This window comes from Kitasatospora sp. NPDC087314 (assembly GCF_044744365.1).
Taxonomy (GTDB): domain Bacteria; phylum Actinomycetota; class Actinomycetes; order Streptomycetales; family Streptomycetaceae; genus Kitasatospora.
On record NZ_JBIUYE010000002.1, the window covers coordinates 550,853 to 608,523 of the forward strand.

At 75.3% G+C, this 57,671-nt stretch carries 31 protein-coding genes (2 of these 31 running past the window's edge); 11 read left to right on the top strand and 20 right to left on the bottom strand.

Annotation, left to right across the window (positions count from 1 at the left end; all coding sequences use genetic code 11):
* On the bottom strand, positions 1–892 hold the 5' portion of the coding sequence (locus ACIO5E_RS06215; RefSeq protein WP_400664299.1) for a DMT family transporter. 50 nt of this gene lie to the left of the window's left edge; 892 of the gene's 942 nt are visible here — the first part of the coding sequence; the start codon lies at positions 890–892; its stop codon lies beyond the left edge, outside the window.
* A gap of 165 nt (positions 893–1,057) precedes the next feature.
* On the opposite strand from ACIO5E_RS06215, the gene ACIO5E_RS06220 reads away from it, so the two are divergent.
* Both ACIO5E_RS06220 and ACIO5E_RS06225 read left to right on the top strand, forming a co-directional pair.
* Positions 1,058–1,990 carry a LysR substrate-binding domain-containing protein gene (locus tag ACIO5E_RS06220; RefSeq protein ID WP_400664301.1) on the top strand — a complete coding sequence of 311 codons (933 nt, stop codon included), beginning with the start codon at positions 1,058–1,060 and terminating at the stop codon, positions 1,988–1,990.
* 439 nt (positions 1,991–2,429) lie between these two features.
* Entirely contained in the window at positions 2,430–4,085 is a 1,656-nt protein-coding gene (locus ACIO5E_RS06225) for a translation initiation factor 2 (protein ID WP_400664303.1), read from the top strand.
* 64 nt (positions 4,086–4,149) lie between these two features.
* Here the strand turns inward: ACIO5E_RS06225 and ACIO5E_RS06230 are convergent, their stop codons facing one another.
* Entirely contained in the window at positions 4,150–6,207 is a 2,058-nt protein-coding gene (locus ACIO5E_RS06230; protein WP_400664305.1) for a tetratricopeptide repeat protein, read from the bottom strand.
* Between the two features lie 283 nt (positions 6,208–6,490).
* Here ACIO5E_RS06230 and ACIO5E_RS06235 point away from each other — a divergent pair, with 283 nt between their 5' ends.
* Complete coding sequence (locus ACIO5E_RS06235; RefSeq protein ID WP_400664307.1) at positions 6,491–7,789, top strand: carbohydrate-binding protein; 1,299 nt, start codon at positions 6,491–6,493, stop codon at positions 7,787–7,789.
* Positions 7,790–7,936: 147 nt separating this feature from the next.
* On the opposite strand, the gene ACIO5E_RS06240 is transcribed toward ACIO5E_RS06235, so the two are convergent.
* On the bottom strand, positions 7,937–8,779 hold the full coding sequence (locus ACIO5E_RS06240) for a hypothetical protein (RefSeq protein WP_400664309.1): 843 nt from the start codon (positions 8,777–8,779) through the stop codon (positions 7,937–7,939).
* Between the two features lie 176 nt (positions 8,780–8,955).
* Positions 8,956–10,398 carry a glyceraldehyde-3-phosphate dehydrogenase gene (locus tag ACIO5E_RS06245; protein ID WP_400664311.1) on the bottom strand — a complete coding sequence of 481 codons (1,443 nt, stop codon included), beginning with the start codon at positions 10,396–10,398 and terminating at the stop codon, positions 8,956–8,958.
* 277 nt (positions 10,399–10,675) lie between these two features.
* On the opposite strand from ACIO5E_RS06245, the gene ACIO5E_RS06250 reads away from it, so the two are divergent.
* The 3 genes from ACIO5E_RS06250 (at position 10,676) to ACIO5E_RS06260 (ending at position 14,926) form a co-directional block, all read left to right on the top strand.
* Entirely contained in the window at positions 10,676–11,155 is a 480-nt protein-coding gene (locus ACIO5E_RS06250) for a GreA/GreB family elongation factor (RefSeq protein WP_400664313.1), read from the top strand.
* A 459-nt stretch (positions 11,156–11,614) separates the two neighbouring features.
* Positions 11,615–12,472 carry a formate dehydrogenase accessory sulfurtransferase FdhD gene (fdhD, locus tag ACIO5E_RS06255; RefSeq protein WP_400664315.1) on the top strand — a complete coding sequence of 286 codons (858 nt, stop codon included), beginning with the start codon at positions 11,615–11,617 and terminating at the stop codon, positions 12,470–12,472.
* 183 nt (positions 12,473–12,655) lie between these two features.
* Entirely contained in the window at positions 12,656–14,926 is a 2,271-nt protein-coding gene (locus ACIO5E_RS06260; RefSeq protein ID WP_400664460.1) for an FdhF/YdeP family oxidoreductase, read from the top strand.
* A 15-nt stretch (positions 14,927–14,941) separates the two neighbouring features.
* Here ACIO5E_RS06260 and ACIO5E_RS06265 read toward each other — a convergent pair whose 3' ends face one another.
* Positions 14,942–16,246 (bottom strand): YhgE/Pip domain-containing protein, encoded by a 1,305-nt coding sequence (locus tag ACIO5E_RS06265; RefSeq protein ID WP_400664317.1) that lies wholly within the window; start codon positions 16,244–16,246, stop codon positions 14,942–14,944.
* On the opposite strand from ACIO5E_RS06265, the gene ACIO5E_RS06270 reads away from it, so the two are divergent.
* Positions 16,245–16,565: an AAA-associated domain-containing protein gene (locus ACIO5E_RS06270; protein WP_400664319.1), complete on the top strand. Its 321-nt coding sequence runs from the start codon at positions 16,245–16,247 to the stop codon at positions 16,563–16,565. The genes ACIO5E_RS06265 and ACIO5E_RS06270 overlap by 2 nt on opposite strands.
* 329 nt (positions 16,566–16,894) lie before the next feature.
* Here the strand turns inward: ACIO5E_RS06270 and ACIO5E_RS06275 are convergent, their stop codons facing one another.
* The 4 genes from ACIO5E_RS06275 to ACIO5E_RS06290 form a co-directional block, all read right to left on the bottom strand.
* Positions 16,895–17,932, bottom strand: a complete 1,038-nt coding sequence (locus ACIO5E_RS06275) for an isocitrate/isopropylmalate dehydrogenase family protein (protein ID WP_400664321.1) — start codon at positions 17,930–17,932, stop codon at positions 16,895–16,897.
* A gap of 143 nt (positions 17,933–18,075) precedes the next feature.
* Complete coding sequence (gene leuD / locus ACIO5E_RS06280) at positions 18,076–18,714, bottom strand: 3-isopropylmalate dehydratase small subunit (protein WP_400664323.1); 639 nt, start codon at positions 18,712–18,714, stop codon at positions 18,076–18,078.
* 85 nt (positions 18,715–18,799) lie between these two features.
* A complete protein-coding gene (leuC, locus tag ACIO5E_RS06285; protein WP_400664325.1) occupies positions 18,800–20,200 on the bottom strand; it encodes a 3-isopropylmalate dehydratase large subunit in 1,401 nt (466 codons plus the stop codon).
* A complete protein-coding gene (locus ACIO5E_RS06290) occupies positions 20,200–21,393 on the bottom strand; it encodes a LeuA family protein (RefSeq protein WP_400664327.1) in 1,194 nt (397 codons plus the stop codon). Before ACIO5E_RS06290 ends, leuC begins: the two co-directional genes overlap by 1 nt.
* 300 nt (positions 21,394–21,693) lie before the next feature.
* On the opposite strand from ACIO5E_RS06290, the gene ACIO5E_RS06295 reads away from it, so the two are divergent.
* A complete protein-coding gene (locus tag ACIO5E_RS06295) occupies positions 21,694–22,032 on the top strand; it encodes a hydroxyisourate hydrolase (RefSeq protein ID WP_280684658.1) in 339 nt (112 codons plus the stop codon).
* Positions 22,033–22,068: 36 nt separating this feature from the next.
* Here the strand turns inward: ACIO5E_RS06295 and ACIO5E_RS06300 are convergent, their stop codons facing one another.
* Together ACIO5E_RS06300 and ACIO5E_RS06305 are read right to left on the bottom strand one after the other, a co-directional pair.
* On the bottom strand, positions 22,069–25,062 hold the full coding sequence (locus tag ACIO5E_RS06300; RefSeq protein ID WP_400664330.1) for an AfsR/SARP family transcriptional regulator: 2,994 nt from the start codon (positions 25,060–25,062) through the stop codon (positions 22,069–22,071).
* Positions 25,063–25,358: 296 nt separating this feature from the next.
* The gene (locus tag ACIO5E_RS06305; RefSeq protein ID WP_400664462.1) at positions 25,359–26,702 is read right to left on the bottom strand and encodes a class II 3-deoxy-7-phosphoheptulonate synthase; all 1,344 of its coding nucleotides are present in this window, start codon (positions 26,700–26,702) and stop codon (positions 25,359–25,361) included.
* 195 nt (positions 26,703–26,897) lie between these two features.
* Here ACIO5E_RS06305 and ACIO5E_RS06310 point away from each other — a divergent pair, with 195 nt between their 5' ends.
* The 3 genes from ACIO5E_RS06310 (at position 26,898) to trpD (ending at position 30,120) form a co-directional block, all read left to right on the top strand.
* Positions 26,898–28,397 carry an anthranilate synthase component I family protein gene (locus tag ACIO5E_RS06310; protein WP_400664332.1) on the top strand — a complete coding sequence of 500 codons (1,500 nt, stop codon included), beginning with the start codon at positions 26,898–26,900 and terminating at the stop codon, positions 28,395–28,397.
* The gene (locus tag ACIO5E_RS06315) at positions 28,394–28,969 is read left to right on the top strand and encodes an anthranilate synthase component II (protein ID WP_400664333.1); all 576 of its coding nucleotides are present in this window, start codon (positions 28,394–28,396) and stop codon (positions 28,967–28,969) included. Before ACIO5E_RS06310 ends, ACIO5E_RS06315 begins: the two co-directional genes overlap by 4 nt.
* A gap of 89 nt (positions 28,970–29,058) precedes the next feature.
* On the top strand, positions 29,059–30,120 hold the full coding sequence (gene trpD, locus ACIO5E_RS06320; RefSeq protein ID WP_400664335.1) for an anthranilate phosphoribosyltransferase: 1,062 nt from the start codon (positions 29,059–29,061) through the stop codon (positions 30,118–30,120).
* A gap of 250 nt (positions 30,121–30,370) precedes the next feature.
* Here the strand turns inward: trpD and ddaH are convergent, their stop codons facing one another.
* The 9 genes from ddaH to ACIO5E_RS06365 all read right to left on the bottom strand — a co-directional run.
* Positions 30,371–31,210: a dimethylargininase gene (ddaH, locus tag ACIO5E_RS06325; protein WP_400664337.1), complete on the bottom strand. Its 840-nt coding sequence runs from the start codon at positions 31,208–31,210 to the stop codon at positions 30,371–30,373.
* 252 nt (positions 31,211–31,462) lie between these two features.
* On the bottom strand, positions 31,463–31,687 hold the full coding sequence (locus tag ACIO5E_RS06330) for an MbtH family protein (protein WP_400664339.1): 225 nt from the start codon (positions 31,685–31,687) through the stop codon (positions 31,463–31,465).
* The gene (locus tag ACIO5E_RS06335) at positions 31,684–42,732 is read right to left on the bottom strand and encodes an amino acid adenylation domain-containing protein (RefSeq protein WP_400664341.1); all 11,049 of its coding nucleotides are present in this window, start codon (positions 42,730–42,732) and stop codon (positions 31,684–31,686) included. Before ACIO5E_RS06335 ends, ACIO5E_RS06330 begins: the two co-directional genes overlap by 4 nt.
* Positions 42,733–42,735: 3 nt before the next feature.
* The gene (locus ACIO5E_RS06340) at positions 42,736–47,991 is read right to left on the bottom strand and encodes an amino acid adenylation domain-containing protein (protein WP_400664343.1); all 5,256 of its coding nucleotides are present in this window, start codon (positions 47,989–47,991) and stop codon (positions 42,736–42,738) included.
* Entirely contained in the window at positions 47,988–52,511 is a 4,524-nt protein-coding gene (locus tag ACIO5E_RS06345) for a condensation domain-containing protein (RefSeq protein ID WP_400664345.1), read from the bottom strand. Before ACIO5E_RS06345 ends, ACIO5E_RS06340 begins: the two co-directional genes overlap by 4 nt.
* Before the next feature lie 54 nt (positions 52,512–52,565).
* The gene (locus ACIO5E_RS06350; protein ID WP_400664347.1) at positions 52,566–54,419 is read right to left on the bottom strand and encodes a non-ribosomal peptide synthetase; all 1,854 of its coding nucleotides are present in this window, start codon (positions 54,417–54,419) and stop codon (positions 52,566–52,568) included.
* A complete protein-coding gene (locus ACIO5E_RS06355; protein ID WP_400664349.1) occupies positions 54,416–55,432 on the bottom strand; it encodes a 3-hydroxyacyl-CoA dehydrogenase NAD-binding domain-containing protein in 1,017 nt (338 codons plus the stop codon). Before ACIO5E_RS06355 ends, ACIO5E_RS06350 begins: the two co-directional genes overlap by 4 nt.
* Before the next feature lie 14 nt (positions 55,433–55,446).
* A complete protein-coding gene (locus ACIO5E_RS06360; RefSeq protein WP_400664351.1) occupies positions 55,447–56,562 on the bottom strand; it encodes an HAD-IIIC family phosphatase in 1,116 nt (371 codons plus the stop codon).
* Positions 56,559–57,671 carry the 3' portion of an acyl-CoA dehydrogenase family protein gene (locus tag ACIO5E_RS06365; protein WP_400664353.1) on the bottom strand. 51 nt of this gene lie beyond the right edge of the window, so only the last 1,113 of its 1,164 coding nucleotides appear in the window; the start codon falls outside the window, past its right edge — the gene reads right to left on this strand; it ends in the stop codon at positions 56,559–56,561. The genes ACIO5E_RS06360 and ACIO5E_RS06365 overlap by 4 nt, the downstream gene beginning before the upstream one ends.

The window sequence follows — 57,671 nt, forward strand, 5'->3', positions numbered from 1 at the left end:
CAGCGACCGCCGGGCGGGGTCCGGGGCGGGGGCGGGTCAGGGCGACGGCGGCGATCACCAGCACTCCGCCCACCAGGGCGTTCCAGCCGACCGGTTCGGCGAGGAAGGCCGCACCGAGGGCGGTGGACCACAGCGGCATGACATAGGTGACGGCGGAGGCCACCGCGGTGCCGGCCGTGCGGACCAGGCCGAGGTTGAGCAGGTACGCGAGGCCGGTGCCGACCGCGCCCAGCACCAGCAGGGCGCCGGCCGCGCCCGCGCCCGGCCAGTGCGGGGCGCCCGCGGCGAACGGTGCGATGAGGGCCAACTCGACGGTGGCGCAGGCGATCTGGACGGCGGAGAGGGTGACCACCGACTCCGGCCGGCCGGAGAGGAAGCGGCGCAGGTAGGCGAAGCCCGCGCCGTAGCAGCAGGCGGCGGCCAGGCAGGCGAGGCCGCCGGCGGCCTCGCCGGAGCCGATGCCGCGCCAGACCCCGAGGACGGTGAGCACGCCGGCGAAGCCGAGGGCGAGTCCGGAGAGCCGGCGCGCGCCCGGGCGGCGCTCCTCGGGGACGGTGAGGACGGCGAACAGCAGGGTGAACAGCGGGGTGGTCGCGTTCATCACCCCGGCGAGGACGGAGCTGACCCGGGTCTCACCGAACGAGAACAGGGTGAACGGCACGGTGTTGAGGAGCACCGCCACCACCGCCGAGTGCCCCCAGAGCGCGCGGTCGCGGGAAGCGCGCTCGCCGCGCAGGACGAGGATCGTCCACAGCGTGACCGCCCCGAGGACGCAGCGCCAGAGCGCCACCCAGAGCGGCGGTACCCCCGTCTCCACCGCCACCATGATCAGCGCGAAGCTCGCGCCCCAGATCGCCGACAACGCCACGAAGCCCGGCAACCAGCGCCGCACCCCGACCACCTCCCCGTTCGTCCCGCCCCGTCCCGTTCCGTACCGCTCCGGGGCTGTTCCGGGCGTGCGCCCGGTCCGTTCCGCCTGTGTCGTCTGGACAGAGTCTGGCCCGGCGGCGGATCATGAGTCCAACAAGTGACAGTGACGGAAGGATGAGGAAGTCTCATGGCCTCGGAGGTCAACCTGGCCCAGCTGAGGGCGCTGGTCGCGGTCGCCGACGCCGGCGGGTTCGGCGCGGCCGCCGACGACCTGGGCATCAGCCAGTCCGCCGTCTCGCACGCGGTCGCCGCGCTGGAGCGCGCCCTCGGCGCGCCCGTCCTGCTGCGCGGCAACCCGGCCCGGCCCACCCCGCTGGGCGAGCAGATCCTCCCGCACGCCCGCACCGCCGTCGCCTCCGCCGCCGCCGTACGCACCATCGCCACCCGGCACTCCGGCGGCCCGACCGGCACCGTCCGGCTCGCCGCGCCGACCACCGTGTGCCAGGCGCTGCTGCCCGGGCTGCTCCGGGACTGGAAGGACGCCTACCCGCAGGTCACCGTCCGGGTCTTCGAGGGCGAGGACGCCGAACTGGCCGCCTGGCTGGAGGCGGGCACCGTCGACGCCGCCGTCCTGGTCGACGCGGGCCCGCACCCGCCCGGGGCGGTCGCGCTCGGCGCCGACTCCATGCACGCGCTGCTGCGCCGCGACCACCCGCTCGCCGGGCAGGAGAGCATCCACGTCGCCGAGCTGGAGGACGACGACTTCCTGCTCTCCGAGGGCGGCTGCGAACGCCACATCCGCGAGGCCTACCGCCGGGCCGGCACCCGCTTCACGCCCCGGCACCGCATCCGCGACCTCAACACGCTCATCGGGATGGTGCACGCGGGCGTCGGGGTCTCGGTGATGCCCGCGCTGGCGCTGACCATGGTCCCGGCCGACTGCGTCCTCGTCCCGATCCGGCCCGCCGTCCACCGCACGCTCACGCTCACCGGGCCGACCAGCCGGCCGTGGTCGCCGGCGGTCGGCGGGCTGCTGGCGGCGGTGGGGGCGGCGCAGGGGGTCGGGGCCGAGGTCGGGTCCGGGGCCGTGCGCGGGGTCGGGGTGGCCGCGGGCAGCTGACGGCGCTTTTCGGCGTTCCGTCCCGGCGATCACCACCACTGCCCTGACCTGGTGCGATGCGCCCGACGGCGGTCGCGTAGATTCGGGTCCGGGCTGACGGGGCGTCCGGTGAGGAGGAGCGGGTGGAGCGGGGGCAGGAGCGGGTCCGGGCGATCCGGGCCGTCGGCGCGCCGAGGCCGTTACCATCGCCTCTATGCCGCCGCAGGACCACCCCGACCACGACGAGCAGGTGCCGGCGCACCCTCGACGGGGGGTGCTGAGGTGTGGTATGCCACCATCGCCCCAGCCAGCCAGCCAGCCAGCCAGCCAGCCAGCCAGCCAGCCAGCCAGCCAGCCAGCCAGCCAGCCAGCCAGCCAGCCAGCCAGCCAGCCAGCCAGCTCCGCCGCGCCTCGCTTCACGTCACCGCGCCGGCACCGCGCCCCCTCCGGATGCGCCGAGGTGCTGTTCGCCGTCCGCTCGGCCGCCGCGCTGCACCGGCTCCTCGACCTGCTGCCCGTCTTCGAGGGTGACGACCGGGTCCGCTGCCGGTTCACCCTCGTCCCCGGGTCGGAGTTCGACACCGACGCGCTCGCGGCCGTCGACACCGCCGGAGCCCGGTGCATCCCGTGGGACGAGGCCGTCGCCGCCCGGCACGACCTGATCCTCACCGCGAGCCCCAAGGGCGACCTCGGCGACCTGCGCGGCCACCAGGTGCTGCTGCCGCACGGCGCGGGCTTCAACAAGGCCCTGCCCGAGGAGGGTTCGCCGGAACTGCCGTCCGGTCTCGACCCCGCGTTCCTGCTCAGCGGCGGCCACCCGACCGCCACCCTGCACGCCCTCGCCCACCCCGCCCAGGTCGAGCGGCTGGCCGCCCGGCTCCCCTCCGCCCGGCGTCACGCCTTCGTCGCCGGCGACCCGACGCTCGACCGGATCCTGGAGTCGCTGGACCGCCGCGACGCCATCCGCTCCGCACTCGGCACGGGCGGGCGCCGGCTGGTGGTGCTCTCCTCGACCTGGGGCCCGCAGTCGCTGCTCGCCCGCCGGCCCGACCTGCCCGCCGAACTCGCCGCCCGCCTGCCGTACGACGGGTACCAGCTGGCCCTGATCGTGCACCCCAACGAGTACAGCCGCACCGGCGCCTTCGACCTCGCCCGCCGCCTGCGGCCCGCCCTGGACGCCGGGCTGGTGCTCGCCGCTCCGTACCAGGAGTGGGCGGCGCTGCTGGTCGCCTGCGACGTCGTCGTCACCGACCACGGGTCGGTGGCGCTCTACGCCGCCGCCCTCGACCGGCCCGTGGTCGCCGGCTGCGACGGCGCGGGCGAACTCGTCCCCGGCAGCCCGATGGCGCACCTGCTCGCCGCCGTCCCCCGCCTGGACGTCGACACGGCCCCGACCGCCCTCGCCGAACCGGCCGGGCCCCCGCGCACCCGCCGCTTCGCCGAACAGGCCTTCGCCCTCGCCGGGGAGTCCCTGGACACCCTGCGCCCGGAGCTCTACAAGCTCCTCGGGCTCGTCCCGCCGCCCCACCCCGTCCAGGCCCGGCCGCTGCCGGTGCCGACGCCCGAGCGTGCCCCGCACGCCCCGGCCGCGTTCGCCGTCCGGGCCGAGGTCGGGAACGGGCGGATCACCGTGGACCGGCTCCCGCCCTGGACGGACCTGCCCTTCCACCACCGCGCCGCCGAACACGGCCGCGCCGGAACACGCCAACTCCAGAGCGCCGCACTGCTCTACCGCCGCGCCGACCGCCCGGCCCCCTCGCCGGGTTGGCACCACGAGTACCGGACGGCCGCCGACTGGACGGCCGAGGCCTTCGACGAGTACCCGAACTGCCGGACGGCGGCGGTGGTCCTCTCCCCCACCCTGTGCCTCCTGCGCCGCGACGCCGGTGTCCCCTTCACCGCCCGCGTCGAGCCCGCCCGCACCGGCACCGGCACCGGCACCCGCACCCGCTTCACCGACCCCGCTGCCGCGCTCTCCGCCGTCCACACCTGGCTCGCCACCTACCCCGGCCCGGACCACCCCCTCCCCGCCACCCTCACCGCCCTCCTCGGCACCACCGCCCACCGCGTCCGCCTGCAACCCGCCACGGCGGCGGAGCTGGACCACCCGGTCTGAGCCCCACGCTCACCAGACCCGCGCCATCCGCCCGGAGCGCAGGCGTGGCGGCGCGTGGCAGCGCCTACGCGCCGCCGCGGAGGCGGGTCGCCTCGGTGCGGCAGGCCTCCGCCGTGTCCGGGTCGCCGAGCTCCTCGTGGAAGGTGGTGAGGGTGTCGAGGACGCGGAGCTGGTCGGTGGTGGACCGGCGGGCGCGGGCGCTGGTGAGGGCGTGCCGGTAGAGGGGCGCGGCCTCGGCGTGGCGGCCGGCCCCGCGCAGGGCGGTGGCGAGTTCGTAGGCGGTGCGGGCGGACATGCGGTCGCGGCGCAGGGCGGTGGCGGTGGTGTGGGCCTCGGTCAGGAGGGCGATGGCGCGGTCGGGCTGGCCGAGGGCGACGGCGGCGCGGCCGAGGAGATAGGTCTGGAGCATGACGCCGTAGGGGTTGTCGATGGCGAGGTGCTCTTCGCGGGCGGCCTCGAAGTCGGGGACGGCGGCGGCCCAGTCGCCCTGGACGGAGGCGAGTTTGCCGCGGAACTCGACGGCGGAGGCGCGCAGTTTGCGCTCGTCGGGAGTGTCGCCGAGCAGCCGGGCCCGGGCGACGGCGATCCGCAGGTGCTCCGCCGCCTCCTGGTAGCGGCGCTGTTCCCAGAGGGGCCGGGCGAGTTGGCAGCGCATGCGGACGACCGCGAGCGGGTCGTCGGCGCGGTCGGCGGAGGCTGCGCCGCGGCCGAAGGCGTCGATGGCGTCGGCGTAGTGCTGGTGGTCGAGGAAGTGGGTCCAGAGGGGTTCGCAGAGGGCGACGGCGTCGGCGTCGAGGCCGTCCTCGTGGGCGATGCGGACGCAGCCGTAGAGGGCCAGGTGTTCGCCTTCGAGCCAGTGCATGGCCTGGTGCGGGTCGGCGAGCGGGATGTCGGGGACCTCGGCGAGTGCGGGCTCCTCGGCTGCGGGGCGGGCGACGGTGAGACGCGGGCCGGCGGCGAGGAGGTCGGCGCGGGCGGCCTGGCGCCGGTACCAGCGGACCAGGCGGCGCCGGACGGCGGCGGTGTCCTCCGGGTCTCCCGTGGCCCGCCGCAGGGCGTGGCCGCGCAGCAGGTCGTGCTGGTGGAGGCCGTCGGGCCGGGGGTGGAGGAGGCCGGCCTGTTCGAGTTCGTCGAGGGCGTCCTCGGCGGGGGCCGGGCCGGTGCCGAGGAGGGCGGCGGCGGCCTGGACGGTGATGACGGGGCCGGGGTGGTGGGGCAGCAGCCGGTAGAGCCGGGCGGCGCCGGGGGTGAGGCTCGCGTAGGCGGCGTCCCAGACGGCTTCGACCATGGGGACGCCCTCCCGGTGGAGTTCGGCGGTCAGTTCGTCGATCAGGCGGCGGAGTTCGCGGTGGCGGTGTTTGCGGACCCAGCGGCCGGCGACCTGGAGCGCGGCGGGCAGGCCTGCGCAGCGGCGGGCGAGTTCGGCGGTGGCGTCCGGGTCGGCGGCGAGCCGGGGGTCGGCGACGGTGGCGTGGAGCAGGCCGGTGGCGTCCTCGCCGGTGAGCGGACCGAGGGGGAGTTCGACGGACCGGGTGCCGTCGAGGTCGTGGAGCCGACCGTGGCTGGTGACGATGACGACGGCGGAGGCCGAGGCGGGGAGCAGGGGCAGGACTTCGGCTCCGCTGCGGGCGTTGTCGAGGACGAGGACGAGGTGCTTGTCCTGGGTGGCGGCCCAGTAGTGGCGGCGGCGGTCGGCGTACCCGGGTGGCAGCGGGACGGCCGGGGCGAGGTCGTGGGCGAGCTTGCCCAGGGCGTCGGCGACCTCGACGGCGCCCTCGCGGCGCAGGTCGTCGAGGTCGAGGTGGAGGATGCCGTCGGGGCAGCGACCCCTGCCGCGCAGTTCGCGGGCGAGCTGGAAGCCGAGGGCGGTCTTGCCGATGCCGCCCATGCCGCTGAGGGCCACGAGGAGGGGGCCGCCGGTCTCGGCGCCGTCCGCGGCGGCGGCGAGGACCTGGGCCTGTTCGCCGGTGCGGTCGGCGAAGTGGCCCAGGCCGGGCGGCAGCTGCCAGGGGACGGCGGGCGGCGCTGCGGGGTGCACGTGCAGCTGCCCGATGGTGTGCGCCTGCACGATGGCACCGGCGTGCACCTGCCCGTCCACCCTGTTCGTGTTCTCCTTGGCCACCCGTCAACTCTAAGACCGACCGGCACATGGTGGGTGGTGTCGCGACGCCGCCCACCATGTGCCGGTCGGTCTGAGGCGTGTCCGTCGGACACGCCTTTGCCCGTCGGGCGAGCCGGGCGGCTTGACCGTTTTGGGGTTGACCACCCTTCCCCGATAGGTCTATACCAGTGACAGCCTTCGGCAACTACCCCTGGCCGACGGCCCGTTCCGGTCTGCGCGCCACCCCCACCTCCGGCGCGAGCAGTCCCCTCCCCCACTGCCGTCAAGCCTGGAAAGGCCTTCGATGGAACGCGCTCTTCCCCCACACCCCGTCACCGCCACCACCGCCCCGAACCCGCCGGGGCGCCGCCGCCCGCGCCGGGCCGCCGTCGCCGTGGCCGGGGTGCTCGGCCTGGTCGCCGGGGGTGTCGCCGCGCTGGCGGGCACCGGCTCCGCGGCCGCCGACACCACGACCGGCCTCGGCAGCAACTGGTACGCCTCGGCGCCGTACCTGATGCCCGAGGACAACAGCCCGCCGGACGCCGCGGCGGTGATGGACGCCACCGGACAGAAGGCCTTCCAGCTGGCGTTCATCCTGGCCCAGGGCAACAGCTGTTCGCCCTCCTGGGGCGGCACCTCCTCGATCGACACCGACACCACCATGCCCGGCGTCATCCAGACCGTCCGCGGCAAGGGCGGGGACGTCTCGGTGTCGGTCGGCGGGTACGGCGGCACCAAGCTCGGCCAGGTCTGCGGCACGCCGGAGGCGACCGCCGCCGGGTACCAGAAGGTGATCACCAAGTACCAGCTGAAGGCGATCGACTTCGACCTGGAGGAGCCGGAGTACGAGAACACCGCGGCGATCCACAACGAGATCGGCGCCGCCCGGATCCTCCAGCAGAACAACCCCGGGCTGTACGTCTCGATCACCACCGCCGGGACGAACGCGGGCACCGGCTGGTTCGGCACGCAGATGCTGAACGAGGCCAAGTCGCAGGGCTTCACCCCGAACAACTTCTCGATCATGCCGTTCGACGGCGGGTTCAACGGCGCGGCCGCACAGACCGACGCGCTGGTGAAGTTCAACCAGATCCTGCAGACCACCTTCGGCTGGTCCGAGGCCACCGCCTACGCCCACGAGGGCGTGTCGATGATGAACGGCCGCACCGACGCCGCCGAGTACTTCCGGCAGGCGGACTTCCAGACCGTGCTGGACTTCGCCACCGCGCACAGCCTGGCCCGGTACACCTACTGGTCGGTCAACCGGGACCGGCAGTGCCCGGGCCCGGTTGACCCGGGGCTGTCCGGCTCCTGCTCCAGCGTGGCGCAGAACGACTGGGACTTCACCAAGTACACGGTGAAGTTCGCCGGGGCGACCCCGCCCACCACGCCGCCGACCACCCCGCCCACCACGCCGCCGACGACTCCCCCGACCAGCCCGGGGGCCTGCACCGACCCGGCGTGGAGCGCGAGCACCACGTACACCAGCGGGAGCAAGGTCTCCTACGGCGGCCACGAGTACCACGCCAAGTGGTGGACGCTGAACGAGGTGCCGAGCGCCAGCGGCCAGTGGGGTGTCTGGGGCGACGACGGCCCCTGCTGACGGTCCCGTAGACCGGACCACGCGCGGGGCCCGGGGCATCGTGCCCCGGGCCGTCCGCCCTGCCGGGCCGACGCGCGACGCCCCGCGGGCACGCGACGCCCCCGCAGCCGACTCGGCGGGGGCGTCGCGTCCGTGTTCGCCGAGCGGTCAGGCCAGGCCGAGCCCGGCGTCGGGCGTCCGGCCCTGCTGTGCCTGCTCGATCCGCTTGACCAGCATCACCGCGAACCGCCGGGCCGCGGCCACGTCGGCCGGCCCGCCCTCGGTGGTCACACTGGCCACCACGGTGCCCGAGCGCAGCACGATGCCGATGCCGTCGCTGCCGGCCAACGGGCCCTGGAAGGCCTGGCTCTCGCTGCCCAGCACCGGGGTGTCGACCTTCTGGAACGGCCCGCCGGTGTACGACGCGTACGTCTCCTTGAGCCGGTTCTTCGCGGCGTCGCGGTTCGGCAGGGTCTCGACGATGAAGCGGGTGACCAGGTCTCCCGAGGAGAACCGGACCGACCCGCTGAGCGGCTTGCCGGTGCACGGCGCGGACGCGGTGCAGGTGGTGGCGTGGTCGGCGGTGTCGACCTTGCGCTTCTCCTCCTCCCACCCCGCCATCGCCTTCGCGTCCGGCAGCACCTGGCCGACCAGCTTGTCGTCCAGCAGCACCGCCTCCAGGTCCGCCCCGGGCGTGGCCGCACCGGCCGGCGGCGGCACGGACGCTCCGCTGCCGGCGCCCCCGCCGGCAGCCGGCGCCGAGGGCTGCGCCGAGGCCGCCCCCGTCTCGGCGGCGGGCGCGGACGCGTCGGCCGCCGGCGCACCGGCCGTCCCCGCCGCCGGACCCGCCGTCCCCGCCACCGCCGAACTCGCCGCCCCCGCCCCGCTCTTGGCGGCTTCCAACCCCCCGGACGAGGGCCCGGACGAGCCCCCCGAGGAACACCCGGCCAGCACCCCCGTCAGCACCCCGACCGCCACTACGGCCGCCACCCGCCGACCAGCCATCCCCATCGCCCGCTCCCTCCGGATGTCCGTGACCCCTCAAGATAGCCGCCGCCCCCACGCCGCCCACGCCCGGGTGCGCGCTCGACCAGGCACGGAGCGGACGGCAGGGCGGAGAGCAAACGGCGGCGGGGCGGCGACCGCACTGGTCGCCGCCCCGCCGCCGGGCAGTCCCTGGCGGAGGATCAGACCGCCGGGGCCGGGTACGTCGGGAACTCGACGCCCGAGACGTACTGGACGACCCGGATGACCTGGCAGGAGTAGCCGAACTCGTTGTCGTACCACAGGTAGAGGATCGCGTTGTCGCCCTCGACCTTGGTGGCGCCGGCGTCGACGATCGAGGCGTGGCGCGAGCCGATGAAGTCGCTGGAGACCGCGTCGGGCGAGTCGATGAAGTCGATCTGGCGCTTCAGCGGCGAGGTCAGCGAGACGTCGCGCAGGTAGTCCAGGACCTCCTCGCGGTTGGTCTCGCGGGCCAGCTGCAGGTTGAGGATGGCGATCGAGACGTCCGGCACGGGGACGCGGATCGAGCTGCCGGTGATCTTCGCCTTGAGGTCCGGGAGGGCCTTGGCGACGGCCGAGGCGGCACCGGTCTCGGTGATCACCATGTTGAGCGGTGCCGAGCGGCCGCGACGGTCGGCCTTGTGGTAGTTGTCCAGCAGGTTCTGGTCGTTGGTGAACGAGTGGACGGTCTCCACGTGCCCGCGCAGCACGCCGTACTCGTCCTCCATCGCCTTCAGCGGCGGGACGATGGCGTTGGTGGTGCAGGAGGCGCAGGACAGGATCTGCTCGTCGGGCTTGATCATGTCGTGGTTGACGCCGTGGACGATGTTCGGGACGTCGCCCTTGCCCGGCGCGGTCAGCACGACCTTGGCGATGCCGGGGCGCAGGTGCTTGGACAGGCCCTCGCGGTCGCGCCAGCGGCCGGTGTTGTCGATCAGGATGGCGTCCTTGATCCCGTACTCCGTGTAGTCGACCTTGGTCGGGTCGTCGGAGTAGATCACGGTGATCTCGTTGCCGTTGGCGATGATCTTGTTGTTCGCCTCGTCGACGGTGATCGTGCCCTGGAACTGGCCGTGGATGGAGTCGCGGCGCAGCAGCGAGGCGCGCTTCACCAGGTCGTCGCCGCCGCCGTCGCGCACGACGATGGCCTTCAGGCGCAGGCCGTTGCCGGAGGCCTTCTCGATCAGCAGGCGGGCGACCAGGCGGCCGATCCGGCCGAAGCCGTAGAGGACGACGTCGCGGGCGTCACGGCGCTCCAGCTTGTTCTCGCCGGTGGCACCGGCGACGGCCTGGGCGGTGAACTCCTCGACCGACAGGCCGCGGTCGTCGGCCCGGTAGGTCGCGGCCAGCATGCCGATGTCGATCTGGGAGGGGCCGAGGTCCAGGGTGGTCAGCGCACTCAGGAAGGGCATCGTCTCGGTGACCGAGAGCTCCTCGCCGGCTATCTGGCGGGCGAAGCGGTGCGTCTTCAGAATGCTGACCACCGACTTGTTCACCAGGGACCGGCTGTGCAGCAGGACGGTGACGTCCCGCTCGCGGTGCAGTCGCCCGATGATCGGGATCATCGACTCCGCGATCTCCTCGCGGTTCTTCCAGTCCGTGAACACGTCGTCGTTGACAGTCACAAGTCCATCTTTCGAGCTGAGGGTGTTGCGCACATGGTAGCTTCGCCCGCCCCCGCCCCTGCGGCCAGGTCCCACCCGGCCCGACCACCCCCACCCCCCGGACCTGCGCCTTCATCCCCGCCACCCCCCGCACCGGGACCGGGAGCGTGATCACCGCCACCCCGGCCGCCCGGTCCCGGGAGGACGGCGGAGCCGAGGATTTGCCGGGGGGTCGGGGCGGTGGGGTAATGGAGGCGGCGGGTGCTTGACCGGATGACCGACGATCCCGGGAGCAGCTATGACGGACGGTCCCGAGCCCATCAGCGCCGAGGCCCTGCGGGCGTTGCAGGGGGAGTTGGCGCAGTTGCGGGCCGAGCGGGAGAGGGTGCTGGGGACGCTGCGCGGGGAGGAACCGGTGGGTGACCGGGCCGACGCCGCGGACGAGGTGCAGCGGGCCGACCAGGTCGCGCGGCTGGACCTGCGGATCGCCGAGGTCGAGGGGCGGATCCGCGAGGGGGCGGTCGCCGGAGCGCCGTCCACGGAGGTGGTGGGGGTGGGTTCCACCGTCGCCGTGCGGTTCTCGGACGGGGTGGAGGAGACCGTGGAGATCTCGGAGGTCGCCGAGGAGAGCGAGCTGACCCTGGTGACCGCCGACAGCCCGCTCGGGCGGGCGCTGCTGGGGCGCCACGCCGGGGAGACGGTCGGGTACGAGACGCCCGGCGGCCCGGCGAGCGCGGTCGTCGTCTCAATCGGCAACGGCGGCGCCCGGACGGCGTAGCGGTGGTGGCCGCACACCTCCTCACCGACCGCACGCCGGGCGCGCCCGACGTCGTCCGCGACCACCTCGGACAGCGGCGCTCAAGGACCGGACGCCTTCCCATCCGTCCGGAATTCCGTTCAGCCCACATCTTCGGCAAAGGGAAATCCCGACGGGCGCGGGGCTGACGGAGGTGGAGCGGCCGACGCCGAAGCCCTCGGGGCCGACGGCGGCCTCGCTCCACCGGACCCCCACCTCCAGCGGCTTCCTCACTCCACTGCTGCTCACCGGCACCGCGGACCACGCCTCCTACCCCACCCTGCTGGCGGGCCTGTCCGCCGTGGGCGTGCTGAGCCTGACCGTCACGGCCGCCCACAGCCGCCGCCACCTGCCGCACGGGGGTCGTGCGAGGGGCGAGGATTCACCCGTAAGGTCCGCATCGGCGCAACAACACGACCGACACGACCGAGGAGCCAGCCGATGGGCCGAGTGACCGTACCTCGCAGGGTGCTGCGTCTGCGGGGCGGCGTGCCCTCGCACCGCCCCGACACCCTGGCCGCCGAGGAGCCGATGGAGATCCGGGTCGGCGGGCGCCCGCTGACGGTGACCATGCGCACCCCCGGCGGGGACTTCGACCTCGCGGCCGGGTTCCTGGTGAGCGAGGGCGTGCTGCACCGCGCCGACGAGGTGGCCGGGATCCGGTACTGCGCCGGCGCCACGGCCGACGGCGGCAACACCTACAACGTGGTGGACGTCGCGCTCGCCCCCGGGGTGGCCACCCCCGACGCCTCGCTGGAGCGCAACTTCTACACCACCTCCTCCTGCGGCCTCTGCGGCAAGGCGAGCCTGGACGCGGTGCGCACCACCGCGGCCTGGACCGTCGCCGAGGACCGGCTGCGCGTCTCCCCGCACCTGCTGTCCGCCCTGCCCGAGCGGCTGCGCGCGGCCCAGAAGGTCTTCGACAGCACCGGCGGCCTGCACGCGGCCGGCCTGTTCGACGCGGACGGCCGGCTGCTCTGCCTGCGCGAGGACGTCGGCCGCCACAACGCCGTGGACAAGGTCGTCGGCCACGCGCTGCGCGAGGGCCTGCTGCCGCTGCGCGAGACGGTGCTGATGGTGAGCGGCCGGGCCTCCTTCGAGCTGGTCCAGAAGGCCGTGATGGCGGGGATCCCGCTGCTGGCGGCGGTCTCCGCGCCGTCCTCGCTGGCCGTGGACCTCGCCGAGGAGAGCGGGCTGACCCTGGTCGGCTTCCTGCGCGGCGACTCGATGAACGTCTACACCGGCGCCGACCGGATCGACACCGCCGACCGGCCGGGCGGCACCGACGGGGTCCGCTGATGCCGTTCCGCCGGCTCGCACGGTGTGATCGGCGGGCGTAGCGTCGGGTCCGGGCGCCGAGTGTCCGCCGACCATCGAGCCCCATCCGAGCGACGGAAGGCGAGCGCCGTGAACTCCCCCGACCACCGTGCGCAGAACGAGCCCGGGCAGGACGACCGCGCGCAGGACCGGACCGAGCCGGCCGTGGGCCCCGCCCCCGCCGCGCCGCCGCAGTTCGAGCCGTACCACCACCCGGCCGCCGGCTGGGGCGCCGCGAAGAGCGTGACCCGGTTCCTGGTGCGCGAGGGCGCGTACGTGGACGGGCCGCGGGCGATCATGCGGATGAACCACGAGAACGGCGGCTTCGACTGCCCCGGGTGCGCCTGGCCGGACGACACCAAGGGCCTGCACCTGGACATCTGCGAGAACGGCATCAAGCACGTCACCTGGGAGATGACCCGCAAGCGGGTCGGCCGCGAGTTCTTCGCCGCCCACTCGGTGACCGAGCTGTCCGAGTGGAGCGACTTCGCGCTGGAGGACCAGGGCCGCCTCACCGAGCCGATGGTGTACGACGCCGCCTCGGACCACTACGTCCCGATCAGGTGGAGGGACGCCTTCGACCTGGTCGGCCGCACCCTGCGCGACCTGGACGACCCGAACCAGGCCGCCTTCTACACCTCCGGCCGGCTCGGCAACGAGGCGACGTTCCTCTACCAGCTGATGGCCCGCGAACTGGGCACCAACAACCTGCCGGACTGCTCCAACATGTGCCACGAGGCCAGCGGACGCGCCCTGGAGGCCTCGTTGGGCACCGGGAAGGGCACCGTCGACCTCAAGGACTGGGAGGTCACCGACGCGCTGTTCATCATGGGCGTCAACGTGGCCTCCAACGCCCCCCGGATGCTCACCGCGCTCTCCGAGGCGTACCGCCGCGGCGCGCAGATCGTGCACATCAACCCGCTGGTCGAGGCGGCCGCCACCCGCACCATCGTCCCGCACGACTTCGTGGACATGGCGCTGTTCAAGTCCACCAGGACCAGCACGCTGAACCTGCAGCCGCGCATCGGCGGCGACATGGCACTGCTGCGCGGCATGGCGAAGGCGATCCTGGAACAGTCCACCACCGACGAGAAGGCGCTGGACCAGCTGTTCATCGACCGGCACACCACCGGGTTCGAGGCCTACCGCGCCCTGTGCGAGGCCACCCCGTGGGCGGAGATCGAGCGGCAGAGCGGCCTCGGCCGGGCCCAGGTCCTCAAGGCCGCGCGGGTCTACCGCGACGCCGACCGTTCGATCTTCAGCTGGTGCCTGGGCCTCACCCAGCACGAGCACGGCGTGGACACCGTACGGGAGATCGTCAACCTCCTGCTGCTGCGCGGCAACCTGGGCCGCGAGGGGGCCGGACCGTCGCCGGTGCGCGGGCACAGCAACGTGCAGGGCAACCGCACCTGCGGCATCGACCACCGCCCCTCCCCGGAGTTCCTGGACCGCCTCGCCGAGGCCTGCCGGATCGACCCGCCGCGCGCGCACGGCCTGGACACCGTGAAGACCATCGAGGCGATGCGGCGCGGCGAGGTGAAGGTCTTCGTCGGCATGGGCGGCAACTTCGCGCTCGCCGCGCCCGACACGCCCGCCACCTACGAGGCTCTGCGCGGCTGCGAGTTGACCGTCCAGGTGAGCACCAAGCTGAACCGCAGCCACCTGGTGCACGGCCGCCGGGCGCTGATCCTGCCCTGCCTGGGCCGCACCGAGAAGGACCACCAGCGCGGCGGGCTGCAGAGCACCTCGGTCGAGGACTCGATGAGCGTGGTGCACCTGTCCGTCGGCATGAAGCGCCCGGCCTCGCCGCACCTGCTCTCCGAGCCCGCCGTCGTCGCCGGGATGGCGCGCGCGGCACTGCCGGACAGCGAGACGCCGTGGGAGTGGTACATCGAGGACTACGACCGCATCCGCGACACCATGTCCCAGGCCCTGGACGGCTTCGAGGACTTCAACCGCCGGGTGCGGCTGCCACTCGGGTTCCGGATCAAGCAGCCGGCCCGCGAGCTGGTCTTCCTCACCCCCTCCGGGCAGGCCGAGTTCTCCGCCGCCCCGCTGCCCGACGTCGTCCCCGCCCCGGGCACCCTGGCGCTGGGCACCATGCGCTCCCACGACCAGTGGAACACCACCATCTACTCCGACAACGACCGCTACCGGGGCGTGAAGAACCTGCGCACGCTGGTCTTCCTGAACGCGGACGACATGCGCGAGCGCGGCATCGCCGAGTTCGACCCGGTCGACATCACCAGCACCGCGAAGGACGGCAGCACCCGCACCCTGAACGGCTACCTGGCGATCCCGTACGAGATCCCGCGCGGCTGCGCGGCCGGTTACATGCCCGAGATGAACGTGCTGTGCGCGCTCGGCGACTACAGCACCCAGAGCGACCAGCCGATCATGAAGCATCTCAAGGTCACCGTCACCGCGTCCGCCTGAACGGCTCCCCGGCGCTCACTCGGGCTGCGGCGTCCAGCGGTGCAGGCCCTTGCGGTCGTAGTAGCGGGTCATCGCGAAGCCGAAGGCCAGCGCGAGCACCACGGCGATCGCGATCATGGTCCAGGCCCTGGCCAGACCCGCGTCCGCCCGGGCGTCGAAGAACAGGATCGCCCGGATGCCGTCGCTGAGCTGGCGCATCGGCTCGAACAGGCCGAGGAAGCGGTAGAACCCGGGCACCGCCTGGAGCGGGATGGTCGCCCCCGAGGAGGGCAGCGCCAGCGCGATGAAGACGAACATGGACACCAGCTGCCCGATCCCGCCGAGTGCCGCGTTGATCGCCTGCACCCCGAGGCCGACGGCGAGGCTGGCGCAGTAGGCGAACACCCAGAGCAGGCCCTGGTGCGGGGCGTCCATGCCGAGGACGGTGACCGAGCAGATCATCACCAGGGTGGTGGTGAGCAGCATGATCCCCGCCGTCATGACCATCTTCAGCAGCAGGGTCTGGGTGCGGGTGATCGGGACGGTCGGGCGCCGGGTGTGCCAGGGGCCGATCTCGCTGTCGCTGTAGCCGAGCGCGGTGTCGACGCCGTTGTGGATGATGTTGCCGCCGACGAAGCCGGTCAGCACGGCCAGCAGGGTGTAGTAGAAGGCGCTCAGGCCGAGCCCGCTGTGGGTGCCGATCGGGTGGCCGACCCGGGTGGTGACGGCGATCGGGTCGGCCAGCAGCAGCCGTGCGGTGGCGGTGGCGCCCGTTCCGGTGCCCGGGCGGCTCGCCGGCGGCGTGGCCGCGGTCAGCTCCTTGCCGATCGTCAGGGAGGCCTGGTGGGCGGCGGACTGGGTGATCTGGGAGGCCAGCGAGGAGCCGAGGCTGCCGAGGCCGGGGTTGGTCAGCACCGTCAGGGTAGGTCGTTCGGTCGCCCGGCCGGTGGTCAGCGCCGCCACGTCGGCGGTGAACCCCGGCGGGATGAGCAGCGCTCCGTAGACCTTCCCGGAGGAGACCTGGTCCATGGCCTCGGTCTGGCCGACCTGCCGCCAGTCGACGGTGCCACCGGGCGTCTGGGCGACGACCTCCCGGCTCAGCCGCGTGCCCAGGTTCTCCGACCGACCCGACGGGGGCGGGCCCTGATCCTCGTTCACCAGGGCGATCGGGAGCCGGTGCAGATGCCCGGTCGGGTTCAGGATGCCACCCATGTAGAGCAGCGAGAGCACCACGGCCACCAGGCCGCACAGGATGCTGGGAACGAGCCACAGTTTCGCGCGACGGGCGAGCACGAGGGCCCGCGCCTGCCGGGGACCGCCCTGGGAGCCTGCGGAGGCCATGCCACCCCTCGGATTCGAGCGCAACCTGGTGCTGCTGCCGATGCGGTGGGAAGTCGTTCCGTGGCAGCCGGACGGCCAAACCCGCGTCACCCGATCCGCCGCGCCGCGCCCCCGCCCGGGGCGCCGGGAGCCGGGCACCGGAGGCCGGCCCGGCACCGCCGTGCGCGCCGGCTTCTTCCGCGACCTGCTCGCCCACCACTACACCGGCGAACAGGTCGACCGGCAGCTGGAGACCGCCACCGACCGGGGCCGCCACGCCGGGCTGTTCGGCTACGACGCCGCCCTCCGTGAGTACCGGCTCGACGAGGAGTCGGCCTGAAGTCCGTCAGGCCCGGCCGGTGGCCGGGCGGCGGCGGGCGGTGCGGACGGCGCGGGCGAACGGCCGCTCCGCCCTCGAACCCGGTGCTATCCGGCCGGGCGCGGGCGCCGATAGCGGGCCGATGGCCGGGGGTGCCAGGCTTCAGCCAACCTTTCAGCCGCTGCCGACCGGCCGCCGTCCAGGAGTTGGAGTCCGTACGAGATGACCGAGCACACCGCGTTCCGTACCACCGTCAACGGATCGTACGAGCACAACCCCTGGGGCTGAACGCCGACCGCCGTGGTCGGTGAGGCGACCACGGCGGCAGTGGGGGTGGGGGCTGGTGGTCGTCAGCCCGCGGAAAGGGCGGCCCGGACCGCGGCGCCGGCCTGCCGGGTGCTGAGGGTGCCGCCGAGGTCCGGGGTGCACGCACCGTCGCCGACGGCCGTACCGACGGCCAGCTGGACCGCCTTCGCCTCGGCGGGCCAGCCCAGGCGCTCCAGCATGAGCGCGGAGCTGAGGATGGCGCCGAAGGGGTTGCCGATGCCCTGGCCGGCGATGTCGGGCGCGCTGCCGTGCACCGGCTCGTAGAGGCCGAACCCGGTGACCGGGTTGATGTTGGCGGAGGCCGCGTTGCCCAGGCCGCCGGCCAGCATCGCCGCCAGGTCGCTGAGGATGTCGCCGTAGGAGTTGTTGGTGACGATGACGTCGAACTGCGACGGGTCGGAGATCAGCTTCATCGCGGCGGCGTCGACGTAGAGGTGGGTGGAGCTGATGCCGGGGTGCTTCGCGGCGTTCTCCTGGAAGACCCGCTGCCACACCTGCCCGCCGTGCCGGACGGCGTTAGACTTGTCGACCATGCAGACGCCGCGCTCGGCGATCGAGTACGCGTACTCCATCACCCGTGAGACGCCCATGTAGGTGCTGACGTCCGCGTCGATGGCCATCTCGTGCACGGTGTTGCCGCGCAGCACACCGCCGATGTCGGTGTAGAGGCCCTCGGTGTTCTCGCGGACGATCACGGCGTCGATGCCGCGGGTCCGCTCGTCGCGCAGCGGGCTCAGCCGCTCCTGCAGCAGCGTGGCGGGGCGGTGGTTGACGAAGAGGTCGAGGTCGAAGCGCAGGCGCAGCAGGACGCCGCGGCCGTAGTCCGAGGTCTTCACCCGGGGGTCGCCGATGGCGCCGAAGAGCACCGAATCGCTCGCCTTGATCCGCTCGAAGTCCTCGTCGGACAGGGATACCCCGGTCCGCAGGTAGGTGTCGGCGTTGACGTGGTCGAGCACGTCGAGCGTGAGGTCCAGGCCCAGCGATTCGATGGTCTGCAGGGCCTCCTGGGTCACCTCGGGGCCGATGCCGTCACCGGGGATGACGGTCACTGTCTTGGTCATGGGTCTCACCGTTTCTGGGGTGGGGCCGGCCGGTTGTGGGTCGGGCCGGCCGGGCCGGCCGGGGGTCGGGCAGGGTCGCCGCCTCGGCCCGGCGCTCGGGGGAGCTCGGTTCGGCGCTCGGTTCGACGCCGAGCGCGCCGACGTCAGGAGGCCCGGCGCTGCTTGGCCGCGTCCGGGGAGGAGAAGGCGCCGCGGGTGATGCTGGTCATCCAGGCCGGGCGCCGCTGCTCGAAGTCGGCGATCGCGTCGGCCTTGCGCAGGGTGACGTCGATGTCGTCGAGGCCGTTGAGCAGCAGCCAGCGCGCGCGGTGGTCCGCCTCGAACTCCCAGGTCCCGCCGTCGGTGGTGACGGTCAGCTGCTCCAGGTCCACGGTGATCTCGAACTTCGGGTCGGCCTGGGCGCGTTCGGCGAGCCCGGCGACGACGGGTACCGGCAGGGCGACGGCCAGCAGGCCGTTCTTCAGCGCGTTGCGCAGGAAGATGTCGCCGAAGCTGGTGGCGATGACGGCCCGGAAGCCCCAGTCGCGCAGGGCCCACACGGCGTGCTCGCGGGAGCTGCCGGTGCCGAAGTTGTGGCCCGCCACCAGGACGCTCGCGTCCTGGTGCTCCGGCTGGTTCAGGACGAACCCGGGCTCCTTGCGCCAGTGCCCGAACAGGGTGTCGGCGTAGCCGGACTTGGTCAGCCGCTTGCAGAACTCGGCCGGGATGATCTGGTCGGTGTCGACGTCGTCCCGGGACAGTGCCACGGCCTGTCCGGTGTGCGTCGCGAGCGGCTCCCTCATGCCTCTTCCCCCTGGTGGTCGGTCCGGTCGTTCCGGTCGCTCTGGTCGGTCGGTCGGGCCGGGCGGGTGCGCCCGGTGGGCGCGGTCACAGCTCGGTCGGCGCGGCCAGGCGGCCGACCACGGCGGTGGCCGCGGCGACGACCGGCGACACCAGGTGGGTGCGGGCGTGGGTGCCCTGCCGGCCCTCGTAGTTGCGGTTGGAGGTGGACGCGACCCGCTGGATGCCCTGGAGGCGGTCGGCGTTGATGCCCATGCACATCGAGCAGCCGGAGAGCCGCCACTGCGCACCGGCGTCGAGGAAGACCCGGTCCAGGCCCTCCTCCTCGGCCTGGGCCCGGACGGCCATCGACCCGGGGACGACGAGCATGGTGATCGTGTCGGCCACCTTGCGGCCGCGCAGCACGTCGGCCGCGGCGCGCAGGTCCTCGATCCGGCCGTTGGTGCAGGAGCCGAGGAAGACCGTGTTGATCTCCACGTCGCGCAGCGCGACGTCCGGTTCGAGGCCCATGTACTCCAGGGCGCGGCGTGCGGCCTGCTGCTCGGCGGGGGTCTCGAAGGTCTCGGGCGCCGGCACCGCGCCGTCCAGCGGGACGGCCTGGCCCGGGTTGGTGCCCCAGGTGACGAAGGGCTTGAGCCCGGTGACGTCCAGCTCGACCACCCGGTCGAAGGCGGCGCCCTCGTCGGTGCGCAGCGAACGCCAGTAGTCGACCGCCTCGTCCCAGTCGGCCTCGGCGGCCGGGTCCCAGCGCTCGCGCAGGTACGCCAGCGTGGTGTCGTCGGGGGCGATCAGGCCGGCCCGGGCGCCCGCCTCGATGCTCATGTTGCACACCGTCATCCGCCCCTCCATGGAGAGGTTCTCGACGGCCTTGCCGCGGTACTCGATCGCGTACCCGTTGGCGCCGTTGGCGCCGATGTGCGCGATGAGCGCGAGGATCAGGTCCTTCGGGGTGACGTCGGCCGGCGGCTCGCCGACGAACTCGACGGACATCGTCCGGGGGCGCTGGAGCGCCAGCGTCTGGGTGGCGAGCACGTGCTCGACGTCGCTGGTGCCGACGCCGAAGGCGAGCGCCCCGAAGGCGCCGTGCGTCGAGGTGTGGCTGTCGCCGCACACCACCGTCATGCCGGGGCGGACGAAGCCCAGTTCGGGCGCCACGACGTGCACGATGCCCTGCCGGTCGTCGCCGAGCGAGAACAGCTCGATGCCCTGGTCCGCGCAGTTCTCGCGCAGCCGCTCCAGTTGCGCGCTGCCCATCGCGTCCTTGACCAGCAGCGTGTTGGTGGGCACGTTGTGGTCTTCGAGGGCGAGGGCGAGGTCGGGCCGGCGGACCCGGCGGCCGGCCAGCTGGAGGCCGTCGAAGGCCTGCGGGGAACTCGCCTCGTGGATCAGGTGCAGGTCGATGTAGAGCAGGTCGGGCTCGCCCGGTGCCTGGTCGACGACGTGGCTCTCCCAGACCTTCTCGATCAGGTTGCGCTCGGTGGTGCTCATCAGCCGGCCACCGCCATCTCGGTGGTGCGGCTCAGGCGCTCGGCGATGATCTCGCGCAGCTCGCCCAGTTCGATGCAGGTACCGTCGGCACGGCCGGCTATGTAGGTGTCGTAGATCTCGTCGAGCAGGTCCCGCTCGGCGTCGAGGCCCATCTGGTCGAACAGGTTGCGGACCACGCTGCGCCCGGAGTGCCGGCCGATGAGAATTCCCCGCTCCCGGCCGAAGCTGTGCGGTTCGACGTATTCGTAGGTGACCGGATTGCGCAGCATTCCGGCCTGGTGGATTCCGGCCTGGGTGGCGAAGGCGTTCTCGCCGAAAATGGCCTTGTTGCGCGGTGTCGACATTCCGATGATCCGGGCCATCAGCTGGTAGGCCTCGTAGAACTTCTCGGTGCGCAGCCGGCTGGTCAGGCCCAGCTGCTCGCCCTTGTAGAGCAGCACCGCGGCCAGCTCCTCCAGCGGGGTGTTGCCCGCGCGCTCGCCGATGCCGGCGATGGTGGCCTGCACCTCGTCGGCGCCCGCCGCGACGCCGGCCAGGGCGTTGGCGAGGGAGAGGCCGAGGTCCTGGTGGCAGTGGGTGGAGAGGATGATGTCGTCCGGGATCCAGGAGCGGACCCGCGCGACCTGGGCGCCGAACTCGGCCGGGATCAGGCAGCCGGTGGTGTCGGCGAGCGCCACCGTGCGGGCGCCCTCGGCGATGCCGGCCTCGATCATCGGGCGCAGCAGGTCGTCGCTGCCCCGGCTGGCGTCCTCGATGCCGAGCGTGATGTCGGTGAAGCCCAGCTCACGGGCGAACTTGATGCTGTCGATGATCTCGTGCAGGCCCTCGGCCCGGGTGAGGCCGCGCTTGTGCTCCAGGTGGACGTCGCTGCCGGTGGCCATGATCTGGACCTGGTGGCGCTCGACGCCGCCGGCCTCGGCGGCCAGCTCGATGTCGGAGCGGACCGCCCGGTTGAGCGTCGCCACCTTGGCGGTGGTGAGCGCCCCCGAGATCAGTCTGGTGGCCTCGAAGTCGCGTGGTGAGGAGCTCGGGAAGCCGGCCTCGATGGTGTCGACGCCGGTGGCCTCGATGGCGAGGGCCAGCTCCAGCTTCTGGTCGGGGTTCATCGCGTTGCCGGGGGCCTGTTCGCCGTCGCGCAGCGTCGAGTCGAATACGCGGAGCCGCCGTGCGGTGGGGACGGATTTCGAAGACATGGACTTTCCGCCTCTTTCGGGAACGCCGCCGGACGGCAACCGGACGGGAGGTCGCGGTGAGCGGCAGCGGATGATTGTGGCTGGCAGCGGTGACTTTACTGGGCAGGAATCACTGCCCGTCAAGACTTTTCGAACAAATAAGCATTCGATGGCGGCCCGATAGCGACACCCCCAACAATAGGCTTGATGCGCCCTTTTCCCGATGCATCGTGTACTGAAGTAAGGAGTGATTTCCGTGGGAGATATCGCGGCCGAGGGACGCCCGCCGTCCCGGTTACCGCGCCCGGGGCGGGTGAGGTGATGGCGAGGGTCATCGTCGAAGCGCTGGACAGCGTCCACGGGCGCACCGCCGCCGGTCTCGACGCGAGACTGGAGTCGCTGGTCGACAACGAGTGGGTGCCCGTGGTCGAGCGGAGAACGGACGCGAGCGGCCGGATCGAGGAGTGGGGCGGTACGGACGGCGGGCGCGGCCTCTACCGGCTGGTGTTCGACGTCGACCGGTACTTCAGCGGGCTCGGCCTGTGCACCGTGCACCCCGAGGTGGCGGCCACCTTCCGGGTCGCCGACGGCGAGTCGGGACACCGGGTGAGCCTCACCCTGTCGCTGAACCACTACGCGGTGGCCTTCATCGCGGACTAGACGCACCCTGAACAGCGCGCCCGCTCAGGACGCCCGCTAACCCGGATCGGCGGAATCCGGGGGCCCGGCGGCCAGGCGGGCGGTGCGCAGCAGGTCGAGCGTCCGGGCCTCCTCGGCGGGGGTCCGCATGAGGCGGAACACCAGTCGGGCCCGCCGCAGGTGCTCCACCGCCAGGTCGGCCTCCCCGGTGCCGAGCGCCAGCTCGCCGAGGGTGACCAGGATCCGGCCCATGATCAGGCGTTCGTTGGAGCCCTCCGCGAGGAGCAGGGCGCGGTGCAGGGCGTGGGCGGCCTCGCCGGTCTCGCCGAGCCGGTGCCGGGCCGAGCCGATGCCGTGCAGGGCGTAGATCTCGCCGGTGTGGTCGCCGATCAGCCGGACCACGTCCAGGGCGCGGGAGAAGGCCTCCAGGGCCTTGTCGTAGCCACCGCGCTCCAGGTGGCTCTGGCCCATCCGGTGCAGGACCTGGGCCTCGACCCGACGGCCGCGGCCCTCCCGGCTCAGCCGCAGGGCCTCGTCGAGGAGCGCTCCGGCTCCGTCCTCGTCGCCCTCGCCCAGTTTGAGCTGGGCCAGGTTGTGCAGCACGTACGCGACGGCGACGGAGCCGCCGCTCGCGCGCAGGACGGTCAGGGCGGCCTGGTAGTGGCCGGTCGCCTCGTCGATCCGGCCGTCCACCCGGGCGAGGTAGCCGAGGCCGCGGGCGGTCAGCGCGGAGCCGAGATCGTCGCCGAGGTCGGTGAAGATCCCGGCGGCCTGGCGGAATCGCTCCTCGGCGGCGGCGAAGTTCTGCCGGGTCAGGGCGAGCGAGCCGAGCGAGTGCAGCGTGGCGGCCTGGCCGAGCCGGTCGCCGCCCTTGCGGGCGGCGGCGAGGGCGAGTTCGTGGGTGTCGCGCCAGTCGTCCAGCCGGCCGTGGGTCTCCAGGAAGGTCACCGCGGTGACGGCGAGTTCCCAGCAGTGCGCGGTGAGGCCCATCGTGGCCGCCTGTCTGACCCGGGGCACGAGCATCGGGCGCTCCCGGGCGAACCAGCTCAGCGGCTCGGCCAGCAGCCGGTCCACCGTCCGGGCGGGCAGCGGGTGCAGGGCGGTGCCGCGGCCGCGGATCAGCACGTCGCGGCCGTACTCGCGCTGGCGCGCCTCGATCAGCAGGTGGAGGAAGCAGCCGAGCACCCGGGCCAGCGCGGCCTCGCGCTCCTCGACGCTCTCCTCCTCGGCGAGCCGTTCGCGCGCGAAGACCCGGATCAGGTTGTGCAGCCGGTACTGGGTGTGGCGTCCGGGCGCGGTGCCGACGGTGTCCAGGAGCTGGGCGTCGGAGAGTTCGTCGATCAGGTCCTGGACCTGGTACTCGGGCAGGTCGAGCAGCGCCATGCCGACCCAGGCGGAGAACGGCCCCTCGTCGACGAGGGCGATCCGCCGCAGCAGCCGGCGCGCGTCCGGGCCGACGCTGTCGTAGGTGAGCGAGAGGCCGGCCCGGATGCCGACGTCGGCGTACTTGAGCTCGTCGAGCCGGCGGGTCTCGTCCTCCAGCCGTTCCACCAGCTCGGTGACCTCCCAGTGCGGCCGGGCGGCGAGCCGGGCGCCCGCGATGCGCAGCGCCAGCGGCAGGTGGTCGCAGAGTTCGGCCAGCGCCTTCGCCGCCTCCGGTTCGGCCGCCACGCGCTCGGGGCCGGCGATCCGGCCGAGCAGTTCCGCCGACTGCTCCGCGGCGAAGGTGGGGACGTCCACCCGGACGGCTCCGGCCAGGCTGCCGATGTGCCGTCTGCTGGTGACGATCACGGCCGAGGTCGGCTTGCCCGGCAGCAGCGGGGTGATCTGGCTCTCCGTCGCGGCGTTGTCGAGGATGATCAGCACCCGGCGCTCGGCGAGCAGGGCCCGGTACATCTCGGCCCGCTCCTCCAGGCCGTCGGGGATGGCGGTGCCGTTCACGCCGAGGGCGCGCAGGAAGCGTTCCAGGACCTGGGCCGGGCCGACCATGTCGGGGGCGCCGCCGTGCAGGTCGGCGAAGAGCTGCCCGCCGGGGAACTCGGCGGCGATCTGGTGGGCCGCGTGGACGGCGACGGCGGTCTTCCCGACCCCGGCCTTGCCGACCACGGAGACGATCGGGACGGCGAGCCGGGACTGCGCGTGGGAGGAGAGCAGGAGCCGTTCGCGCAGGCCGGCCAGGAGGTCCTCGCGGCCGGTGAAGTCGGCGAGGTCGGCGGGGAGCATCTCCGGGACGACGACGGGGGCGGCGACCGGAGCGGTGACGGGCACGCCGGCGACGGGCGCGGCCGCCGGGACGGCGGGGGCGGCTTCCGGGCGGGTGTCGGGGAGGTCGAGCCCGGGGTCGGTGGCGAGGATCGCGTGTTCGAGCCGCTGCAGCCGGGGGTCCGGTTCGACGCCCAGCTCGTCGATCATCCACTGGCGGGTGTCGCGGTAGACCCGCAGGGCCTCGGCCTGGCGCCCGGAGCGGTAGAGCGCCAGCATGAGCTGACCGCGCATCCGCTCCCGCAGCGGGAACTCCTCGACCAGGCCGAGGAGTTCGCCGACGAGCGCACCGTGCCCGCCGAGCGCGAGTTCGAGCTGGATGCACTCCTCGGTGGCGCCGGCCCACTGCTCGGTGAGCTGGCCGGCGGCGGAGCGGATCACCTCGCTGGGCAGGCCGCCGAGGGCGTCGCCGCGCCAGAGCCCGAGCGCCTGGCGGAAGAAGCCGGCGGCCTCCGCCTTGCGCCCCTGGTCGCGCAGCGCCCGCGCCCGGCCGACCAGGCCGCGGGCCTGCAACAGGTCGAGCTGGTCGTCCGCCGCCTTCACCATGTAGCCCTGCGGGTGGGTGGTGATGACGTCGGAGAGGCCGTGCGCGGCGAACAGGCGGCGCAGCGCGGAGACGCTGATCTGGAGCTGGGCCCGGGAGGTGGCCGGCGGGGCCTCCTCGTAGAGGGCTCGCACCAGGCGGTCGACGCTGACCACCCGGTTGACGTCGAGGAGCAGGGCGGCGAGCACCGTCTGCTGGCGGATCCCGCCGAGGTTCAGCGGTTTGCCGCCGACGAGCGCCTCCAACGGGCCGAGAATGCGGTACTCGACCCGGGGCGCGGGTGATTGACCGCCGTCGTGGCGTATACCGGAACCAGGTCGGTGCCCCACCGTTTCCACTCCCCCCAGAGGAACAGGCGCAGATCGCAAGGCACTCTAAGGACGGCCACGTCAACGGGGCAACGACTTTCAGTTCTCCTCAAAACACGCCGCCTGACGGACCCTTGCCGCCGCCCGTACTCCCGGGTAGCCGACGGGGGAACGGCCGGAAAAAGCCGGACGGCCGGATCGGCAGGTGCCGCCCGGCCGTCCGCGGCCCGGTCTCAGGCCTTCATCAGCTCCGCCACCCGGAAGGCGAGGTCGAGGGACTGACGGTGGTTCAGCCGCGGGTCGCAGGCCGTCTCGTAGCGCTGGTGCAGGTCCTCGGCGCGGACCCGGTCACCGCCGCCGAGGCACTCCGTGACGTCGTCGCCGGTGAGTTCGACGTGGATGCCGCCGGCGTGGGTGCCCAGCTCGCGGTGCACCTCGAAGAAGCCGGCGACCTCGTCCAGGATGTCGTCGAAGCGGCGGGTCTTGCGGCCGTCCTCGGTCTGCACGGTGTTGCCGTGCATCGGATCGCAGATCCAGGCGACCCGCGCGCCCTCCGCCGTGACCTTCTCCACCAGCGGCGGCAGCAGCTCGCGCACCCGGCCCGCGCCCATCCGCACCACGAAGGTCAGCCGGCCGGGCCGGCGGTCGGGGTCGAGGCGGTCGACGTAGCCGAGGACCTCGTCCGCGGTCGTCCCGGGACCGAGCTTGACGGCGACCGGGTTGCTGAGCCCGGCGAAGTAGGCGATGTGCGCGTCGTCCAGGCCCCTGGTCCGCTCGCCCACCCAGAGCAGGTGCCCGCTGGTGGCGTACTCCGCCCCGGTGCGCGGGTCGGTGCGGGTGAGGGCCTGCTCGTAGTCCAGCAGCAGCCCCTCGTGGCTGGCGAAGAACTCGGCCTCCAGCAGCCCGGCCGGGTCGCAGCCGCAGGCCTGCAGGAAGCGCAGCGCGCGGTCCACGCCGTCGGCCAGTTCCTCGTAGCGGCGGCCCTCGGCGGAGTCCGCCAGGAAGCCCCGGTTCCACTGGTGGGCCTGGTAGAGGGAGGCGCTGCCGCCGGCCGCGAAGCCGCGGACCAGGTTGAGGGTGACCGCCGAGGCCTCGTACATCCGCCGCAGCCGCGCCGGGTCCGGGCGGCGGGCCTGCTCGGTGAAGTCCGGCCCGTTGACCGCGTCGCCCCGGTAGGACGGCAGGCTGAGGCCGTCCCGGGTCTCGTCCGGCTGGGAACGGGGCTTGGCGTACTGCCCGGCCAGTCGGCCGATCTTCACCACCGGGACGCCGCTCGCGTAGGTCAGCACCACCGCCATCTGCAGCAGGGTCCGCAGCTTGGCGGTGACCCCGTCGGCGGTGAGCCCCTCGAAGGTCTCGGCGCAGTCGCCGCCCTGCAGGACGAACGCCTCGCCGGCGGCGACGGCGGCCATCCGCTCGGTCAGCCGGTCGCACTCCTCGGCGAGGACCAGGGGCGGGGCGGCCGACAGGTCGGCGACCACCTCGCGCAGCGCCACCTGGTCCGGCCACTGCGGTTGCTGGGCCGCCGGGAGGGAACGCCAGGCGGCACGTGCTCCGGTCTGCGGAATTCGATTCATCACGGCCCTCGGATGGGAACGGAAATCGCTGGCCCGCTCATTGCAGCCCGGCCGCGGAAAGAAGGTCAAGCGTCCGCGAATTGGCCTGCTCCCGCACCGCGGAACTGGTCTGACCGCCTTCCCGGGCGAGCGGATTGACTGGGGGTCATTCGTTCACCGGCCGTACCCAGCCGGCCTTTCACGATGAGGATTCCGATGCCAGACGCGCCATCGCACCCTCCGTTCGCCGTCCGGCTCGGCACCGAGCCGCTGCCCGCGCACGACCCGCTGGAGCTGTACACCCGGCTGAGCGAGCGGCTCGGCCCGGAGCAGGTGTACCTGTTGGAGAGCCTGACCGAGTCCGGCCGGCAGGGCGGGCCGGCCGTGGTCGGCTGCGGCCCGCTCGCCGAGATCCGGCTGTACGGCTCGTACCTGGAGATCGACGGGTCGGCGGAGATCGCCGCGGCGCTGCGGGCGACCGCCGAGGCGGCGGGCCTGTCCCCCGCCGCGGACGCCCCCGGGCGCCTGGAGGCCCCCGATTCGGCCGGGATCTGGGAGTTCCTGCGGCGTGCGCAGGGCCTGTTCGGCCTGGAGCCGGGCCTGCCCGGCGACCGCTTCCAGTTCGGCTTCCTGGCCCGGTTCGGCTACGACGCGGCCTGGCACATGGAGGACCTGCCCGCCAGGGCTCTGCCGCCGGCCCGCCCGGACGCGGTGCTGACGCTGTTCCGCGACAGCGTGCACTACGACACCGCGGGCACGCCGGTGCTGCGGACCGCCGACAGCCCGGCCTTCGGCGAAGCGGGCCGCCACGACGTCGCGGGCGCGGCCCGGGAGGTGGCCGGGCAGGCGCCGCAGGCCGCGTGCCCGCCGGCCGTCCGCCCGCAGTCGGTGCACGACAGCGTGGACCGCGACACCTTCCACGGCTGGGTCCGGCGCTGCCTGGAGCACATCGGGGTCGGCGACATCTACCAGATCCAGGTCGGCCACCGGATCGACGTCCGCACCGCGCTGACGCCGGTCGAGGTCTACCGGCGGCTGCGCTCGCGCAACCCCTCCCCGCACATGTACCTGCTCCCGAACGGCGACGGCAGCCTGATCGGCGCCAGCCCCGAGCTGCTGTTCCGGATCGAGGACGGCCGGATCGTGATGCGCCCGATCGCCGGCACCACCCGCCGGGACCACGACGAGGAGGAGAACGAGCGGCGGATCAAGGCCCTGCTGGCGAGCACCAAGGAGCAGGCCGAGCACGTCATGCTGGTCGACCTCTCGCGCAACGACATCAGCCGGGTCTGCCGCCCGCACACCCTGACCGAGGACGAGCTGATGGTCGTGGAGACCTTCTCGCACGTCTTCCACCTGGTGTCGACGGTCAGCGCCGAACTGGAGGAGGACGCCGACGTCTGGCGGTCGCTGTGCGCGACCTTCCCGGCCGGCACCATGACCGGCGCGCCGAAGCTGCGCGCCATGGAGATCATCCACGAGATCGAACGGGAGCCGCGCGGAGCCTACGCGGGCGCCGTCGGCCTGATCGACGTCGGCGGCTGGAGCGAACTGGCCCTGTGCATCCGCACCATCGCGCACGACGGCGCGGTGTACTCCGTGCAGAGTTCCGCGGGCATCGTGGCCGACTCGACCCCCGAGGGCGAGTGGAACGAGACGCTGGCAAAGCTGGGCGCCTCCTACTGGGCGCTGACGGGTGAGGAGTTGACGGCGTGAAGGTTCTGCTGGTGGACGCGCGGGACAGCTTCGTCCACATCATCGACCAGTACCTGCGGGCGCTCGGCGCGGACACCGAGGTGGTCCGCTCGCACACCCGCACCCCGGAGCAGCTGGCCGCGTCCGCACCGGACGCGATCGTGCTCGGCCCCGGCCCCGGACACCCGGCGGCCTCCGGCCACGTCGAACTGGTCCACCACTTCGCCGGGAAGGTCCCGCTGCTCGGCGTCTGCCTGGGGCACCAGGCGATCGGCCTGGCGTTCGGCGGCCGGGTCCAGGTCGCCGACCGGCTGATGCACGGGCGCACCAGCACGGTGACGCACGACGGGCGCGGCCTGTTCGCGGGCCTCGGCAACAGCCTGACCGCGACCCGCTACCACTCGCTGATCGTCAGCCGGCCACTGCCCGAGGAGCTGGAGCTGACCGCGACCGCCGACGACGACGGCTACGTCATGGGGATGCGGCACCGCAGCCTGCCGATCGAGTCGGTGCAGTTCCACCCCGAGAGCATCACCACCACCGGCGGCATGCAGTTGCTGGAGAACTTCCTCGCGGTCGGCGCCGACCGCTGACCGGGCACATCGGACGGTCGGACACACCGGACGGCCGGGTCCACCGGATGACCAGGCACATCGGAATCGACAAGCGGAATGGGTGCTCCGTGACTGCGAATTGTGAAACGCGAACCTGGCCGCAGCTGCTCGCGGCGCTGATCGCCGGTACGGATCTGAGTGCCGCCGACACCGCCTGGGCGATGGACGAGGTGATGCGCGGCGAGGCGGCCCCGGCGCAGTTGGCCGGCTTCCTGGTGGCGCTGCGGGCCAAGGGCGAGACCGCCGAGGAGGTCACCGGCCTGGTCCGGGCCGCGCGCGAGCACACGGTGCGGGTCGACGTGCCCGGGCCGGCGCTGGACATCGTCGGCACCGGCGGGGACGGCGCGCGAACCGTCAACGTCTCCACCATGGCGGCGATCGTGGCGGCCGCCGCCGGGGCCCGGGTGGTGAAGCACGGGAACCGCTCGGCCTCCTCCGCCTCCGGCTCGGCCGACGTGCTGGAGCGGCTCGGCATCGCGCTGGAGCTCTCCGCCGAGGAGGTGGCCCGGTCGGTGCGCGAGGTCGGGATCGGCTTCTGCTTCGCCCCGGCGTTCCACCCGGCGTTTCGCCACGCGGCCGTCGCCCGCAAGGAGTTGGGCGTGCCGACGGTGTTCAACGCGCTGGGCCCGATGACCAACCCGGCGTCGCCCGCGGCCATGGCGGTCGGCGTCGCCGACCCCCGGCTCGGCCCGCTGATCGCCGCCGTGTTCGCCCGCGAGGGCGTGGACGCGCTGGTCTTCCGGGGCGACGACGGCCTCGACGAGCTGTCCGTCGCGACCACCTCGACCATCTGGTCGGCGGCCGGCGGCCGGGTCGTACGGGAGCGGCTCGACCCGCGCGAGCTGGGCATCGCGGCGGCGGCACCGGACGCGCTGCGCGGCGGCGACGCGGCTCACAACGCGGGCGTGGTCCACGCCGTCCTGGACGGCGAGCAGGGCCCCGTCCGGGACGCCGTCCTGCTCTCCGCGGCGGCCGGCCTGGCGGCGCTCGCGCCCTCGGACCTGCCGGTCGTCGAACGGCTGGCGGCCGCGCTGCCCCGGGCCGCCGAGGCGGTCGACTCGGGCGCCGCGGCGGCCCTGCTGAAGCGCTGGGCCGAGAGCGGGCGGCCGCACGCGGAGCCGTCCGTCTAGGGCTTGTTCGGCAAGATCGGCCGGGCAGGCCCGAGGGCCTGTCCGGCCGCCCGTTCGGCGGGGCGACCTGAGCGACCGGCCCGGCACCACCGCCTCCGGGCGGCGGTACCGGGCCGGTTCGGCGTGGCACCGCGGCGGCGGGCCATGACGGCGCCGGGCCGCGCGGACCTCCTCGGGGGGAGGCCCGCGCGGCCCGTTGCGTTCCTCCGCCCCCGGCGTCGCCGTGGCGGACGCCGGGGGCGGACGGCGGTCAGTCGCGGTGGCGCAGCTCCAGCGTGCAGCACTTGACGCTGCCGCCGCCCTTGAGCAGCTCGGACAGGTCGACGCCGATCGGCTCGAAGCCCCGCTCGCGCAGCTTGTCGGCGAGGCCGGTGGCCGCCTCCGGCAGGAGCACGTGCCGGCCGTCGCTGACGGCGTTGAGGCCGAACACCGCGGCGTCGCCGGCGTCGGCGAGCACCGCGTCCGGGAAGAGCCGGCGCAGCACCTCGCGGCTGCCCTCGGAGAAGGCCTCCGGGTGGTACATCACCTCGTCGCCGTCCAGGACGGCCAGCGCGGTGTCCAGGTGGTAGTAGCGCGGGTCGACCAGCTGGAGGCCGATCACCGGGCGGCCGAAGAACTCCTGCGCCTCGGCGTGGCCGGCCGGCGTGCTGCGGAAGCCCCGCCCGGCGAGCACGTACTCGGCGGTGACCAGGAAGTCCCCCTCGCCCTCGTTGACGTGCTCCGGGTCGTGCAGCTCGGTGTAGCCGTGGGAGCGGAACCACTCCAGGTAGGCGGGGCCCTCGGCGGTCCGCTCCGCGTTGCGGAAGCGCGCGCCGAGCACCTTGCCGTCCACCACGGTGGCACCGTTGGCCGCGTAGACCATGTCGGGCAGGCCCGGGATCGGGTCGATCAGCTCCACCCGGTGGCCGAGCTCGCCGTAGAGGGCGTACAGCCGCTCCCACTGGGCGACGGCGAGTCCGGTGTCGACCGGCTTCGCCGGGTCCATCCACGGGTTGATCGCATAGGTGACCTCGAAGTGGCTGGGGCGGCACATCAGGTAGTGCCGGGGCCGGGCCGTGCGCTCGGCAGGGCGCGGTGTGACAGCGTTCATGGGTGACTCCTCGTGAGGGCTGCAAACGACAGGCGGTGGCTCTGCGATCCGGACGGGCGGCAATCGGGTGCCTGCGGGGCTCCGGAGCCGGCGCGCCGGCGGCACGGCCGGGTGTGGGGGGACCCGGCCGCGCCGCGGCTCTTCCTGCGGGCCGACCCCGCGCCCGTCCCTGACATGCTGTCAGTTCTCGGGTGGGGGACGGAAGATCCTTAAGTCAGGGCGGAACAGCCCTGATGGAGCGGCCGGTTGTGCTCAGTCGACCCGGGTGTCCATCGCGTCCGCCAGGCTGCGCGGACGCAGGTCGGTCCAGTTCTTCTCGACGTAGTCCAGGCAGGCCTGCCTGGTCTCCTCGCCGAACACGCTGCGCCAGCCCGCGGGCACGTCGACGAAGGCGGGCCACAGGGCGTGCTGGTTCTCCTCGTTCACCAGGACCAGGAACGCGCCCTGCTCGTCGTCGAAGGGGTTGGTGCTGCTCATCGGGACCTCATCTCGTGGTTACCGGAAACGTCGTTCGTAGGGGCGTCGTTCAACTCGTCACAGAACTCGGTGACCCGCCGCCGGAAGGCGGCCACCACCCGCCGGGCGGTCGGCTCGTCGCAGCCGTCCAGCGCGTGCACCAGGGCGCACTCCAGCCCGCCGGGCGCGCCGGCCGCGGTCCGCCGCTCCACCAGCTGCAGCAGCAGGTCGACGGCGGTACGGGCGGCCGGGACGGCCCGCTCGGCGACCGTCACGGCGCCGGCCCACCGCCGGTCACCGGCCGGGTCGGCCCGCACCAGATGGGAGACGGCCGCCCCGAACAGCGGCTGGCGCCCGGCCTCCCGGGCCGGGTTGACCAGCTCCACCACCCGGTCGAACGGCAGGTCCTGGTGGGCGTGGGCGGCCAGCAGCCGCTCCCGGACCCGCCCGACCAGGGTGCGGGCGCTCGGGGTGCCGGTAGGGGCGTCCCCGGCGGAGCGGCGGGACGTGTCCACCCGCAGCACCACGGTGTTGACCAGGCAGCCGACCACGCCGTCCACGGCCTCGTCGTCCCGGCCGGCCAGCGGCACCCCGAGCGCGAGGTCGTGCCCCGCGCCGAGGTCGCCCAGCGCGGCCGCGAACGCCGCCTGCAGCAGCATCCCCGTACCGGCCGAGCAGGCCCGCGCGGCGGCCGCCAGCCGGCGGTGCGCCGCCGGGTCGAGGGTGAACCGGACGGTGCCGGCCGCGCCCGGCCCGGCCGCCGGGTCGCCGGTGGCGCCCGGCAGGCCACGCCACGGCGGCAGGTCGGCCAACTCGCCGCTCCAGTAGGCCGCTTGCCGGGTGGCCGGGCTGTCGGGGCGGGTCTCGTCGCCGAGCCGCTCCCGCAGCCACAGGGCGCAGTCGGCGTACTGCACGGCCGGCGCCGGCCACACCGGAGCCCGGCCCGCCGCCCGGGCCTCGTAGGCGGAGCGCAGATCGGCCAGCAGCGGTTCGAGCGCGTGTCCGTCGACCGCCACGTGGTGCAGCACCAGCAGCAGGGTGTGCCGGTCCGGGGCGCTGCGCAGCAGGGCGGTGCGCAGCGGCGGCTCGGTCAACAGGTCGAAGCCGCGGTCGAGTTCGGCGGCGATCCAGGCGTCCAGCCGCTCCGGCGGGACGTCGGCGGGGCGGGGTTCGGCGGCGGCCTCGACCAGGGCGTCGGCCGGGTCGAGGACGCGCTGCTCGGGGCCGTCCGGACCGTACGGCAGCACGGTGCGCAGCGCCTCGTGCCGGGCCACCAGGTCGCCGAGGGCTGACCGCAGGGCGGCGGGGTCGAGCCCGCCGGTGAGATCGAGGGCCAGGGTGGTGAGGTAGTCCGGGCGGTGCTCGCCCAGGTAGTTGGCGGTCCACAGGCGCAGTTGGGCGGGGGCCAGCGGCAGCCGCTCGGGCCGGGTCGTGCGGTCGCCCGGCACCGGGGCGGCGGGGCCCCGGCGGTCGGTGCGGGCCGCGCGGTCGAGCCGGTGGTCCAGCCCGGCCACGGTGGGCTCGTCGAACAGCTCGCTGAGCGGCACGTCGACGCCCAGCGTGGACCGGATCCGCCCGGCCAGCCGCATCGCGGCGATCGAGTTGCCGCCGAGGGCGAAGAAGTCGTCCTCCGGCGCGACCGAGGGCACCCGCAGCACCTCCGCGAACAGCGCCGCCAGGACCTCCCGGCGGGGTGTGCGGGCCGGCGCCGGGGCCGGCTGCTCCGGCGGCGGCCGCAGCGCGGCCGTGTCGACCTTGCCGTTGGCGTCCAGCGGCAGCGCGTCGACCGGCACGAGCACGGCGGGCACCAGATGGCGCGGCAGGCGCTCGGCCAGCCGGCGGCGCAGCTCGCCGACGGCCAGCGGCCGGTCGGCGACCAGGTACCCCACCAGCGAACGGCCCGCCGGGCCGGCCCCGTGCGGCACCACCCGGGCGGCGGTCACCCCGGGTTCGGCGCAAAGCGCGGCCTCGATCTCGCCCGGCTCGATCCGGAAGCCGTTGATCTTCAGCTGCCGGTCGGCGCGCCCGAGGAAGTGCAGCCGGCCCTCGACGTCCCAGTGGCCCAGGTCGCCGGTGCGGTACAGCCGGCCTCCCGGCGGGCCGTACGGGTCGGCGATGAAGCGCTCGGCGGTACGGGCCGGGGCACCGTGGTAGCCCTCGGCCAGGCCCTCGCCGCCCAGGTGGATCTCACCGGGGACGCCCGGCGGCACCGGGCGCAGGGCGGCGTCCAGCACCAGCACCCGGGTGCCCGCGAGCGGGCGGCCGATCGGGACGGCCTCGTCCTCGCGGACCGGACCGGCCGGGATCTCGTAGCCCAGGGCGAAGGTGGTGTTCTCCACCGGTCCGTACAGGTCGAGCAGCCGCTGGTCGGGGGCGGCCCGCCGGGCCCGGGCGACCGCCGCCGGGGGGACGACGTCGCCCCCGGTGCAGATCAGGAGCAGCCGGGCGAGGGCCGCCGGGATCTGCTCGGTGAGCACGTCGAACAGGCCGGCGGTCAGCCAGGCGGCGGTGACGCCGCCCTGCTCGACGGCCCGGGCGTAGTCCGCCGGGGCCAGCTCGCCGGGCGGGGCCACCACCACCTGGCGTCCGGTCAGCAACGGCATCAGCAGCTCGTACACCATCAGGTCCCAGGCGTGCGGCGAGTGGAACAGCACCCGGTCGTGGTCGGGGCCGTGCCAGAGCGGGTCGTCGGCCAGGGCGAGGATGTTGCGGTGGGTGACGGCGACGCCCTTGGGGCGGCCGGTCGAGCCCGAGGTGTACAGCAGCTGGGCGACCTGCCCGGGCAACACGGCCGGGCCGGGGTTGCCCGGGCTCCCGCCCGCCTGCCGGGCCGCCGCCACCAGGGCGGCGTCCAGCAGCAGTTCGGTGCCCGCCTCGGCGGCGAGCGCCCGCAGCCGCTCGGCCGGGAACGCCTGGTGCAGCGGGACGCAGACGGCGCCGAGCTTGGCCAGCGCCAGCATCGCCACCGGCACCTCCGGGGAACGCGGGAGTTGCAGGGCGACCCGTGTCCCGGGCCGCACCCCGAGGCCGGCCAGGTGGTGGGCCAGCCGGTTGGCGTCGGCGTTGAGCTCGCCGTAGGTGGTGGTGGCGATGGTGGTGCCGTCGCCGTGCCGCAGGGCGACCCGGTCGGGGTGGTCGGCGGCCAGCCGCTCGAACCGCGCGCCGACGGAGGACGGTTCGGCGACGGCCGAGGGGCCGGTGCCCCAGGCCCGCAGCCCGGCCCGCTGGACGGGTGGCAGCAGGTCCACCCGGCCGGTGGTCAGGGCGTCCGCGCCCGGACCGGCCAGGGTGGCGCAGGCGGTGGTCAGCAGGGTGCGCAGCCGGTCCGCGTCGAGGTGCCGGTCCAGTTCGGCGGGGCGCAGCTGGAGCCGCACGTCCAGGCCGTCCCGACGCGGCAACACCACCAGCGAGAGCGGGTAGTGGGTGCCGTCGTACGGCTCGACGGCACCGATCCGCAGGCCCGGCACGGGCTCGGCGAACCCGGTCTCGTCCAGCGGGTAGTTCTCGAAGACCAGGGAACTGTCGAAGAGCCGCCCGGCGCCGACGACCTCCTCGACGGCGGCGAGCCCCAGGTGCTCGTGGTCCAGCAGCTCGGTGCGCTCCCGCTGCAGCCGGACGGCGAGCTCGCGCAGCGGCTCGCCGGGGTGCAGCCGGGCCCGGACCGGGACGGTGTTGATCAGCAGGCCGACGAGCCGTTCCGCGTCCGGCAGTTCGGCCGGGCGCTGGGCGACGGTGGTGCCGAACAGGACGTCGTCGCGGCCGGTGAGGTGGGAGAGCACCAGGACCCACGCCGTCGACACCAGCGAGCCGAGCGTCACCTCCCACCGCGCGGCGCGCGCCCGCAGCCCGGCGGTGAGCTCGGCGGGCAGGGTGAAGACGGTCGTCGACGGGTCGTCGGAGACGGCGGCGGGAACACCCTCGGCCAGGCCGACTTCGGCGGCCATGGTGGGCAGGGCGGGCACGCCGTCGGCGGCGGAGCTGCCGGCTCGCCCGGGTCGGCCGACCCGGGTGGGCTCGGCTCCGGCGAGGGCGGCGCGCCAGGCGTCGCGGGCGGCCGCGTCGTCCTGCCCGGCCAACCAGTCGAGGTAGGCGCGGTAGGACGGCGCCGGGGGCAGCTCGGCGCCCTGGTGCAGCACGAGCAGTTCGCGCAGCACGATCGGTACCGACCAGCCGTCCAGCAGCAGGTGGTGGTGGGTGAAGACGAGCCGCCAGCGGTCGGCGGCCAGCCGGAGCAGGGTGAAGCGGATCAGCGGCGGCGTGTCGACGGCGAACGGCCTGCGGTCCTCCTCCGCATGCCGCCGGGCGACGACGGACCGCTCCGGCTCGGGCCGGTCGGCGAGGTCCAGGCTTCGCCACGGCAGGGCCACCGCCGCAGGGACGACCTGCTGCGGCGGCCCGGACTCGCCGGTGGTGAAGGCCCCGGCGAGCTGCGGGTGGCGCACGAGCAGCCGCCGGGCGGCCTCGTGCAGCCGCTCCGGGTCGATCGCGCCGGTGAGGTCGAGGACGAGCTGCACGACGTACGGATCGCGGTGCCCGTCGCGGACGGCGTAGCGGGAGTGGAACAGCAGGCCGGTCTGGAGCGGGGTGGCGGGCAGCACCTCGGCGACGGCGGCGGCCGCCGACCCGCCGGGGGCGTCGGAGGCCCCGTCCCGCTCGAACGAAACCGCGCGCGCCGAGTCGGCAACGGCCGCGGATCCCCCGGAGGTGTCGGCGCCCCCGCCCTGCCCGGGCAGCGGCGCGGTGAGTGCCTGCTCCCAGCGGGCGGCGAGTTCGCCGACGGACTCGGCGTCGAGCACGCCGGCCGGCCAGGCCCACTCGACCCGCAGCCGCGGTCCGTCCGGGCCGGCCTCCACGAAGGCGTCCACCGAGAGGGTGTGCGCGAGCGGCAGGGCCGGGTCGGACTCGCCCCGGAGCGTGCCGGGGACCGGCTGCCAGGGGCCGCGCCGGGTGGTGTCGAAGCGGCCCAGGTAGTTGAAGGCGATCGGGGCCGAACGCTCGGGCAGGGCGCCGGAGCGCCGGAGCAGACCGTACGTCAGGCCCCGGTGGGGGGTGGCCCGCAGCCGCTCGCGGGCGGCCGCGACGGCGCGGGACAGGTCGTCGGCGGAGACCGGGCCCGGGGTGGCGGGTTCGGCCGGGCCGACGTCCAGCAGGACGGGGTGGATCACCGTGAACCAGCCCAGCGTCCGGGAGAGGTCGAGGCCGTCGAGGGCGGGGAGTTCCGGGTCGCGGCCGTGGCCCTCGACGTCCACCAGGAGCGGGCCGCCGGTGGTGCGGGCCCGCCAGCCGCGCAGGGCGGCGGCCAGGGCGCCGAGCAGGATCTCCGGTACGGCGGCGCCCAGTCGGTCGGGCAGGTCGGTCAGCAGGGCGGCGGTGGGGCCGCCGTCCAGGGTGGTGCGCAGGGATCCGGCGCCGGCCGTGGTGTCGCGGGCGCGGTCCAGCGGCCGGGTGCCGATCGTGCCGGTGCCGGCGATCAGCAGCCCGTGCCAGTGGGTGCGGTCGGCGGCCACCGCCGGGTCCACCTCGGCGGCTCGCAGCGCGCGGGACCAGTCGGCCGCCGTGACGGGCACCGGGGCGAGGGCGGCCGGGCGGCCGGACGTGGCGGCCTGGTGGGCCTGGGCGAGGTCGTCGAGCAGGATCCGCCAGGAGACCCCGTCGACGGCGAGGTGATGGATCACCACCAGCAGGAGGCCGCCGTGGCGGCCGTCGAACCAGACCGCCCGCAGCAGCTCGCCCCGGTACGGGTCGAGCCGGCGTCGGGCGTCGCGCCGCTGTTCCGCGACCAGCTCCAGGACGGCCGGCCCCGGGTCGCCGTCGGGGCCCAGGGGGAGGCCCTCGCGGTCGAGGTCGATCCGGTGCAGCAGCGGGGCCGCCGGGACGGACCCGGCGGGGCGGATCTCGAAGGCGAGCGGCTCGCCCGGTGCCCCGGTCAGGCGCATCCGCAGCGCGTCGTGGTGGTCGACGAGGTGGTGGAGGGCGGTGCGCAGGGTCTGCTCGGTGGCGCCGGGCGGCACCTCGCACAGCAAAGACTGGGCGTAGCCGTGGATCGGACCGCCGCGGGCCGCCAGCCAGTCCGCGATCGGCGTGGGCGCCAGTGGCCCGCCCGAAGACGCGGACGGCAGGCTCCCGCCCGAGGGCACGGGCACCGCCGGCCGGGCGGCCGGGGCACCGCCGGCCGCGTCGGCGAGGGCGCGCGGGGTCTGGTGGGTGAACACGTCCTTCGGCGTGATCGGCACCCCCGCCGCCCGGGCCCGGGTGGCCAGTTGGATGGCCAGGATGCTGTCTCCGCCCAGCCGGAAGAACCCCTCCGACGGCCCCGGGCGCTCCCGGCCCAGAACGGTCCCGAACAGCGTCCGCAGCTGCTCCTCGGCCGGAGACCCGCCGTCCGACCAGCCGTCCGACCAGCCGTCCGACCTGCCGTCCGGTCCCGCGCCCGGCCCCGGCCCGGCGGCAGGTCGCGAGGAGCCGGCGGCGGGCGCGGCGAGCGCTCCCGCCGCGCCGGAGGAGCCAAGGGCGTCCGGGGCCCCCAGGGGGTCCGGGGCGTCCAGGCCGTCGAACGGCGCCGACGGATCGGCCAGGGCGTCCGCCAGCAGCCGGCCGAGGCCCTGCGCCAGCCGCTCGGCGGTCTCCGGGCGGAAGTGGCCGGTGCTGTACTCCAGGACGCCGTGGACCGTCCCGTCCGGCTGCTCGGTGAACTCGAAGAGCAGCGGGAACTTGGCCATCACCCGCTCGGGTCGGTACGGCCGTCCGACCAGCCCGGGCAGGGTGACGGCGGGCCGGCGCCCGGCGTGCAGGGTGATCATGACCTGGAACAGCGGGTGGCGGCCGAGTTCGCGGTCGGGCGCGAGCGCGTCCACCACCCGGTCGAACGGCGCCCGGTCGTGGGCGAAGGCGGTGAGGTCGGCGTGCCGGACCCGGTCGAGCAGTTCCGCGAAGCCCGGGCGGCCCGAGAGGTCGGTGCGCAGGGCCAGCGGCTGGGCGAAGTAGCCGACCAGGTCGTCCAGGGCCGGTTCGGCGCGACCGGCCGTGACCGTGCCGAGCACGAGGTCGGTGCCCGCGCCGGACCGGGCGAGCAGGCAGGCGACGGCCGCGTGCAGCACCATGAACAGGGTCGCCCCCTGCCGGGCCGCCAAATTCGATGCGGCGGAGACCAGTTCGACGTCCCAGTGGAACTCGGCGGCGGCCCCGCGCAGCGCCGTCCCGGCCGGCGGCTCGCGGTCCACCGGCAGCGCGGTGCGCTCCGGCGCGCCTCTCAACACCTCGCGCCAGTGGGCCAGTTCGGCTGCCAGTGGGCTGCCGGGGTCGTCGGTGGCGCCGAGCGTGCGGTGCTGCCAGAGCGCGAAGTCGGCGTACTGGAGCGGCAGTCGGGGCCACTCGGGGGTCCGGCCGCGGGCCCGGGCGGCGTAGCCGGCGGCCAGGTCGCGGGTCAGCGGGAGCAGCGACTGCTCGTCGGCGGTGATGTGGTGCAGGACGATCAGCAGGACGTGCTCCTCGGGCCCGGTGCCGAGGACGGCCAGGCGCCAGGGCGGGCCCGCTTCGAGGTCGAACGGACGGTGCACCTCCTCGGCGAACGCCGCGTCCAGGGAGTCCGGTTCGAGGCGCCGGACGGTCAGCGGGACCGGCGGGTCGTCGAGGATCCGCTGGCTGGGCCGGCCGTCGGCGGCGGGGAACACCGTGCGCAGGCTCTCGTGCCGCCGCTGGACGTCACCCGCGGCGGCCCGCAGCGCCGCCAGGTCGAGCGGCCCGGTCAGTCGGGCGGCCAGCGGGACGTGGTAGGTCGACTCCTGGTCGCCGAGCCGGTGCAGGAACCACAGGCCGCGCTGGGCGTACGAGAGCGGGATCCGCTCGGGCCGAGGGCCGGCCTGCGGGCGCTCGGAGCCGGCCGGCGGCACGGCCTCGGCAGCACCCCGGCCGGCGCCGCTCCGAGCGCCGATCCGGGCCGCCAGGCCGGCCACCGTGGGCGCCGCGAAGACGTCCCGGATGGTCAGCTCGGCGGGCAGTTCGGCCCGGGCGCGGACCACCAGCCGGTTCGCCGTGAGCGAGTCGCCGCCGAGGGCGAAGAAGCTCTCGTCCGCGCCGAAGCCGTCGGCGCCGAGCAGTTCGGCGAACAGCCGGTGCAGCCGCAGCTCGCGCTCCCCGCGCGGCGCCCGGCCCCGGCCGCCGTCCCGGCCATCGCCGCGGCCGTCCGCCGGGGCGGCGGCCAGGGCCCGCAGCCGGTGCTCGTCCAGCTTGCCGTTGGCGGTCAGCGGGAAGGCGTCGACGGCGTGCAGGGCGGCCGGCACCAGGTGCTGCGGGAGCACCTGCGGCGCGCGGCCGGCGGCCTCCCGTACGGCCTCCCGGGTGCCGAGCAGATAGGCGGTCAGTGTCCGGTGCCCGGGCTCCCGTTCGGTAGCCAGGACGACGGCGCCGGAGATTCCGGGCAGCGCGGCGAGCACGGCCTCGATCTCGCCCGGCTCGATCCGGTAGCCGCGGATCTTCACCTGCCGGTCGGTGCGGCCGAGGTGTTCCAGTTCGCCGTCGGGGCGGCGGCGGGCGCGGTCCCCGCTGCGGTACATGCGCGTGCCGGGCGGCCCGAACGGGTCGGCGACGAAGCGCCCGGCGGTCAGGGCGGGGCGGCCGAGGTAGCCGCGGGCGAGGCCGGGGCCGGCCACGTACAGCTCGCCCGGCAGGCCGTCGGGCACCCGGCGCAGGGCGGCGTCCAGCAGGTGGACCCGCAGGTCCGGCAGCGCCTCGCCGACGGTCGCGGTGCCGGCGGCGGTCGCGGCGGCGTCCAGGTCGCCGGCCGTGACGTGCACGGTGGTCTCGGTGATGCCGTACATGTTGACCAGCCGGGGCGCGTCGTCCGGGTGGCGCAGGTACCAGTCCGCGAGCCGCCACGGTTCGAGCTGCTCGCCGCCGAAGACGACGTAGCGCAGGGCGAGCCGGGCGCTCGGGCCGGGGTGGGCGGCGTCGGCGGCGGCCAGCTGGGTGAACGCCGAGGGGGTCTGGTTCAACACCGTGACCCGTTCGTCGGCGAGCAGGTGCAGGAACTCCTCGGGCGAGCGGGCGGTGTCCCGGGGGACGACGACCAGCCGGCCGCCGTGCAGCAGGGCGCCCCACAGCTCCCAGACGGAGAAGTCGAAGGCGTAGGAGTGGAACAGCGTCCAGGTGTCGTCCGGTCCGAAGCCGAACCGGTCGGCGGTGGTGGCGAGCAGCCGGGTGACGTTGCGGTGGGTGACCAGGACGCCCTTGGGCCGGCCGGTCGAGCCGGAGGTGTGGACGACGTAGGCGACGCTGTCCGGGCCGGGGCGCTCCGGCACCGCCTGCTCCCGGTCGGCGGGCTCGTCCCCGCCGTCGACGGGCAGGGTCTCGACGCCGTCCGGGAGCGCCGCCCGCGCGGAGGCGTCGGTCACCACGAGCCGGGGTGCGGCGTCGTCGATCGTCGCGCGCAGCCGCTCGACGGGGTAGTCCGGGTCCAGCGGCAGGTAGCCGGCGCCGGCCTTCTGGACGCCGAGCAGCGCGGCCACCAGCTCCGGCGAGCGGTGCAGGGCGACGCCGACGAGGTCGCCGCGGCGCACGCCCCGGGCGGCGAGCCGGCGGGCCAACCGGTCGGCGCGCCGGTCGAGTTCGCGGTAGCTCAGGACGGTCTCGCCGAGCACCACGGCGGGCGCGTCCGGGCGGGCGGCGGCCTGCCGTTCGAACAGCGACACCAGGGTGTCGCCGTCCTGGTCGGTACCGGCGGGCGCGGGCGCGGGTACCGGCAGGGCTCCCCCGCCGCCGGCGCACAGCCGGCCGACCGGGAGGCCGTCCGGGGCCTCGGCCAGCGCCGTGACGAGGTCGAGCAGCCGGTCCAGGTGGGCCCGGACGGTGTCCTCGCCGTACGCGCCGACGGCGTCGGCGAACACCGGCAGGGTGTCCCGGCCGTTGTCGTAGACGCCGAGGGCGAAGTCCTCGGGCAGGCCCGGCGAGACCTCGTGCACGGTGGCCGGGATCCCGTCGAACCGCAGGCCCAGGTCGAGGGGCAACAGGTTCAGGGTGGGGCCGACCAGCGGCCGGTCGCCCCGGACGGCGGAGGTGTCGCGGAGCATGTCCTCGAAGCGGTAGCGCTGGCGGCGCAGGGCGGCGCGGACCCGGTCCGCCGTGGCCGACACCAGGTCCGCGACCGTGCCGGCCGGGTCGACGGCGAGCCGCAGCGGGACGACGTTCGCGGTCATGCCGAAGGCCCGCCGGGCCAGCGCGGCGTCCCGGCCGCGGACACCGAGGCCGATCGCCGCCGCGCGCTCGCCGGTGTCGGCGTGCAGCGCGACGGCCAGCGCGGCCGGGAACAGCGTGGTCCAGCCCGCCCCGGCCCGTTCCCGGACGGCGGCCCAGCGCTCGGCGGACAACTCCGTCCGGACGGCGACCGGCGGGCGCGCGCCGGGGCCGGTCGCGCCGGAGCCGGTCAGGCCGCCGCGCCCGCCCGCGAGGCGGGTCGGGTCGGCGAGGCCGGCCAACTCCTCGGCCCAGAACTCGGCGTCGGTGCGGAACCGGGCGGAGGCCCGGTACGCGGCGTCGTCGTCGAGCAGGGCCGAGAGCGGGTCGTGCACGCCGGTGGTGGCCGGCTCGCCCGCGCGCAGTGCCGTGTACTCGGCCGCCACCCGGCGCATCAGCCCGGCCGCGCCCACCCCGTCGCACAGGATGTGGTGCATCCGCAGGTACCACAGGTACTCCGCCTCGCCGGTCCGCAGGAGGTGGAAGTCGAAGGGCGGGCCTGCGGTCAGGTCGTACGCGTGGGCGAGCCCGGCGGTGGTGAACTCCCGGGCGGCGGCGGCCGGGTCCTCGTGGTGGCGCAGGTCGAGCCGGTGCAGCGGCCAGTCGGCGGCGTCCTCGACGAGCTGGACGGCGCCGTCGGCGGTGGGCTCGAAGCGCACCCGCATGCTCTCGCTGCCGGCCACCACGCCGCGCAGCGCGCGTTCGAACAGCTCCTCGTCGATCGCGCCGTGGATCTGGACGTACTGACCGGCGGTGTACCGCCGCCGGGTGGGGTCGGCCTCGTGGCCGAACCAGATCCCCGTCTGCGGCGCCGTGAGCGGGTGGCGTCGAGTGGGCATGCGTCAGTTCCTTTCCGGCCCGCGCGGCCCGGCCGGACCGCCGAGCCGGTCGAGCAGCGCCGGGGCGAGGTCGACCAGGGCGGCCGGGCCGCCGAGGTCCTGGTGGCCGTGGTCGGTCCGGTGCCGCAGCAGCCGGCCGCCCAGGTAGGGCAGCCAGCTCTCCGGGTCCTGGACGGGCCCGCTGGTCTCGGGGACGGCCTCGATCAGGAGCAGGTCGCCGTGGTACCGGCCGGGACGGTAGGCCCGGCCGAGCCGGACGTTGTTGTCGTAGACCTCGGCGAGCGCGGTCAGGTGGCGTTCGGAGAAGACCGAGAGCGGGGAGTGGGACTCCCCGGCGAGTGCGAGGAACTCCTCGGCGGTCGGCGCGGGCACGTCGGCGGGGCGGTCGACGCCGGCCAGCCTCAGCAGGGCGTTGCGGACCTGTCCCTGTTCCTCGAGGACCTCGGCCGCCGTCCGGGCGGGCAGGTCGGCGAGCACGTAGCTGTCGAGCAGGGCGAGCAGCCCCACCTCCGCGCCCTGCTCCTGCAGCCGGGTGGCCACGGCGTAGGCGACCAGGCCGCCGAACGACCAGCCGAGCAGGTGGTAGGGCCCCTCGGGCTGGACGGCGCGGATCTCCCGCAGGCAGTCCTCGGCCACCTCCTCCACGCTGGCCGGCAGCGGGCCCCGGCCGTCGAGGCCGCGGGACTGCAGGGCGTAGAGCGGCCGGTCGCCGAGCGGCCCCAGCAGTGCCCCGTACGTCCAACCGATCCCGGCGGCCGCGTGCACGCAGAACAGCGGCGCCCCGGTGCCGGTCGAGCGCAGCGGCAGCAGGGGGGCCAGCATGGGCTCCGGGCCGTCGGCCGCCTCGGCGGGGTCGGTCGTGCGCGCCGGGGCGGGGTCGGCCGCGCGCACCGGGGCGGGCCCGGCGGCCGCGGGCCAGGGGCTGAGCAGGCCGAGGGCGCCGACGGCGGTGCCGGGTTCGGCGGTGAGGGTGTCGAGCAGCTCCAGCACCCGGGCCAGCAGGGCGTCGGCGCCCTCGACGTCGACGACGTCCTCGCGGTGCAGGACGTCGAGCTCCAGCCCGCCGTCGCGCGGTATCGCCATCAGCGTCAGCGGGTAGTGCGCGGCCGTCTCGCTGCCGGAGGCGGCGATTCGCACCCCCGGGAGCACGTCGCTCTGGTCGCCGGACTGCGGGAAGTTCTCGTACACCATGACGGTGTCGAAGATCTCGCCGAGCCCGGTCGCCCGCTGGATCTCGGGGATTCCCAGGTGCTGGTGGGCGATCAGCCGAGCCTGCTCGCGCTGGACCCGGGTCAGCAGCCCGGCCAGCGACTCGTCCTCCCGCAGGGTGATCCGCAGCGGCAGGGTGTTGATCAGGAACCCCATGACGGACTCGGAACCCGGTAGCTCGGGCGAGCGGCCGGAGACGATGATCCCGAACACCACGTCGGGGCGGCCGGTCCGCTCGGCCAGCATCAGCGCCCAGGTGGCCTGCAGCACGGTGTTGAGGGTGACGCCCAGTCCGGCCGCGAGGGCGCCGAGCCGCTCGGTGCGCGGCCCGCCCAGGAGCCGGTAGCGGCGGCCCGGCCAGCCGGTGGCGGGCGGCAGCCCGGCCGGCACCACCAGGGTGGGTTCGAGCGGCTCGGCCAGGGCTTCGCGCCACGCGCGGCGGGCGGCCTCGTGGTCCCGGCCCGCCAACCAGGCCAGGTGGTCGCGCAGCGGCACCGGCTCGGCCAGCCCGGCCGGGTCGCGGTACAGCGTGAACAGCTCCGGCAGGAGGAGCTGGTTGGACCAGCCGTCGATCAGGGTGTGGTGGGCGACCAGCACCAGGCGGTACCGCTCCGGTCCGAGCCGCAGCAGGGTGAAGCGGATCAGCGGCGGGTCGGCCGGGTCGAAGCGGGTGGTGCGGTCCTCGGCGGCCAACCGCTCGGTCTCCGCCTCCTGTTCGGCCGGCGCCAGACCGCTGAGGTCCACCTCCGTGAACGGCGGGAGGCGGTCCGGCACGACCTGGACCGGTCGGCCGCCGGGGAGGCGGACGAACCCGGCCGACAGGTTCGGGTGGCGGCGGCAGAACGCCTCGACGGCCCCGCGCAGTGCCACCGGGTCGAGCCGCCCGTCGAGGTCCATCCACAGCCGCATCACGTAGGCGTCGCCGCCACCGTGGCCGTGCGGGGAGAAGAGCAGCCGCTCCTGGAGCGGGGTCAGCGGCAGCACGTCCCGGTGGCCCGGGAACCGGGCCCGCAGCCAGGCGCGTTCGGCGGCGTCCAGCGGGAGCAGCTCGCCTTCGGCGGGCCGGCCGGGGGCGGCCGGGTCGAGCGGGGTGGCGACCGCCGCGAGTCCGGCCGGGGTCGGGTGCGCGAACACGTCCTCCGGGGCGAGCGCCAGCCCGGCCCGGCGGGCCCGGCGGAGCAGCTTGATGGAGCGAATGCTGTCGCCGCCGAGGACGAAGAAGCTGTCGTCCGGGCCGACTTCGGGCAGGCCGAGCACGCCGGCGAAGAGCTCACGCAGCACCTGGGTACGGGTGGCGCCGGCGACCGCGCGGGTCTCCGACCGGGTCCCGGGCGCGGCCGCCAGGGCGGCGAGCGCGGTCCGGTCGGTCTTGCCGCTGGTGGTGGTCGGAAGGGCGTCGAGGAAGACCAGTGCGGCCGGCACGACCGGGGCGGGCAGTTCCGCGCGCAACGCGGCCCGGAGGCCATCCGGATCGGCCGGGTGGCCGTCGTCGGCCACCAGGAAGGCCGTGGTCCGACGGTCGCCCTCGCCGTCGTCGGTGGCGACCACCACCGCCTGCCGGACGCCGGCCAGGGCGGTCAACCGGGCCTCGATCTCGCCGAGTTCGATCCGGTGGCCGCGGACCTTCACCTGGTGGTCGGTACGGCCGAGGTACTCCAGCTCCCCGGCGGCGCTCCAGCGGGCCAGGTCCCCGGTGCGGTACATCCGGGCGCCGGGCGGGCCGAACGGATCGGGGAGGAAGCGCGCGGCGGTGGCACCGGGCCGGTGGGCGTAGCCCCGGGCCAGGTGGTCGCCGGCCAGGTAGAGCTCGCCGGCGACGCCCAGCGGCGCGGGCCGCAGGGCCGGGTCGAGGACGTGGGCCCGCACGTTGCCGACCGGCACGCCGATCGACGGTTCCCCGGGCACACCGGGCGGGCACGCCCCGGCCGTGGCGTACACGACGGCTTCGGTGGGCCCGTAGAGGTTGAGCACCCGGGCCTGCGGGTTGCGGGCGTGCACCAGGCGGACCAGTGCGGCGGGCAGCGGCTCGCCGGCGAACACGTAGGTCTGCGCCCGCTCGCGCACCCACTCGGCCCGGGCGACCTGCTGGTACACCGACGGCACGGTGTTGACCAGGCTGCCGGACCAGTCCGGGCGTTCCAGCAGCGCCAGCAGGTTGTCGACCAGGTCGACGCTGCCGCCGACGAACAGCGGCACCAGGAGCTCGAAGACGGACAGGTCGAAGGAGAGCGAGGTGGAGCCGAGTACCCGGGAGAAGGCCTCGGGGCCGAGCTCGGCCGCCGCCCACGCGGCGAGGTTGGCCACGGCGCGGTGGGTGACCACCACGCCCTTGGGCGTCCCGGTGGAGCCGGAGGTGTGGATGACGTACGCCGCGTTGCCGGGCAGCGGGCGGGCGGGTGCGGCCTCGGCGGGCGTGCCGTTCTGCGTGCCCTCGTCGTCGAGCAGGACGACGGTCGGGCCGTCGGCGGTCGGTGCCGGGAGGGCGGCGGCGAGCTCCGCCGTGGTCAGCACCGCCCGGGGGCGGGTGTCCGCGAGCAGGAACGCCACCCGGCCCTGCGGGTGGCCCGGATCCACCGGCAGGTAGGCGGCGCCGGCCTTCAGCACGCCCAGCACGGCCGCGACCAGGGTGGGGGTGCGGGGCAGCAGCACCGCGACGACGTCCTCGCGGCCGACGCCGAGGCCGGCGAGCCGCCGGGCGATCCGCTCGGACCGGTCGTCCAGCGCCGCGTAGTCCAGCACCGTGCCACGGCCGCGCACCGCGACGGCGTCGGGGGTCCGCGCCAGCTGGGCGGCGAAGGCCTCGGGCACGGTGGTCTCGGGCACCGCCCGGTCGGTGGCGTTGGCCTTCCCCACCACGGCGAGCTCGTCCGGGCCCGCCAGGTCGAGGGAGTGCACCGGCTCGTCCGGCCGGGCCGCCAGCCGCTCCAGCAGCCGGACGATCCGGCGGTGCTCCGCGGCATCGGCGCCGTGGCCGCCGACGGCGACCCGCCACGCCCCCGGGGCCGGGTCCGCGCGCAGGAACCGGCCGTCCACCGGCTCGCCCCAGGCGCGGGCCAGGACGGCCACGGCCTCGGCGCCGAAGGCCACCCGCTCGGCGCTGTCGGCGAGGCCGGTGACCAGGCCGTACCCGGACGCGGCGGACCAGGGCAGGTCCAGGTCCGGACGGTGGCCGTGCCGACGGGCCCCGCGCAGCGCGCGGCCGGCCCGCCGGACCACCTCGGTGAAGGTCAGCTCCGGGGTCACGGCGAGGCGCACCGGCACGACCAGACCGCGGCCGCCGGGACCGGGCGCCTCCAGCCAGTGCCCGAGCAGCAGCTCCCGTACACCGGTCAGCCGGTGCGCGGCCACGGCGGCGGCGCCGAGCAGCACCGCCCCGGGCCCCGCACCACCGGCCCGGGCCACCCGGGCCAACGCGGCCGGGCCGGCCACCGGCAGCCAGGGCAGGTCGGCCGGCGGCGCGAGCGCGCCGGCGGGCCGGGCGGCGGCGGGCTCGGGCGCGGACAGCCCGGCCACCACCTCCTGCCAGTAGGCACGGTCGGCGGGGCGGTCCTCGGCGGGGCGGTTCTCGGCCTTCGGCGGGAGGGGGTCACCCCCGTCCGCGTACAGCTCCGCGGCCCGGCGGACCACCACGGCCAGGCCCGCGTCGTCGTCGACCAGCCGGTGGTGGCGCAGGAACCAGGCGAGGGCGCCGCCGGGCTCGCGGATCAGCACGTGGCGCACCAACGGCCCGCCCACCAGGTCCAGCGGGCGGACGAGTTCGGCCGCGAGCCAGCCGTCCGGCTCCTCCGGGTCGAGGTCCAGCACCTCGACCACGGGCGCCGGGCCCGCGCCCGCCGGACGCAGCCGGCCGGCCTCGCCGGAGGCCCGGAAGGTGGCGTACAGGCCGGGCCGTTCGGCCAGGGACCCGGCCACCGCGCGGCGCAGCCGCTCCGGCTCGACCCGGCCCTCGAACCGGACCAGGCGCGCCACGCAGTCGGCGGGCAGGGACGGGGTGTCCCGCAGGACGCCTCGCCGGGCGGCGTCGAGCGGGGTGGCGGCGGAGCTGCTCATCGGGCCCTCACGGTGTCGTCGTCGGTCTGCGGGGTCACGGCCTCGGGCGCGTCGGCGTCGGTCGGCTCGGCCGTAGGGTCGGCATGTTCGGCCGCCACGTCGTGGACCGGGCGGTCGGGCTCGGCCAGCAGGCCGCGCAGCAGCTCGCGCAGCCCGATGGCGAAGCCGGTCGCGGTCGGCGGGTCGAAGAGTTCCGGGGCGTAGTGGACGGTCAGGGCGGCGGGGCCGGGGCCGGTCCCCTCCCGCCAGCCCAGGTCGAGTTCGGCCCCGCCCGGCCCGCTGCCGTCGGCACCCCGGGAGCGGACCGGGGCCTCGGCTGCGGCACCGGTCGGCCCCTCGACGGCGGTCCGACCGACCAGGTCGGCGAAGCCGGGCTCGTCGGCGAGGTCGGCCCGCAGCAGGGAGCCGCCGGGCAGGCCGACGGCCACCTCGTCCTGTCCGGAGATCCACGAGAGCAGCACCAGCCAGCCGGCCCGCAGCACCCGGTCCGGGTGCGGGCCGAACCGTGCGATCGCGGCGCGCAGCGGCTCGTCGACCGGGACGGTGACGCTGCGTTCGGTGTGGTCGGCGCGGTCCGGGCGGGGGCGGTCGGTGGGGATGTCGAGCCGGACCGGCCCGGGGAGACCGGCCGCAACCGCGTCGGCGGGGTCGGCCGCCGGCGCCCCGGCCCACAGCGGGGAGAGCGGCGACTCGCCGTCGGCGGCGGTGAGTTCGCGGAGCAGCGCCATGTACTCCTCGACGAACCCGCGCGCCGTCGCCGCGGTGAACAGCTGGGTGCTGAACTCCAGGCAGGCGTCCATGGCCTCGTCGCCGACCCGGTCGGAGGTGATCAGGGTGAGGTCGAACTTGGCGGTGCCCGCCGGCAGTCCGCCGAACAGGTTGCCGGCGTTGTGCCCGATGTCGAAGTACCCGGTCGAGGTGCCCAGGATCTGCTGGATCGGCGGCAGGTCCTGGTGCACGTAGAACACGTCGAACAGCGGGCTCCGGCCCGGGTCGCGCTCGTCCGTCAGGGCCTGGACGACCCGGTCGAAGGGCACCTCCTGGTGCTCCAGGGCCTCCAGCACCACGGTGCGCACCCGGTGCAGGAAACCGGCCACCGACGGGGCGCCGGACAGGTCGGCGCGCAGCGCCACGGTGCTGTTGAAGAAGCCGATCAGGCCCTCCAGTTCGGGCCGGTTGCGCCCGGTGGTCGGGGTGCCGACGACCAGGTCGTCCTGCCCGCTGCGGCGGGCCAGCAGGAGGTAGAAGCCGGCGAGCAGGACCACGAAGAGGGTCACCGAGTGGTCCGCCGCGAGCCGGCGCAGCTCGCGCATCAGCGCCGCGTCCACGGTGAACACCACCAGGTCGCCGGCGTAGTCCCGGCGAGCCGGGCGCGGCCGGTCGGTGGGCAGTCGCAGCACCGGGGCGTCACTCAGGGTCTCGCACCAGTAGGCGAGTTCGCGATCCAGGGCCGGGCCGGCCACCAGCTCGCGCTGCCAGGCCGCGTAGTCGGCGAACTGGATCGGCAGCGGCGCGAGGCGGTGCGGGCGGCCCTCCCGGCGGGCGGCGTACAGCTCGGGCAGCTCACGCTCGAAGATCCGCGGCGAGGCGCCGTCGTTGACCGCGTGGTGCATGGTCACCTGGAGCACGTGCTCCTCGGGTGCCGTCCGGACCACGAGCACCCGCACCAGCGGGTCGTGGGCGAGGTCGAAGCGGTACTCGGCGGCCTGCCGGACCAGCTCCCGGGCGGCGGCGAGCGGGTCCGGCTCCCCCGAGACGTCCCGGAAGACGAAGAAGTCCCCGGGCTCCGGGCGGACGCGCAGCACCGGCTCGTCGTCCTCCTCGGCGAAGTTGGAGCGCAGCACCTCGTGGCGCGCTATCAGGTCGTGCCACATGCCGCGGACGGCGTCGACGTGGAACGGGCCGCTGACCTGGCTGACCATCGGCAGGTTGTAGAGCGTGGTGTCCGGGTCGAGCTGGTGGTGGAACCAGATGCGGTCCTGGCCGAAGGAGGTGACGGGGGTGCCGCGCGGGACGATCGGCGGCAGGACGTCCGCCGCCGGGGCTCCGGCCCGGCGGCGGATGAGCCGGGCGAACGCGCCGACGGCGGGGTGCTCGTAGACGTCGAGCAGCCGGGGCCGGAAGCCGTACCGGGTCTGGATCCGGTCGGCGAGCTGGAGGGCGATGATGGAGTTGCCACCGAGCTCGAAGTAGTCGGCGTCCGGGCCCAACGGCTGGTCGCTGTGCAGCAGTTCGCCCAGGACTCCGGCGAGCCAGGGCTCCGGGTCCTCGTCGCCGGACCCGCTCGGCGCCGGGACGGGCACGGCGGGAGCGGCCGGCGCAGCAGGTACGGCGGGCGCCGCCGGTACGGCCGGCGGCCGGATCCAGCACGGGGTCGCGGCCAGCGGGTGCCCCGGCAGACGCAACCGACGGGCGCTGCCGGGGGCGGGGCCGAGCGCGGACCAGTCCAGGTCGACGCCGGCCTCGTACAACCGCCCGAGCAGCGCCGTGAAGCCGCCGTCCGACGCGGTCGCCGTCACCAGCCGTGCGCCGTCCTGCCCCTGCGGGCCGAACCGCTCGGCGAGCAGCCGCCCGAGGACGCCGTCGGGGCCCGGGTCGACGAACACCACCGGTCCGGCGGCGGCGAGCCGCTCGGCGGCCGCGACGAGCCGTTCCCGGTCCGGCGGCGCGGCCTCGGCCCCGGCCGCGAGCTCCCGGCTGTCCTCGGCGGTGAGGGTGCCGAGCAGGTGCCGGGCCGCGTAGCGGGAGACGCCGCTGCTCAGCACCGTGTCGACCGGGACGCCGCTGCGCACCAGCTCTCGATGGACGGCCAGTTGGCCCGCCAACAGCGCGGCCTGCGGCCCGGCGGCGGGCAGTTCGGCGGGCAGCGGCGCCGGGGCGGGGGCGTCGGGCGCGGCGTCCGGGGAGAGCAGCAGGCAGACGGCGGGCGGCCTGGTCCGGCTGCCGTACGGGGCGTCGTCGGCCGACCCGCCCGGCCGGGTGGCCCGCTCGGCGAGCTTGCGCGCGAGGTCGGCGGTGTCCCGGGCCGGCACGGCCACCCGGTGCTCGTGGCGGTTGCGCCCGGAGTTGAGGGTGAACGCCACGTCGTCGAGCTCGGCGGTCGAGCCCGCCAGCGCGGCGCCCAGGTCCGCACAGAGCCGGGCCAGCGCGGAGCGGCTGCGCGCCGAGACGCCGACCAGCCGGGCCGGGCGCGGGGCGGTCGCGGCCGCCGGCGCGGGCGGCGCGGGCGGCGCGGACGGCACGGACGGCCGCTGGACCACGCAGTGGGCGTTGATCCCGCCCAGGCTGTACGAGCTGACCCCGGCGATCCGCTCCTCGCCCTCCCAGGGCCGCAGGCCGGTGACCACCTCGACCGGCTCCAGGGCGGCCTCGTCGACGGGGCGGCGGAAGTGCAGCGAGGGGTAGAGCTCGCCGTGGCCGACCGCGAGGACGGCCTTCACCAGGCCGGCGATCCCGGCCGCGTGGTCGAGGTGGCCGACGTTGGTCTTCACCGAACCGATCGGCAGCCGCCGGCCGTGCGCGCCGAAGCCGAGCGGGCCGAACACCTGGGCCAGGCCTTCCAGTTCGACCGCGTCGCCGAGCCGGGTGCCGGAGCCGTGCGCCTCCAGGTAGCCGGCCAGGGCGGGGTCGAGCCCGGCGGCACGCCAGGCGGCGCCGATCACAGCCGCGTGCGCGGGCGCGCTCGGGGTGCTGATGGTGGCGGCCGCCCGGCCGTTGTGCCGGACGGCGCTGCCACGGATCACCGCGTGCACGGGAGCGCCGTCCGCGCGGGCCCGGCCGAGGGTGGTGAGCAGCAGGACGGCGCCGCCCTCGCCGTTGACGGTGCCGTCGGCGTCGGCGTCGAAGGCCCGGCAACGCCCGCTCGGGGAGACGAGTTCGGTCATGCCCTCGGTCAGTCGGGCGGGCAGGCCGCCGGGGCGCACGCTGAAGCCGCCGGCGAGCGCGTACTCGGCCTCGCCGTCGCGCAGTTCGCGGCAGGCCTGGTGGACGGCGACGAGCGAGCTGTTGCACCCGGTGTCGACGGCGTAGCAGGGGCCTTCGAAGCCGAGCACGTGGGCGATCCGGGCGGGCAGCGCGAAGGGGACGTTCCCGAGTGCGGTGAGCGGGCCGGGCTCGGCGGCGGCGGCCTGGTAGCCGGAGGCGGCGGCGCTGAGCACCACGGCGACCGGGCGGGCGCGCAGGGCGTGCGCCGCGTAGCCGGCGTCCTCGACGGCCTGGTGGGCGAGGACCAGCGCGATCCGCTGCTGGGGGTCCATCAGGGCGGCCTCGCGCCGGGAGAGGCCGAAGAAGGCGTGGTCGAAGGTGTGGACTTCGGCGAGGTGGCCCATCGGCAGGTAGCGCGCGTCCGGGTCGAGTCCGGTGGCGGCGGCCCGCTCGGCAGGCATGTCTCCGACCGAGTCGCGCCCGGCCGCCAGGTTGGCCCGGAAGGCCGCCAGGTCGTCGGCGTCGGGGAAGCGGGCCCCGATGCCGACGATGGCGATGTCGGTGTCGCGGGGCTCCGTCGCGGGGGTCCTGGTCACGGTCACTGCTCCGGTTCGTCGGGCTCGGTCCACGGTCGTCCGTTCGTCCGGTCGTCAGACCTCGTACGCGGCGCCGGGCGCGGGGGCACCGGGCGGCGAGCCGGGGGTCGGGGTGGTGGCGGTGGCGGCGTCGACGGCCGCGGCCTGGTCGGCGACGGTGCGCAGGTCGAAGAGCCGGCCGACCCGGACGGCGCCGGGCCAGGCGCGTTCGAGGCGCAGGTGCAGGTCGACCACCCGGTGCGAGTTGCCGCCCACGGCGAAGAAGTCGTCCTCGGGACCGAAGTCGCCGTGTCCGAGGACCTCGGTCCAGAAGCCCGTCACCACCTGCCGGGCGCCGCCGTCGCCGGCCGCCGTCACCGGCGCCGGCTCCTCGGGCAGCAGCGCGCGCAGCGCCCTGAGGTCTGCCTTGCCGGACGGCGCGAGCGGGAAGGCGGCGACCCGGACGAACCGCTCCGGCACGGCCGGCCCGCCGACCAGGGCCGCACAGTGCGCGATCAGGTCGCCGGTGGCCGGAGCGGGCGCGCCGGGATCGGCCGGGGCCCAGAAGGCGGCCAGCGCGGTGCCGCCGTCCGGCGCGGCGACGGCGAGCACGGCGGCCTGCCGGACGGCGGGGTGGCGTTCCAGCGCCGCCTCCACCGCCTCCCGCTCGACCCGGACGCCGCGCACCTTGAGCTGCCCGTCGGCCCGGCCCCGGAACACCAGGGCCCCGGTGGCGTCGGCGGCGGCGAGGTCGCCGGTGCGGTACATCCGGGCGCCGGGGGCGGTGGCGAACGGGTCCGGGACGAACCGCAGCGCGGTCTCCCCCGCGCGCCCGGCGTAACCCTCGGCGACCTGCGGGCCCGCCACGTACAGGTCGCCGGCCTGCCCGGGCGGCACCGGGGCCAGCCGCTCGTCCAGCAGGTGGATCCGGGCCCCCGCGGTGGGCCGTCCGATCGGGACGGGGTCGGCCGGTGCGGGCGGGACGGGGTGGGCGGCCACGGTCACGGTGGTCTCGGTGGCGCCGTACTCGTTGATCAGCCGGGTGCCCGGCAGGGCGGCCCGGTGCCGTTCGGCCTGCGCGGCCGGCAGCGCCTCCCCGCCGACGATCCACCGGCGCAGGTGGGCGTCGGCGCCGGCCAGGTGCGGCAGCATCAGCCGGTGGAAGGAGGGCGGGCAGACCGCCACCTCGACCCGGTGGCGCCGGACCAGCCCGGCGGCCGCCCCCGGATCGGGCAGCGCCCGCTCGTCCGGCAGCACCGCGGTGCCGCCGCCACAGAGGGTGTGGAACAGCATCAGCAGCGGCCCGTCCCAGGAGAGCCGGGAGGCCGTGAAGGTGGTCGCGGCGGGGTCCTCGTCGCGGGAGGCGACCAGCTGGGCCAGCGCGCCCCGGGAGACCAGGACGGACTTGGGCTCCCCGGTGGTCCCCGAGGTGCTGACGGCGTAGGCGGGCGCATTCGGGGGCACCACGGCGTCCGGCCGCCCGGCCGCCGCGACGGCACCCGCCCGCGCCGCCTCCGCCACCGGCGTGACCGGCTGCCCGCAGCCGGCCGTGAGCTCCCGGACGGCGGCGGGCGGGGTGGCCGGGTCGCCGTCGTCGTACACCAGGACGGCGCAGCCGCTGTCGCGCAGCAGCCCGCGGACCATCGCGGCGGGCCGCTCGGGCTCCAGGACGCACCAGGCCGCGCCCAGCCGCAGCGCGGCCAGCATGCCGACGACGGTGCGCACGCCCTGGCGCCGGTACACCAGGACGACCTGGCCGGGGGCGACCCCGGCGGCGGCCAGCCGGTCGGCCAGCACCCGGCTCTCGACGTCGAGTTGACGGTAGGTCAGGCACTCCTCGCCGACCACGACGGCGATCCCGTCGGGCACCGTGCGGAACCGCGCCCGGATCAGGTCGAGCACGTCGGGGGCCGGCCGGCCGGCGGTCACGGGCGCGTCCCGTAGGCGTGGAAGCCCAGCCCGGTCTTGCGGCCGAGGTGTCCGCGCCGCACCAGGTCGAGCAGCAGCTCGCAGGGCCGGTAGCGCTCGTCGCCGGTGGTCTCCAGCAGGACGTCGAGGGTGTCCACGATGGTGTCCAGCCCGATCAGGTCGGCGGTGCGCAGCGGGCCCATGGCGTGGCCGAAGCACTCCTGGAAGATCAGGTCGACGGTCTCCGCGCCGGCGACGCCCTCCTGCACCCGGGCGGCCGCGTCGTTGACCATCGGCATCAGCACCCGGTTGGAGACGAACCCCGGCGAGTCGAGGACGACGTGGGCGCTGCGGCCGACCCCGGCGAGCAGCGCGAGGGTGGCCTCCAGGGTCCGGGCGGTGGTGGCGGGGCCGCGGACGACCTCGACGGTCTCCTTGAGGTAGGCGGGGTTCATGAAGTGCGTGGCGAGCACCCGGTCGGCCCGCTCGGTGTAGGAGGCGAGCTGGGCGACCGGGATGGCCGAGGTGCAGGAGGCGAACACCGTGGCGGGGGCGCAGACCCGGTCGAGCTCCCCGAGCACCTGCTCCTTGACGGCGAGCCGCTCGGAGGTGCACTCGACGACGAATCCGACCTCCGCGAGCCGATCGAACTCCTCCGTCCAGTCGATCAGTTCGGCCGTCCGCTCCACCGAGGGGCGGTCCTCGCCCGGGGCCGGTCGGCGGCCGAGCAGTCGGACGGCGCGCAGGCCGTCGTTCAGCCGGCGGGGACCGGCGTCGAGGGCGGCGCGGTGCCGGTCGACGACCACCACGGGGTGCCCGGCCGAGGCGAAGACCTGGGCGACGGCGGTGCCCATCGTCCCGGCGCCGACGACCCCGACCGGGATCCGCCCGGCGGCCCCGGCCGTCGAGGCGGGCGAGGCGGTCCCAGCGGTCGAGGGGGTCGCGGCGGTCCCAGCGGTCGAGGGGGTCGCGGCGGTCCCAGCGGTCGAGGGGGTCGCGGCGGTCTCGGGGCCCTGGCTGTCTTGCGGGTGCACGGCGTCCTTCCTGGTCACGGCATGGTGCACGGATCGTGGGGACCGGGGGTCGCCCCCGGGCCCGGGGTGAGCAGCCGGAGGTGGCCCGGCGACGGGGGCGGCGGGGCGGCGGCCGGGTAGCCGAGCAGCAGCCGGCCACCCTCCTCCTGGCCGACCACGGTGAACCCGGCGAACCGGAGGTTCACCAGCATCACCCGGTTGACGTCGGTGGGGACGAACTCGGCCAGCGGGCGGCGTCCTTCGGCGAGGGCGGCGCGCACGACGTGGCCGATCAGCGCCGGCCCGATGCCCCGGGACATCACCCGGCAGGACAGCAGCAGCAGGCGCAGGACCTCGGCCGGCCCGTCCGGCCCGTCGCCCTCCCGGTGCCGGGTCCGCTCGCTCAGCGCGAGGCCGATGGTGCCGTACGCACCGAACCGGTCGGTCAGTTCGGCGACCAGCACCCGGTGGTCGGGCGAGTCGCACAGCGCGCGCAGCTCCGCCAGGCCGTAGGTCCGGCCGGTGGTGTTGAGCTGGTGGGTGCGGACGGTGAGTTCGTGGGCCCGGGCGAGGTCGTCCGGCCAGGCCTGACGGATCGTCAATTCCAGGCCCAGCGACGCCAGGAACTCCTCGGGAGTGCCCTGGTGCTCCTCCCGGGCCTGCTCGCGGCGGGCCTCGCCGCGGTAGCGCAGGCGGCGCAGGCGGGCGTCGGCCGTGACGAACTCCGGCCGGAACTCCGGCCGTTCGGCCAGGGCGGCGACCTCCTCGGCCGGGTAGCAGCGCACCACCGGGTGGGCGGCGGCCACCTCGGCGCGCTCGACCGGGTCGTTGTCGACGAAGGCGACGGTGTCCAGTCCGATGCCGATGGCCTCGGCGATCCGCCGCACCGCGCCCGACTTGGGACCCCAGCCGATCTCCAGCACGGTGAACAGCTCGTACAGTCCGAGCCGCTCCAGGTGGGCGGCGGCGATCGCCGGATCGCTGCGGCTGGCGACGGCGTGCAGGACGCCGCGCTCGTCCAGCGCCCGCAGCGCGGCGGTCGCGGCGGGGAACGGCGCGGGGTCGTCGCCCTCCAGCACGGTGCCGTCCCAGAGGGTGTCGTCGAGGTCCCAGACCAGGACCTTGACCGTCGGCCGGTCCGGCCCGGTCATCCGCGCACCCCCTGGCGCAACAGGCGCTCCGCGATGTGCAGTTCGGCGACCTGCGGGCTGCCCTCGATGATCTCCATCACCTTGGCGTCCCGGTAGAACCGGCCCGCCCGGCTGCCGGGTTCGCAGCCCGCCGAGCCGAGGACCTGGACGGCCCGGTCGGCGACCGCCTTCGCCGCGCCGGCCGCCGCGTACTTGGCGACCACCGTCTCGGTGGCGGCGCCCAGCGGCGAACCGGCCCGGGCCTCGGCGGCCCGCTCGGCCAGCGCCCGGGCGCCCGCCGCGTCGACGGCCGAGCGGGCGAGCAGCGAGCGCACCAGCTGGTGGTCGGCCAGCGGCGCGCCGCCCTGGACCCGCCGCGCGGCGTGCTCGGCGGTGTCCGCCAGACAGGCCTCGGCCATGCCGACGCAGCCCCAGGCCACGGTGAACCGGCCGTGGTCCAGCGCCACCGCCGCGGTGTGGGTCAGGCCCAGCCCGGGCGGCGCCACCAGGTTCTCCCGGGGCACCCGCACCCGGTCGAAGGTGAGGTGGGCGATCCGCGCGGCGCGCAGGCCCAGTTGGCCGGTGACCGGCTCGCGGACGATCCCGGGGCGGTCGCCCTCCACCAGGACGGCCGTCGGGCCGGCGTCGGTGCGCCCCAGCACCAGGAACACGTCGGCGCTCTGTCCGAAGGTCACCCACCGCTTGGCGCCGGTGACGACCAGCTGCTCGCCGTCGTCCTCGATCCTCGTGCCGACCTCGGCGAGCGCGCTGCCGGCCTCCCGTTCGGTGGCGGCGAAGCCGGCCAGGAGGTCGCCGGACGCCAGGGCGGGCAGCCAGTGGGCCCGCTGCGCCTCCCCGCCCCAGCGCAGCAGCGCCGCGGCCGTCATGCCCTGGACGGTGAGCAGTGCGCGCAGGGCGCCGCAGACGCCACCCAGGTGCGCCACGGCCTCGCCCAGCTGGACCGGGGTGGCGCCGGCGCCGCCGTGGTGTGCGGGCAGGTCGAGGCCGAGCAGTCCGGCGGCGGCCACCGCGCGGACGGCCTCGTCCGGGAGCGCGCCGTGTTCGTCCCAGCTTCCGGCCTCGCCCCGGACGGCGGCGGCGAGTTCGGCCGCGGCCTCGACCAGGGCGGC

Bases quoted from the DNA above. Each gene is read 5' to 3' on its own strand.
- ACIO5E_RS06220 (WP_400664301.1), top strand. From the start codon at position 1,058: ATGGCCTCGGAGGTCAACCTGGCCCAGCTGAGGGCGCTGGTCGCGGTC.
- ACIO5E_RS06235 (WP_400664307.1), top strand. From the start codon at position 6,491: ATGGAACGCGCTCTTCCCCCACACCCCGTCACCGCCACCACCGCCCCG.
- ACIO5E_RS06240 (WP_400664309.1), bottom strand. From the start codon at position 8,779: ATGGGGATGGCTGGTCGGCGGGTGGCGGCCGTAGTGGCGGTCGGGGTG.
- ACIO5E_RS06250 (WP_400664313.1), top strand. From the start codon at position 10,676: ATGACGGACGGTCCCGAGCCCATCAGCGCCGAGGCCCTGCGGGCGTTG.
- fdhD (WP_400664315.1), top strand. From the start codon at position 11,615: ATGGGCCGAGTGACCGTACCTCGCAGGGTGCTGCGTCTGCGGGGCGGC.
- ACIO5E_RS06270 (WP_400664319.1), top strand. From the start codon at position 16,245: ATGCCACCCCTCGGATTCGAGCGCAACCTGGTGCTGCTGCCGATGCGG.
- ACIO5E_RS06265 (WP_400664317.1), bottom strand. From the start codon at position 16,246: ATGGCCTCCGCAGGCTCCCAGGGCGGTCCCCGGCAGGCGCGGGCCCTC.
- ACIO5E_RS06275 (WP_400664321.1), bottom strand. From the start codon at position 17,932: ATGACCAAGACAGTGACCGTCATCCCCGGTGACGGCATCGGCCCCGAG.
- leuD (WP_400664323.1), bottom strand. From the start codon at position 18,714: ATGAGGGAGCCGCTCGCGACGCACACCGGACAGGCCGTGGCACTGTCC.
- leuC (WP_400664325.1), bottom strand. From the start codon at position 20,200: ATGAGCACCACCGAGCGCAACCTGATCGAGAAGGTCTGGGAGAGCCAC.
- ACIO5E_RS06290 (WP_400664327.1), bottom strand. From the start codon at position 21,393: ATGTCTTCGAAATCCGTCCCCACCGCACGGCGGCTCCGCGTATTCGAC.
- ACIO5E_RS06295 (WP_280684658.1), top strand. From the start codon at position 21,694: ATGGCGAGGGTCATCGTCGAAGCGCTGGACAGCGTCCACGGGCGCACC.
- ACIO5E_RS06305 (WP_400664462.1), bottom strand. From the start codon at position 26,702: ATGAATCGAATTCCGCAGACCGGAGCACGTGCCGCCTGGCGTTCCCTC.
- ACIO5E_RS06310 (WP_400664332.1), top strand. From the start codon at position 26,898: ATGCCAGACGCGCCATCGCACCCTCCGTTCGCCGTCCGGCTCGGCACC.
- ddaH (WP_400664337.1), bottom strand. From the start codon at position 31,210: ATGAACGCTGTCACACCGCGCCCTGCCGAGCGCACGGCCCGGCCCCGG.
- ACIO5E_RS06330 (WP_400664339.1), bottom strand. From the start codon at position 31,687: ATGAGCAGCACCAACCCCTTCGACGACGAGCAGGGCGCGTTCCTGGTC.
- ACIO5E_RS06335 (WP_400664341.1), bottom strand. From the start codon at position 42,732: ATGCCCACTCGACGCCACCCGCTCACGGCGCCGCAGACGGGGATCTGG.
- ACIO5E_RS06340 (WP_400664343.1), bottom strand. From the start codon at position 47,991: ATGAGCAGCTCCGCCGCCACCCCGCTCGACGCCGCCCGGCGAGGCGTC.
- ACIO5E_RS06360 (WP_400664351.1), bottom strand. From the start codon at position 56,562: ATGACCGGGCCGGACCGGCCGACGGTCAAGGTCCTGGTCTGGGACCTC.